This window comes from Streptomyces sp. NPDC050732, assembly GCF_040654255.1.
Classification (GTDB): domain Bacteria; phylum Actinomycetota; class Actinomycetes; order Streptomycetales; family Streptomycetaceae; genus Streptomyces.
In genome coordinates this window covers 1-46,478 of the sequence record NZ_JBFAHP010000053.1, presented here as the reverse complement: position 1 = coordinate 46,478, position 46,478 = coordinate 1, and the positions used below count along the sequence as shown (strand labels likewise).

At 70.2% G+C, this 46,478-nt stretch carries 43 protein-coding genes and 3 pseudogenes; 16 read left to right on the top strand and 30 right to left on the bottom strand.

Annotated features, from left to right (window positions below; translation table 11 throughout):
- Window positions 1–417 precede the first annotated feature (417 nt).
- The 11 genes and pseudogenes from AB0H82_RS34020 to AB0H82_RS33970 form a co-directional block, all read right to left on the bottom strand.
- Window positions 418–762, bottom strand: a pseudogene (locus tag AB0H82_RS34020) (Rv3654c family TadE-like protein); the annotation flags it as partial.
- Window positions 759–1,148, bottom strand: a complete 390-nt coding sequence (locus tag AB0H82_RS34015; RefSeq protein ID WP_362999380.1) for a TadE family type IV pilus minor pilin — start codon at window positions 1,146–1,148, stop codon at window positions 759–761. The pseudogene AB0H82_RS34020 and the gene AB0H82_RS34015, both read right to left, overlap by 4 nt.
- Entirely contained in the window at window positions 1,135–1,353 is a 219-nt protein-coding gene (locus AB0H82_RS34010; protein WP_362999379.1) for a DUF4244 domain-containing protein, read from the bottom strand. The genes AB0H82_RS34015 and AB0H82_RS34010 overlap by 14 nt, the downstream gene beginning before the upstream one ends.
- A 108-nt stretch (window positions 1,354–1,461) precedes the next feature.
- On the bottom strand, window positions 1,462–2,022 hold the full coding sequence (locus tag AB0H82_RS34005; RefSeq protein WP_362999378.1) for a type II secretion system F family protein: 561 nt from the start codon (window positions 2,020–2,022) through the stop codon (window positions 1,462–1,464).
- Between the two features lie 221 nt (window positions 2,023–2,243).
- Window positions 2,244–3,101: a type II secretion system F family protein gene (locus AB0H82_RS34000; RefSeq protein ID WP_362999377.1), complete on the bottom strand. Its 858-nt coding sequence runs from the start codon at window positions 3,099–3,101 to the stop codon at window positions 2,244–2,246.
- A pseudogene (locus tag AB0H82_RS33995) lies at window positions 3,098–3,415 on the bottom strand (ATPase, T2SS/T4P/T4SS family); the annotation flags it as partial. The pseudogene AB0H82_RS33995 and the gene AB0H82_RS34000, both read right to left, overlap by 4 nt.
- 114 nt (window positions 3,416–3,529) lie before the next feature.
- A complete protein-coding gene (locus AB0H82_RS33990; protein ID WP_362999376.1) occupies window positions 3,530–4,600 on the bottom strand; it encodes a TniQ family protein in 1,071 nt (356 codons plus the stop codon).
- Between the two features lie 164 nt (window positions 4,601–4,764).
- The gene (locus AB0H82_RS33985; RefSeq protein ID WP_362999375.1) at window positions 4,765–5,877 is read right to left on the bottom strand and encodes a TniB family NTP-binding protein; all 1,113 of its coding nucleotides are present in this window, start codon (window positions 5,875–5,877) and stop codon (window positions 4,765–4,767) included.
- Between the two features lie 9 nt (window positions 5,878–5,886).
- A complete protein-coding gene (locus tag AB0H82_RS33980; protein ID WP_362999374.1) occupies window positions 5,887–7,980 on the bottom strand; it encodes a Mu transposase C-terminal domain-containing protein in 2,094 nt (697 codons plus the stop codon).
- Complete coding sequence (locus AB0H82_RS33975) at window positions 7,977–8,744, bottom strand: TnsA-like heteromeric transposase endonuclease subunit (protein WP_362999373.1); 768 nt, start codon at window positions 8,742–8,744, stop codon at window positions 7,977–7,979. The genes AB0H82_RS33980 and AB0H82_RS33975 overlap by 4 nt, the downstream gene beginning before the upstream one ends.
- Window positions 8,741–10,462 carry a TniQ family protein gene (locus AB0H82_RS33970; RefSeq protein ID WP_362999383.1) on the bottom strand — a complete coding sequence of 574 codons (1,722 nt, stop codon included), beginning with the start codon at window positions 10,460–10,462 and terminating at the stop codon, window positions 8,741–8,743. The genes AB0H82_RS33975 and AB0H82_RS33970 overlap by 4 nt, the downstream gene beginning before the upstream one ends.
- 156 nt (window positions 10,463–10,618) lie before the next feature.
- On the opposite strand from AB0H82_RS33970, the gene AB0H82_RS33965 reads away from it, so the two are divergent.
- Window positions 10,619–10,861: a helix-turn-helix transcriptional regulator gene (locus AB0H82_RS33965; RefSeq protein ID WP_362999372.1), complete on the top strand. Its 243-nt coding sequence runs from the start codon at window positions 10,619–10,621 to the stop codon at window positions 10,859–10,861.
- Between the two features lie 242 nt (window positions 10,862–11,103).
- Here the strand turns inward: AB0H82_RS33965 and AB0H82_RS33960 are convergent, their stop codons facing one another.
- Window positions 11,104–12,501 carry an FAD-dependent oxidoreductase gene (locus tag AB0H82_RS33960; protein WP_362999371.1) on the bottom strand — a complete coding sequence of 466 codons (1,398 nt, stop codon included), beginning with the start codon at window positions 12,499–12,501 and terminating at the stop codon, window positions 11,104–11,106.
- Window positions 12,502–12,606: 105 nt separating this feature from the next.
- On the opposite strand from AB0H82_RS33960, the gene AB0H82_RS33955 reads away from it, so the two are divergent.
- The 3 genes from AB0H82_RS33955 to AB0H82_RS33945 all read left to right on the top strand — a co-directional run bounded on the left by AB0H82_RS33955 (window position 12,607) and on the right by AB0H82_RS33945 (window position 14,893).
- Window positions 12,607–13,680: an NAD(P)/FAD-dependent oxidoreductase gene (locus tag AB0H82_RS33955; protein ID WP_362999370.1), complete on the top strand. Its 1,074-nt coding sequence runs from the start codon at window positions 12,607–12,609 to the stop codon at window positions 13,678–13,680.
- 90 nt (window positions 13,681–13,770) lie between these two features.
- Window positions 13,771–14,139, top strand: a complete 369-nt coding sequence (locus tag AB0H82_RS33950; RefSeq protein WP_362999369.1) for a metalloregulator ArsR/SmtB family transcription factor — start codon at window positions 13,771–13,773, stop codon at window positions 14,137–14,139.
- Window positions 14,140–14,239: 100 nt separating this feature from the next.
- Window positions 14,240–14,893 carry a hypothetical protein gene (locus AB0H82_RS33945; protein ID WP_362999368.1) on the top strand — a complete coding sequence of 218 codons (654 nt, stop codon included), beginning with the start codon at window positions 14,240–14,242 and terminating at the stop codon, window positions 14,891–14,893.
- A 16-nt stretch (window positions 14,894–14,909) separates the two neighbouring features.
- Here AB0H82_RS33945 and AB0H82_RS33940 read toward each other — a convergent pair whose 3' ends face one another.
- The 4 genes from AB0H82_RS33940 to AB0H82_RS33925 all read right to left on the bottom strand — a co-directional run bounded on the left by AB0H82_RS33940 (window position 14,910) and on the right by AB0H82_RS33925 (window position 18,678).
- Window positions 14,910–16,079 carry a hypothetical protein gene (locus AB0H82_RS33940; RefSeq protein WP_362999367.1) on the bottom strand — a complete coding sequence of 390 codons (1,170 nt, stop codon included), beginning with the start codon at window positions 16,077–16,079 and terminating at the stop codon, window positions 14,910–14,912.
- 120 nt (window positions 16,080–16,199) lie between these two features.
- Window positions 16,200–17,264 carry an ArsO family NAD(P)H-dependent flavin-containing monooxygenase gene (locus AB0H82_RS33935; RefSeq protein ID WP_362999366.1) on the bottom strand — a complete coding sequence of 355 codons (1,065 nt, stop codon included), beginning with the start codon at window positions 17,262–17,264 and terminating at the stop codon, window positions 16,200–16,202.
- Window positions 17,261–18,373, bottom strand: coding sequence for an ACR3 family arsenite efflux transporter (arsB, locus tag AB0H82_RS33930; RefSeq protein WP_362999365.1), 1,113 nt, complete (start codon window positions 18,371–18,373; stop codon window positions 17,261–17,263). Before arsB ends, AB0H82_RS33935 begins: the two co-directional genes overlap by 4 nt.
- Window positions 18,370–18,678, bottom strand: a complete 309-nt coding sequence (locus tag AB0H82_RS33925) for a metalloregulator ArsR/SmtB family transcription factor (RefSeq protein ID WP_362999364.1) — start codon at window positions 18,676–18,678, stop codon at window positions 18,370–18,372. The genes arsB and AB0H82_RS33925 overlap by 4 nt, the downstream gene beginning before the upstream one ends.
- 95 nt (window positions 18,679–18,773) lie before the next feature.
- Between AB0H82_RS33925 and AB0H82_RS33920 the strand changes: the two genes are divergently transcribed.
- Together AB0H82_RS33920 and trxB are read left to right on the top strand one after the other, a co-directional pair.
- Window positions 18,774–19,196, top strand: a complete 423-nt coding sequence (locus tag AB0H82_RS33920) for an arsenate reductase ArsC (RefSeq protein ID WP_362999363.1) — start codon at window positions 18,774–18,776, stop codon at window positions 19,194–19,196.
- Window positions 19,193–20,167 (top strand): thioredoxin-disulfide reductase, encoded by a 975-nt coding sequence (gene trxB / locus AB0H82_RS33915; RefSeq protein WP_362999362.1) that lies wholly within the window; start codon window positions 19,193–19,195, stop codon window positions 20,165–20,167. The genes AB0H82_RS33920 and trxB overlap by 4 nt, the downstream gene beginning before the upstream one ends.
- Before the next feature lie 180 nt (window positions 20,168–20,347).
- On the opposite strand, the gene AB0H82_RS33910 is transcribed toward trxB, so the two are convergent.
- From AB0H82_RS33910 to AB0H82_RS33890, 5 genes are all read right to left on the bottom strand, one after another.
- Window positions 20,348–21,259 (bottom strand): serine/threonine-protein kinase, encoded by a 912-nt coding sequence (locus AB0H82_RS33910; protein ID WP_362999361.1) that lies wholly within the window; start codon window positions 21,257–21,259, stop codon window positions 20,348–20,350.
- 24 nt (window positions 21,260–21,283) lie between these two features.
- Window positions 21,284–22,030: a class I SAM-dependent methyltransferase gene (locus AB0H82_RS33905; protein WP_362999360.1), complete on the bottom strand. Its 747-nt coding sequence runs from the start codon at window positions 22,028–22,030 to the stop codon at window positions 21,284–21,286.
- A 79-nt stretch (window positions 22,031–22,109) separates the two neighbouring features.
- Window positions 22,110–22,535 (bottom strand): hypothetical protein, encoded by a 426-nt coding sequence (locus AB0H82_RS33900; RefSeq protein WP_362999359.1) that lies wholly within the window; start codon window positions 22,533–22,535, stop codon window positions 22,110–22,112.
- A gap of 80 nt (window positions 22,536–22,615) precedes the next feature.
- Window positions 22,616–22,828 (bottom strand): hypothetical protein, encoded by a 213-nt coding sequence (locus AB0H82_RS33895; RefSeq protein WP_362999358.1) that lies wholly within the window; start codon window positions 22,826–22,828, stop codon window positions 22,616–22,618.
- Complete coding sequence (locus AB0H82_RS33890; RefSeq protein WP_362999357.1) at window positions 22,825–23,265, bottom strand: hypothetical protein; 441 nt, start codon at window positions 23,263–23,265, stop codon at window positions 22,825–22,827. The genes AB0H82_RS33895 and AB0H82_RS33890 overlap by 4 nt, the downstream gene beginning before the upstream one ends.
- 463 nt (window positions 23,266–23,728) lie before the next feature.
- On the opposite strand from AB0H82_RS33890, the gene AB0H82_RS33885 reads away from it, so the two are divergent.
- Window positions 23,729–24,790, top strand: coding sequence for a tetratricopeptide repeat protein (locus AB0H82_RS33885; protein WP_362999356.1), 1,062 nt, complete (start codon window positions 23,729–23,731; stop codon window positions 24,788–24,790).
- Between the two features lie 25 nt (window positions 24,791–24,815).
- On the opposite strand, the gene AB0H82_RS33880 is transcribed toward AB0H82_RS33885, so the two are convergent.
- From AB0H82_RS33880 to ssd, 3 genes and pseudogenes are all read right to left on the bottom strand, one after another.
- Complete coding sequence (locus AB0H82_RS33880) at window positions 24,816–25,934, bottom strand: TniQ family protein (protein WP_362999382.1); 1,119 nt, start codon at window positions 25,932–25,934, stop codon at window positions 24,816–24,818.
- A gap of 138 nt (window positions 25,935–26,072) precedes the next feature.
- Window positions 26,073–26,936, bottom strand: a pseudogene (locus tag AB0H82_RS33875) (TadA family conjugal transfer-associated ATPase); the annotation flags it as partial.
- Window positions 26,933–28,054 carry a septum site-determining protein Ssd gene (gene ssd, locus AB0H82_RS33870; RefSeq protein WP_362999355.1) on the bottom strand — a complete coding sequence of 374 codons (1,122 nt, stop codon included), beginning with the start codon at window positions 28,052–28,054 and terminating at the stop codon, window positions 26,933–26,935. The pseudogene AB0H82_RS33875 and the gene ssd, both read right to left, overlap by 4 nt.
- 525 nt (window positions 28,055–28,579) lie before the next feature.
- Here ssd and AB0H82_RS33865 point away from each other — a divergent pair.
- Window positions 28,580–29,404, top strand: a complete 825-nt coding sequence (locus tag AB0H82_RS33865; protein ID WP_362999354.1) for an HAD-IB family hydrolase — start codon at window positions 28,580–28,582, stop codon at window positions 29,402–29,404.
- Between the two features lie 402 nt (window positions 29,405–29,806).
- Here the strand turns inward: AB0H82_RS33865 and AB0H82_RS33860 are convergent, their stop codons facing one another.
- Complete coding sequence (locus tag AB0H82_RS33860; protein ID WP_362999353.1) at window positions 29,807–30,622, bottom strand: oxidoreductase; 816 nt, start codon at window positions 30,620–30,622, stop codon at window positions 29,807–29,809.
- A 101-nt stretch (window positions 30,623–30,723) separates the two neighbouring features.
- On the opposite strand from AB0H82_RS33860, the gene AB0H82_RS33855 reads away from it, so the two are divergent.
- Window positions 30,724–31,704, top strand: a complete 981-nt coding sequence (locus AB0H82_RS33855) for an ATP-binding protein (protein WP_362999352.1) — start codon at window positions 30,724–30,726, stop codon at window positions 31,702–31,704.
- Between the two features lie 15 nt (window positions 31,705–31,719).
- Here the strand turns inward: AB0H82_RS33855 and AB0H82_RS33850 are convergent, their stop codons facing one another.
- A complete protein-coding gene (locus AB0H82_RS33850) occupies window positions 31,720–32,991 on the bottom strand; it encodes a hypothetical protein (protein WP_362999351.1) in 1,272 nt (423 codons plus the stop codon).
- A 297-nt stretch (window positions 32,992–33,288) separates the two neighbouring features.
- Between AB0H82_RS33850 and AB0H82_RS33845 the strand changes: the two genes are divergently transcribed.
- The 6 genes from AB0H82_RS33845 (at window position 33,289) to AB0H82_RS33820 (ending at window position 41,237) form a co-directional block, all read left to right on the top strand.
- A complete protein-coding gene (locus AB0H82_RS33845) occupies window positions 33,289–35,658 on the top strand; it encodes a SulP family inorganic anion transporter (protein WP_362999350.1) in 2,370 nt (789 codons plus the stop codon).
- A gap of 108 nt (window positions 35,659–35,766) precedes the next feature.
- Window positions 35,767–37,740, top strand: a complete 1,974-nt coding sequence (acs, locus tag AB0H82_RS33840) for an acetate--CoA ligase (RefSeq protein ID WP_362999349.1) — start codon at window positions 35,767–35,769, stop codon at window positions 37,738–37,740.
- Between the two features lie 273 nt (window positions 37,741–38,013).
- On the top strand, window positions 38,014–39,420 hold the full coding sequence (gene nhaA, locus AB0H82_RS33835; RefSeq protein ID WP_362999348.1) for a Na+/H+ antiporter NhaA: 1,407 nt from the start codon (window positions 38,014–38,016) through the stop codon (window positions 39,418–39,420).
- Window positions 39,421–39,472: 52 nt separating this feature from the next.
- Entirely contained in the window at window positions 39,473–39,970 is a 498-nt protein-coding gene (locus AB0H82_RS33830; RefSeq protein WP_362999347.1) for a phage holin family protein, read from the top strand.
- The gene (locus tag AB0H82_RS33825) at window positions 39,967–40,908 is read left to right on the top strand and encodes an alpha/beta hydrolase (RefSeq protein WP_362999346.1); all 942 of its coding nucleotides are present in this window, start codon (window positions 39,967–39,969) and stop codon (window positions 40,906–40,908) included. The genes AB0H82_RS33830 and AB0H82_RS33825 overlap by 4 nt, the downstream gene beginning before the upstream one ends.
- A gap of 140 nt (window positions 40,909–41,048) precedes the next feature.
- Window positions 41,049–41,237 (top strand): hypothetical protein, encoded by a 189-nt coding sequence (locus tag AB0H82_RS33820; RefSeq protein ID WP_362999345.1) that lies wholly within the window; start codon window positions 41,049–41,051, stop codon window positions 41,235–41,237.
- A gap of 30 nt (window positions 41,238–41,267) precedes the next feature.
- On the opposite strand, the gene AB0H82_RS33815 is transcribed toward AB0H82_RS33820, so the two are convergent.
- From AB0H82_RS33815 to nth, 3 genes are all read right to left on the bottom strand, one after another.
- Window positions 41,268–42,473 (bottom strand): MarP family serine protease, encoded by a 1,206-nt coding sequence (locus tag AB0H82_RS33815; protein ID WP_362999344.1) that lies wholly within the window; start codon window positions 42,471–42,473, stop codon window positions 41,268–41,270.
- Between the two features lie 49 nt (window positions 42,474–42,522).
- Window positions 42,523–43,206: a CoA pyrophosphatase gene (locus AB0H82_RS33810; protein WP_362999381.1), complete on the bottom strand. Its 684-nt coding sequence runs from the start codon at window positions 43,204–43,206 to the stop codon at window positions 42,523–42,525.
- Window positions 43,207–43,438: 232 nt separating this feature from the next.
- Window positions 43,439–44,308, bottom strand: a complete 870-nt coding sequence (gene nth, locus AB0H82_RS33805; protein WP_362999343.1) for an endonuclease III — start codon at window positions 44,306–44,308, stop codon at window positions 43,439–43,441.
- 358 nt (window positions 44,309–44,666) lie between these two features.
- On the opposite strand from nth, the gene AB0H82_RS33800 reads away from it, so the two are divergent.
- Window positions 44,667–45,341: a Crp/Fnr family transcriptional regulator gene (locus tag AB0H82_RS33800; RefSeq protein WP_016642758.1), complete on the top strand. Its 675-nt coding sequence runs from the start codon at window positions 44,667–44,669 to the stop codon at window positions 45,339–45,341.
- Between the two features lie 115 nt (window positions 45,342–45,456).
- Here the strand turns inward: AB0H82_RS33800 and AB0H82_RS33795 are convergent, their stop codons facing one another.
- Window positions 45,457–46,287 (bottom strand): MBL fold metallo-hydrolase, encoded by an 831-nt coding sequence (locus tag AB0H82_RS33795; RefSeq protein WP_362999342.1) that lies wholly within the window; start codon window positions 46,285–46,287, stop codon window positions 45,457–45,459.
- Window positions 46,288–46,478: the final 191 nt, after the last annotated feature.

The window sequence follows — 46,478 nt, the reverse complement described above, 5'->3', positions numbered from 1 at the left end:
GTATGTGCGTACTCGCTATCCCTGCGCCACGCCTCAAGTCCAAAGGCGCCAGAGTGTGCTCGGTGCTCCGTTCGCACATACCCCCACGTCCCCTCCGGCGCACTCGCGGCTGCCCGGCCGGTGGGGCACGGTGCGCAACCCCGCGGAGTGCATCGGATCGCAGGCGTAGGCCCCGATCGCCCCGCCCTTGCTCCTGCGGAGCGTCGCGGGGCAGAGCCCACCTGCCCGTCCTTACCCCCGCGGGCGGACGGGCCAGACCCCACCTGCCCGCCCTTACCCCCGCTGGACGTCGCGGGGCAAACGGGTGGGTGGGTGGGAAGCATCCGTCGCGGAGCGGCGGGCTCGGCGTTCCTGGCCCGGCGGGGCGGGGCCGGGTGGGTGGAGGGCGTGGAGGTGTGGGGGAGGGAGCGTTGTGGCCGGGCCTGCCCGGGATCTGACCGTGGCGGAGAAGGGGCCGGCCGAAGAGGAAGCCGTGACCTCGGAGGTCTCGCCCCGCAGCACGCACCGCACAACCCGCGCCCCCTGCGCCTCGGCCACCCGGACGGCCCCCGCGCACGCCCCTGCGGAGCCCGCCGCCCACCGTTCCGCCGCGGCGAGCGCCGCCAGGTCCGCCGCGCCGCCCGCCCGGTGCCGGACCGCGACGGCCTGTGCCATGGCGAGCACGGCGCCGCAGATCACGCCGAGGACGGCCATCACGACGACCACCCACACGGTGGCGGTCCCTCGGTCCCGGCCCGCGCCGCGCCACCTTCCGGATTTCATCCGCCCACCCCCACCGTCTCCTCCGCCAACGCCGCCGCCTCCGAGCGCAGACGCAGGCCCAGACCCAGCACCCGTGGGCCCGGCGCGTCCGCCACCACCTCGACCCGCACCAGGTCGCCCTCGCGTCGCACGGACACGCTCGCCCCGCGCGGCGCCGCCTGCCGTGCCGCCGCTGTGACGGCGCCGTCGGGGTCCTGTCGGGCCGCGGCGCGGGCTCCGGCCCGGGCCGCGTCCACACACTGGATCTGTGCGGACGCCGCCAGCAGAGTCCAGATCAGCGCCATGGTGAACAGCACCAGCGTCGGCAGCACCACCGCCGCCTCAGCCGTCACGAATCCCCGGTCCCTGAACCTCCGCCAGGGCTTCCCGGCGTCAGAACGGAACATCGAGCGCCTTCTCCACGACTGCCTGCAGTGCCGCTTTGACCTGCCCGCTCGTCACCACCTTGTAGAGCAGACCGGCGAAGCCCACCGCCGCGATCAGTCCCATCGCGTACTCGGACGTGACCATCCCTGCGTCCCTGCTCAGCCGTCGGCTGCGTCGGCCCCGGCGGCGCGTCGGTGTCCGTCCCTGGATCAGTTGTTCCCGCATTGCCAAGCTCCTTGCGTATCGCGTTGGTTGTTCGGTGCCAGTCGTCAGTTGTTCGGTGCCGGTGGGTCGGCTTCAGGCGTCAGGTGTCGTGCGCCTCACCTCGTGCACTCAGCCCGCGCTCAGCAGCCCCTCCGCCAGTCCGATCACCACCGGCAGTACTCCGATCGCCACAAAGGCCGGCAAGAAGCACAGGCCCACCGGTGCCGTCATCAGGACCGCTGCTCGTCGCGCTCCGGCCGTCGCCGTCCTGGCCCGTTCCGCCCTGATGTCCGTGGCCAGGCGGGCCACCGGGTCCGCTGCCGGTGCTCCGGAGTCGCCCGCCCGCTCCAGGAGTCGGGCCAGTGGCGCGGCGCTGGGTATGGCGGCCAAGTGCCGCCAGGCGTGCGCTGGTTCGCTGCCCAGCCTCACCTCCGCCGCGCCGCGTGCCAGTCGCGCGCCGACCGGGCCCTGCAGGGATTCCCCGACCGCCTGAGCCGCCGATACCGGGCTCGCCCCCGCTGCGACACAGGCCGCCAGGAGGTCGGCCGCCAAGGGGAGTTGTCGTGCTGATTCCGGCGGCGGCGCGAGGGTGCCGTCCAGGGTCTGTGTGGCGGCTCGCTTTCGTTGGCGGTGCCGCCGGACCGCATAGCCGGCGGCTGCTCCGGCCAGCAGGCCCGGCCATCCGCCCACCAAGGCGTAGGCAGCGCTCGCCGTGCCTGCCAGGAGGAGCCACTCGCGGGATCCGGGTGTTCGTGGCGCTCGGCTGGGCGCAGGCCGCTCTTTCTGTATGTTCAAGGCCTTTGCCGCTCTGCGGCGAAGCGTTCTCTCGCGTCGCGCCGCCAGCGCTGTCAGCGCGAGCCAGAGCACGGCCGCGATTTCCCACACGGTCACCCCCAGCCTGTGGAAAACGTTCATCGGTCCTCCGCCCCTCGTACGATGCGCAGCGCCCACCACACCCCGGCGCACTCCAGCACTCCGCCCGCCGCCAGACACGCCAGCCCCGCGCCCGTGTGGAGCAGCACCCGCAGCGGCTCCGCCCCGAGTGCGCTGCCCATCAGCAGGCCCAGCACCGGCAGGCCGGCGAGCATGACGGCTGTCGATCTGGCGCCCGCCAACTGGGCGCGCAGGTCGGAGCGTTGGTCGCGCTCGGCGCGCAGTGCGGCCTCCAGCCGCTCCAGTCCGGCGGCGAGTCCCGCACCGCGGTCCACCGCCACCCGCCAGCACGCCGCGAGCCCCAGCAGGCCGTCGGCGCCCGGCTCTTTCGCAGCCTGTCGCAGGGCCTCCGGCACATCTCCGCCGAACTGCGCCGCCGCAAGCACCGCACTTCGGGCGGCGCCGGATCCCACGCCCGCGTCGGATCCGTCCAGGGCCAGTCGCAGTGACTCCCCCGGCTGCCGTCCGGCCCGCACCTCGCCCGCGATTTCACCGCACAGTGCGATCACCGCTTCGCCCCGGCGCTCCCGCTCCCGGCCCGCGTCCCGGGCGCGCCGCACGCGTGCCGCGACCGGCACCCCTGCCGCGCCCACGACCAGCGGCACCACGGACTCCCCCAGCAGCGAGACCACCGCCCCGGCTGCCAGGCACCACCATTCGTGGCCCACCCGGCCGCGCCCCGCCGCGACGATGCGGTGCCAGGGCCGGGGTCGGGGTGGGTGTGATACCTCGCTCGCGAAGAGGGAGTGTGCGCGTCGGGCTTCGTGGTTCCGGCGGCCGATCAGCCAGGCCGCGCCTCCGGCGCAGAGGGCGGATGCCCACATCGAGGTGTTCATCGGGCTCCGTCCCAAGTTGTGGCCGTGAGCAGGGCGTTCAGTTGCCGCCAGCCCCGCTCGTGGGTGAAGGACGTCTCGCCCCAGCGCAGTGCCGGTACGGTTTCCACCAGGCCGGAGTCCGCTCGCTCCAGCACGTGCACCTCGGCGATCCGGCGGCGGCCGGCCCGGTCCCGTACGAGATGGATCACCACCGACAGCGCGGCCGCCAACTGGCTGTGCAGGGCTGCTCGGTCGAGTCCCGCCGCCGTCCCCAGGGCTTCCAGGCGGGCGGGTACGTCCGACGCGGCGTTGGCGTGGACCGTGCCGCAGCCGCCTGTCGGACGCGAGAAAAGAGTTCAGCCCCCAAGGTTTCTACCTGGGGGCTGAACTCTTTTCTGCGCAGTTGAGATCGTCAATCTGCGCACTGATCAGTTCAGTGCGCAGATCGGCTACAGGCTGTCGCGGATGACTCCCCGGTCCATGAGCATCTCGGACAGCCGTGGAGGCAGTAGCTGTCTCTGGTGCCATGGCAGGTATTCGGGTTCAGACCCCCATGCCCGCCCGTGCTTAACGATCTTGCCGTATGCAAGCTCGACGAACTGTTCCGACGCGGCGTGTCGACTCTCCCCGGTAACGAGACGGAACCCGAGGTGTATGGCACCTGCGACCAGTAACGGGTGAGCGACGTCGTAGTAGGCCGTGGGGCCTTGGCTGAGAGATGGGCTCTGGGATGCGCCCTCCTCATTCGCACTGGCAATGGCAGGGTCCGCGTCGTGGAACATGTCCGGTGAGCGGAACTTGAGGATGAGATCGACGAGCAGGGGGAAGAGGAACAGTCGCAGTGCCGATCTGGCGCCAGGCTGTACGGTCGGGCTGCCCTCGAAGCCGTAGTCGATCGACTTCTGGATGCTGAGCAGTACAGGGTCGGTGACCGGGGTGGACGGGACTTCGGTGAGCGGGTGGCTGCAGCGACTGCTCCGACGCACGGAAATGGAGTCGTGGAAGCGCCGCCCCGGGCAAAAGAGGCGCCTGTCTGCTGGCCCAGCCCTGATCCAGTCCTGGGGCTCGTAGCATGTGGGGCAGACGGCAGACAGAAATACCTCGTGGTCAGTGCAGGCGTACGACCATGCGCTCTTCCAGCGCAGGTACCAGCGGCCGTTGCTCTCTTTGAGGCATAGCGGGCACCAGCGGGAGTGATCGCGCAGGAGGAAACGGTCACGGATGAAACTGAGCGCGCCTGCATGCCACTCGTCTTGCAGATCAGCGAGTGCCGGTAGCGGCTGGTCGGTGTAGCGAGCCAGGCGCATGCCGTTCAGGACCTCTGCGCGGATGCCGGTGGCAGCGTGGATCTGCTGCAGTTCCCGGCCAGTGAGGCCGGCGTCCAGCCGGGCCATTGAAGCGGTCCGCGATTTCCGGAGCCGCCACGCGTCGACCACCAGTTGGTTTGGATAGCAGCGGCTGTCGCGAGCGACGGCGTCCACCCAGCTGGTGAAGGATTCTCCCGGCACCGGGACGGGCACGCGAGGCATCCGTCGGGGCTGGCTGACCGCTGGGGGCCGCGCTGTCTCCGCCGTCGAAGGCACTGCCTGAAGGCGGCGTGCCTCTACGGCGTGCTCGGGAGCAGGCTCACCGCCGTACGGCTGGCGTACCGAACGCTGGTGCACCGGGGACGCGGTGCTCATCGTCAGCTTGCCGCCGGCTTCGTTCGTACCGGTGTCGTCCTACGGCGCTGTCGGACGACGTTCCGGTACGTGGCCTGGGCGTATTCGCTGATCTCGACCCGGTCCATGAGCTTGCGTGTGACCGCTTCTTCTTCGCTCATGACGGCTTCGATCGCGGATTCGCGAAGCAGGTCGGTCAGAGCGCAGATACTGCCGTCGGTCCTGTCGTAGAGGTACTGCGACAGTTTCACCAACTGGCCGGGCTTGTGCCGGTAGAGCACGAGGGTGTCTTCGAGGGCTTTGACGGTCTGTGCCCACTCCAGCTTGTCCTTGTCGGTCGTGCAGCCGAACTTGCGGACCGCGTGGTGTGTGTACCGCCCTGAGGTCTGAGTGGCGCGTGAGGCGGCCTGTCCTTCGAGGAACAGCCCGGACTTCTTGAGGTCGACTCCGGTGTAGACGAAGGTTGCTGCGGTCTTGTTGGCGATGTACTTCAAGTGGTCGTTGACCACCCGTCCTTCCTTCGCCGACAGGTCGAGGAAGTGCACGTCGTCAATGATCACAAGTTCGGTGCCGACGTCCGCCAGGACGGACAGCACATGGTTGGTGATGTCCGTCTGAGTTCCGCGGCCGCGCTGCACCATGCCGAGGTAGTCGGCCAGGAGGACGGACAGGTCCTTGGGAGTGGCTCGGGCCGGGATGCTGAGGTAGACGACCGGGGTGTAGTCGATGAGCATCCCGTTGGCCTCGTAGCCCTCCCGGAACTTCTCCGGGTACTTGCGGCGCAACCGGTTCTCGTGGCGTGCGGCGAAGAGCTTGACCAGGGTGGACTTGCCGACAGTCGGCGGCCCGTCGAAGACAAGGCCCGCTCTGGCTCCGGCAGGCCGCTCGGCATTGGCCTTCATCCTGCGCTTGATGAGGTAGTGCAGGCGCTTGACCTGCTCGGTGTCGATGATCGCGAGTGCGCTGTGGTAGATGTCGCGGTCCTCGTTTAGGTCGTCCCTATCGTCCTGCGACAGCTTCAGATAGACCTGGTACGGCGGCATGGTGGGACGCTCGGGCGGCCGGTTGTCGCGGTAGCGCCGCCACTCTTCCTTGGTGTGGGGTTCGGCCAGGCCGGGGTGTCGGAAGATGCTCATGAGAGGCTCCTAGAGGGCGTCGGGGTCCCAGACCTCTGCGGCCGTGACCTTGCTGAGATCGATCTCGCCCCACTCGCTGGGCGCCTCGTCCTCCTCCGGCGCGTCGGGGACGACGGCCAAGGGCGGGTGGTTGTCCACGGGGGCTTCGCCGCGTTGCATGTCGCGGCTTTGCGCCGTGCCGCGGTGTTCGTCGCGGGTGTGGCGCTTGCGGTCGCTGCGCGTCCATGTCTCGGGAGCGTCTGTGCGGTTCTGCAGGTCGGTGAGGGCTTGGGCCACCGCGTCCTGGTCCTCGGGGGTACGGCCGCGCAGAGTGATGAGCCGTTTGGCTTCCCGCAGGGTGATGTCCGTGAACGGCTGGTGTTCTCCGAGCGCGTGGGTCCAGCGCAGGACGTGCCAGCGGCCATCCGCGGGATCGAGGAAGTAGGCGTGCAGCAGGTTTCGGGGGTCGTAGCGGATGGGCCACAGGCCGTCGGGATACGGCGCCTTGGCCCTGCGGTAGCGGTAGAGGATGTCCGCGTTGTAGGTCAGGTGGTTCAGTTCGACGCCGTAGGGGTGGATGGCGCGCGGGGCGATCGGCAGCAGTTCGAAGTACACGTTGGGTTCGCGGGGGCAGTCGACGTATCCGGCCGAGCCGAGCGCCATGGTGTACGCCTCGTTCGGGGAGACGCGCAGGTCCGGAAACCCGTGCAGGGTGAGCCCGCGGTGATGCTTGCGCTGGTAGACGGCGATGACGTATTCGGCGAAGAACTCGGTCAGCTCATCGATCGTCCAGCGGGCTTGGGCCTCGACGGTGCGGCCGCGGTGGGCGACGTTGAAGCCCTTGTATCCGGCGACGTGTTCGGCGAACTGTTCGCGGATGGTCTTGAAGAGCCGTTCCACGTGCGGCTTGTCGGTGGGCTGGAGCTTGCGGGCGTCCTGGAGGTCGATCTTCCAGCGGGTGCAGGCACGCTGGACGACCTCGGACTTGTAGGGCTTGCCGTGGTCGTACAGCAGCGTCTCGGGGTAGATCACAGGCCGGGCGGCGGCTTCGGCCAGGCGGTCGTCCACGCTCAGCAGACGCTCGTAGGGGACGCGCAGCATGCGGTAGCGCAGGGCGTCGGACCAGTCGGGCCGCATGATCTCCGGCGTCATGACGTCGGCTAGGAGCAGGCCGATGTCGATGGCCTTGGTGCCTTCGGGGGTCAGCCGCCAGGCGAGGATGGAGCGTGTGGCCACATCGAGGGCGACGGTGAGTTCCACGCGGATGGTGGTCGCGGTGCCGGGGTCGTAGGCGAGGACGTCGAGTGGGGTGGTGTCGAGCATGACGACTTCGCCGGGGCGGGTGGCGATCACGTTGCCGAAGGGCCGGTCGGGCTGGTTGGCGGCCGAGGCCCGCTGGTAGGCGGGGGCGGAGGGGCTGATGTCCAGCAGATAGGCGACTGCGCGGCGGAAGGTGTCCCGGCCGGGCAGTGGGACGGTGCCGGGGCCGTGTTCGGTATCCAGGCGGTTTTGGGTGCGGCGGTAGAAGCGGTTGCCGATGGTCGCGGAGCTGTCGGCGCGTTCAGCGGCTGCCTGGTCCCGGATGGCCTGGATCACGCGCGCGTCGAGGTTCTTCAGGGGGTTGCGGATGCGGGCCTTGCGCTTGTCCACCAGTCCCCACAGGCCGTTTTCCGTGCGCCGTTTCCACAGTTTCCACAGCCAGCGTTCCGTCACGCCCAGTTCCTCGGCTTTGGCCTGGATGCGGGCGACTTGGGGCCGGGTGGGGTCGTAGAGCGGGCGGGGTTCATCCGGCCTGGCGCTGAGCGGGTCACCGGAGCGGTACCCCGTCATGGCCTCCAGCAGATGCCCCTCCATCTCCAGGGCGGCCTGCTTTGCAGTGTCGTCCAGGCCCTCCAAGATCCCGGCCGGATCGATGTTGCCGAGGTCGGCATCCCCCGTCGTGTCGGGCGGGGGCTCAGCGGCAGCACGGAAGGTGGCGTCGGCGAGGAGGACGGCGAGCATGATGGTCTGTATCCGTCCGTTCTCCGAGCGCAGCCGTACGGTGGCCCCGTTGAGTCCGGCGACTTGGTGACGTTCTTCCTCGAACTCGATCCAGTCGGTGACGGCGAGGCGGTGGCTGGTCATGCGCTCCTCCGGGCGGGGGCGGCCTGGACGCGGGTGTGATCGCGCAGTGGGCGGGTCTGGTCAAAAGTGAGCTGGTGGTGCCACATCAGGTGGTAGACCACGGCACGTGCCAGTTCGGGGACGGGCTGGAAGCTCACCAATTCACCGATCGGCACGGGGTGTTGGGCGAGTTGCAGCAAGGGGCTGGTCAGGGCCTTCCCGGCTCGCAGGGGGCGGCGGTAGCCGGCGAGCCAGGAGACAGTGGCCCAGCGCAGTGGATCGGGTGTGCCCACCATGTCGTAGTCCCAGCCGAGCTGTTGAGACAGCTCGGCGGTCCGCCGGGCCTGGTGCACGACCTTGGGCTCCCCCATGCGGTTGTCATCCTTCACGTCCAGCAAGAGCGCCGATCCGTCGCGTCGGCGGACGAAGAGGTCGGGGGTGTGCTCCCAGGCTCCCTGGGCGTCTTGGGCCTCGATGGTGAAGGGCTGGGCGCTGAATGCGTGCACCGCGGGGTCGAAGTCGAGCAGCTTCATCCACTTCGATTCGAGGTAGGACTCGTAGCCCACCATGCGGTCGGTGGTGGCCGCCCAGTAGTGGCCGGGGGTGTGCCGCTGTCCCGCGTAGGAGGGGATCTCCCGGGCGGGCTGTGCGTCCTCGAAGGCCACCGAGGCGGCCCGGCTCGCAGGAATGAGGCGTTCGGTGCCGCCGGGGTCGAGGTAGTGGATGTGGGCCCGGTGGGATGCCATGCGGATGGGGCGCAGGGTGCGGGGCCGGGGCGGGGTCATGTGGTTCCTTTCCGAGTCAGGCGGGCCCTTCCCCAGATGGTGAGGGCGTCGGCGGCGGGGGCGGGCAGGCGGGTGTGAAAGCGCCGCCAGCCCTCGCGTATCGACTCGGTGGTTGCGCGGTTCTCCCAGCCCAGGACGTAGGCGGGTGCTTCGCGGACGTCGCCGTTGGTGAAGTGCTGCCACACCCATGCGGCGGCGTGCCGCTGGCTCTGCCAGGTCACGTCGCGGCCCAGCGGGTGGAAGACCGGGGCCAGGTCGCGGTGGGGGATCTCGCGCAGGTCACAAAGTGCGGCCCGGCGGGCTGCGTAGTTGGTCAGGCCCCGCTCCTGCATGCGTTCAGCCGCTGTGCGGGCCGCTGTCCAGAAGGCGTCGGGGTCGGTGATCCGCTGGACGAGGGTGTCGGCGGCGCGGGCGGCTTTGCGTTCGTCCATGCCGAGCACGGTGGCGGCCTCGGTCCAACTGGCTGCCCCGGCCAGGCGGGCGAGCGCGAGTGCGGTCAGGCGGCGCCCCGAGGCTTCGGCAGTGCCGGGCAGATGGGCGGTCATCAGCGACTGGTAGTCATCCCGATCGGCCAGGTGCGGGATGTGCCGGGGTTCGAGGGCCAATGGCTCCGTGGCGGTCAGGGCTCCGGCGACGCGGGAGGGCCGCCGGCCGACGGCGGCCGCCATGCGATCGAGGACGGCAGGGCAGGGCATGTGCCGCAGTGGGTCAGTTCCCCCCAGGGCCCGCCGCAGCGCGGTCAGGCGCTGTGCCCACGGAGCGAGCTGGCGGGCACCGGATTCCACATGGGGGGCCTCCAGCACCGGGGAGGCGAGTGCGAGCGCGGCCAGTGCCTGGGCGGCAGTTGCGGGCATTGCCCCCAGCTGGCTGCCACCGCCTCCGCGCGGCCTGCTCGCACGCCGCTGCTGGTCCTGGCCGAATGCTTCGGCCACGAAGCCGGGTAGGTGCGCGAAGTCGTCCGCATCGGCGGCGAGCCGGGCCAGGGCGGTGAGATAGCGCAGGGCGGCGAACCAGTCGGCGCCGCGAACGGCTTCGCCCACCAGAGAGGCCGGCGAGCCTTCAGCGATGGCGAGTGCGCGTCGTTGAAGGGCTACCAGGGCCTCGGGGACGGCGGTGGTGGGAATGGCGGCCAGTGGCTGGCGGCACAGGCCGGCACGGCCTTTGGGGCCGTGCGGGGGCCGGTTGGCACACTCGCCCGGCTCGGGCAGCGGCGGGCGGGTCAGCAACCCGCGAGGAAGACGCTCGCTTCCGCGTAGCAGCCGTACTCCGCACGCCGGGCACACGTCGATGAGCAGGCACCGGTGAACTGGGCATACCGCGGCGATGCCGAGGCGCCACCACAGCGGCCACACCGGGCTTTCCGCCAGACAGGACGGGCAGGCCCGGCTCCAGGTCAGCAGCATCCATTCGTGGGCCACGGCCCGCAGGGACGCCTCCTGGGCCAGGTCGAGGCCGGCCAGGTCCAATGCGGTCCGGTCGTACCGGGCGAGTTGCATCTGGTGCAGTTCACGGGCCGTCAGCCCGGTCGCCTCCCGCAGGCCGCCGACGCTGACAGGGGTGAGCGCGATGCCAAAGAACTTCGGACGCGTGGTGGATGTCCCCTTTCGGCACTCCAGCCCCAGGGCATGAGCAGCCTGCCCCGGAGGGATGCCCAGCTTGGTCGCCACACGGTCCACCCAGGACGCAAATGCCTCACCGGAAACCGGCTTGGGGACCACCGGCAGGCGGCGGACACGGGGGACGGCGGTGGGACGCGAGAGGAACGGCCGGGAGGCAGGCAGCTCTGCTCGACCGTGCACTCCTGCTGCCACTTCACCCTCCCCCGCCTGTATGAAATATCATACAGCGATAGAGGGAGAGCTAAGTTCGTGACCATGGAGAACCCGAAGGGCACCGCATCGAGCCCGGCCAGCCGCGCGGTCTTCGGGCGGCGGCTGCGGGAGCTGCGGGAGCGTGCCGGGCTGACCCAGACCGCCACGGCCGCCCAGGCCGGGCTGAACCGGTCCTTCTATGCGGGGGTGGAGGCCGGGCGGACCAGCATTGCCGTGGACCGGCTGCCGGGCCTGGCCCGGACCCTGGGCGTCGAGGTCTCCCAACTGTTCAACGACGACGAGTGACATCCGCGTGACGGCTCAGCTGGTGTGCCGCACGTGCCCAGGCAGTGCGTGCAGCCCGTCAAGAGGGCCGGGATAGCAGGAGGGCCCGTTCGTCGTGGCCGGTAGCACGTAGCGGGCGAAGAAGTCGTCGCAAGACGCCGCCTCTGGTGATCCGCGAGACGCAGAGGGCCGACAGTGCGGCGCGGGGCCGCGACCGGTCCCCTGTTCCGGTCGCGGCCCCGCGTGTGGAGGTATGAGGTCGGTTACGAGCCGCAGCAGCCGCCCGCCGAAGCCTCGTCGGCCGCCGCCCCGGCCACGGCAGGGGCGGCAAGCGGGAGGAGCTGCGGTGCGGGCGCGCAGCAGCCGCCGTCGGACTGGTCGGTGGCTGGGGTGTCGAAGAGTCCGGCGCCGCCGCACACCCCGGTCTCGGGCAGGGTGAGTTCGACGCGGTCGGCGGATTCGAGGTCGCCGGCCAGGGCGGCGGTGACGGAGCGGACCTGCTCGTAGCCGGTCATCGCGAGGAAGGTCGGGGCGCGGCCGTAGGACTTCATCCCGACCAGGTAGACGCCCTGTTCTGGGTGGGCGAGTTCGCGGTGGCCGTGGGGGTAGACGGTGCCGCAGGAGTGCTGGTTGGGGTCGATCAGCGGGGCCAGTTCGACGGGCGCCTGGAGGCGCTCGTCGAGGCCCAGGCGGAGTTCATCGAGGAAGGTGAGGTCGGGGCGGAAGCCGGTGAGGACGATGACCTCGTCGACTGCGTCGAGTCGGCGGCCGTCCTCGCCGACAAGGATCAGGCGGCCGTCATCCGCCCGCTCGATCACCTCGGTGCGGAAGCCTGTGACCGCGTCCGCGTGGCCGTCGTCGACGGCGGCCTTCGCCGCCAGGCCCAGCGCTCCGCGGGCGGGGAGCTGGTCGGCCTCGCCGCCGCCAAAGGTGGAGCCGGAGATACCTCGGCGCAGGACCCACACCCCCTTCGTGCCCGCGCCGTCGTCGGCCTTGGCGAGGTCGGCGAGGTAGGCGAGGGCGGTGAAGGCGGAGGCGCCAGAGCCGATGACGGCGGTGCGCTTGCCCGCATACCGGGCGCGGACTGCCGGGTCCTTGAGGTCGGGGACGCGGTAGGTGATCCGGTCGCTCGCCGCCTTCTCGCCGAGAGCGGGCAGGCCGCTGCCACCGGCCGGGCTGGGGGTGGTCCAGGTGCCAGAGGCGTCGATGACCGCGCGGGCGAAGACGCGCTCCTCGCGGCCGTCGGTGGTGGTGACGTGCACGACGAAGGGCTGGGTTTCGCGGTCGGCGTCGACGACGCGGTCGCGGCCGGTGCGGGAGACGCCGGTGACAGTGGCGCCGAACCGGACGTGCTCGCCCAGGACGTCGGCGAGCGGCTGCAGGTACTGCTCGGCCCACTCACCGCCGGACGGGTACGTCGCCGGGTCAGGCTTGGTCCAGCCGGTGGGGGCAAGGAGCTTCTCGGCGGCCGGGTCGGTGACCTCGCCCCAGGTGGAGAACAGCCGCACGTGCGCCCACTCGCGCACCGCGGCGCCCGCGGACGCTCCGGCCTCCAGGACCAACGGCTGAAGGCCGCGTTCGGCGAGGTGGGCGGCGGCGGCCAGGCCCGTCGGGCCGGCCCCGACGATCACGACAGGCAGCTCGGTGATGGGCGCGTTCACGGCGACTCCTCTGTTTCGACGTCCGTCGATGGCTTGCGCCGCCAGGATGCCACCTGCTTCGATAGGCGTCAACATAGACATTCGTCGAATCGAGGGGTCTGGTTCATGGAGTACGTCGATGTCGCGGTTATCGGGGGCGGGCAGTCCGGGCTGGCCGCCGCCCACGTCCTGCGTGAGCGGGGGCTGGTGCCGGTGGTGCTGGAGGCGTCCGGGCGGGCGACCGGGTCGTGGCCTGGCTACTACGACAGCCTCACGCTGTTCTCGCCCGCGGGGTTCAGCGCCCTGCCGGGGCTGGAGTTCGGCGGGGACGGGGACCGCTATCCGCACCGTGATGAGGTCGTGGACTACCTCACCCGCTACGCGGACCGGCTGGATGCGGAGATCCGTACCCACGCCCGCGTCGAGAGCGTGGAGAGTGATGGCTCCGGCTTCATCCTGCACACCGCCGACGGTCGCCGTCTGGGTGCGGCCGGGATCGTGGCCGCGAGCGGCGCCTTCGGCAACCCGCTGCGGCCCGACCTTCCGGGTCAGCAGGGCTTCGCCGGCGAGGTGCTGCATGTCGCCGATTACCGCAGCCCCGAGCGGTATGCGGGCAAGCGGGTCGTGGTGGTGGGCGGCGGCAACTCCGCCGTCCAGGTCGGCTACGAACTGGCCAAGGTGGCCGCGGTGACCCTGGCCACCCGCGCCCCGGTCTCCTTCCTGCCGCAGATCCGCGACGGCAAGGATCTGACCCACTGGCTGACGGCCACCGGCTTCGACCACCTGCCGCCGCACTGGCTGATCCACTACGTCGGCGGCACCCTCGTGCTCGACACCGGGGAGTACCGGGACGCCTTGGAGTCGGGGAGGCTTCAGCGGCGTCCCATGTTCACCGCCCTGGACGGCGATGAGGCCATATGGGCGGACGGGAGCCGGGAGAAGGCCGACGTCGTACTGCTCGCCACCGGATACCGGCCCCACCTCGACTACCTGGCCAAGCTCGGCGCACTCGATGACCAGGGGGTGCCACTGCACGCGGGGGGCATCTCCGTCACCCGTCCCGGGCTGGTCTACCTCGGCCTGGAGTTCCAGCGGTCCTTCGCCTCCAACACCCTGCGCGGCGTCGGCCGGGACGCCGAGTACGTGATCGAGCCGCTGGCCGCACACGTCCGCAAGGCCCCGGCCGCAGCAGGCCTGTAACGGCCGAGGAGTGACCGGCGAGGGGGCGGCCCGCAATTTCGAGCGGCGCCGCCCCTCGCCCACTGATTCGACATGTGTCAACATAGATGCATGTCGAATACGAAGGTGCTGCCGCTGCTGGAGCCGGAGACCGCGGCGCCGTGCTGCCCGCCGCTGACCGAGCGGCCGTTCACCGCCGAGGAGGCGGAACGGACCGCGAAGATGTTCAAGGCGCTCGGCGACCCGGTCCGGTTGCGGCTGTTCTCCGCCGTGGCCTCGCACGAGGGCGGCGAGGCGTGCGTCTGCGACATCTCCGACGTCGGCGTCTCCCAGCCCACCGTCTCCCACCACCTGAAGAAGCTCAAGGAAGCCGGGCTCCTCACCTCCGAGCGGCGCGGCACCTGGGTCTACTACCGCGTCGAGCCGTCCGTGCTCGCCGCCATGGGCCAACTGCTGGTAGGCGCCTCGGCTGCGGCATAACCACACCCGGACTCCCGTCGGCGACGCCCAGGGACGCTGTGACGGCGGGCAGTTGCCAAAAGCGGTAGTAGACGAGGCGGGCGGTTGCCATCCTGGCGGGATGGAGGACGCAGAGGACCAGTTGAGTCTGCCCCGGCCCCGGTGGGCGAATGCCGAGACCGCTGTCTGGGGCGGTGCCAGTGAGGACGATCTCGCCCTTGCGGGCGGCTATCTGCGAGTGGCCGAGACCTCCGCCCGCCACTGGATCGAGCAGGGCCCGGACGACCTGCTGCCGCTGCCGATCCTCTACAACTACCGGCACAGCATCGAGCTGTCGCTGAAGTGGCTGATCCGCAAAGCTGCCCAATGTGCGCTGCGCGCGGACTACACGGGAGAAGAGGATCTCAGCCCCGGCCAGTTGGACAAGCGGCTGCGCACGCACAACATCAGGAAACTGGCGGACTGCCTCAACCGGTACCTGGCCCTGCTGGACCTTCCCGAGGTGGAACAGCACATCGATCCGGAGTCCTGGAGCCAGCTGAACTGGTTGGACAGCGAAGATGCGACAGGGGAGACCTACCGGTACGCCGTAGTCGGCCACGGCCCCGGCCGGACTCCCGCCCGGCCCGTGCAGCAGAACGTCAACTTCTACGAGCAGGTGAACGAGCTGCACAAGCTCGCGCACCTGCTGTGGGGCGGCTACTCGGCTCATCTCGGTGAGTACGAGAACTGGCAGATCGAGTACCTGGAGGCCATGGACACGGCCGGCTACTGAAGCGGTGCGGCCCTCGCTACGGGGTCGGCTTCTTGTGACGGGTGAGGAGCTCGGCGAAGAAGTCGGAGACGAGCTGCGGGCTGTCGGGCCGGGTGAGCTCCCAGCCGCCGAAGCGGTAGATCTCATAGCCCGCCAGCCGCAGGCGGCGGTCCTCGGCGACCATCTCCGAGTACAGCCGGGGCGAGGCCGTGTAGGTGGTGCGGCCGTCCGGTCCGGTGGGGTTCTTGGTGCCGTAATGGTGGACGCCGTCGACCTCGATCACGATGCGGGAGCGGTCGGGGGCCAGCAGCAGGAAGTCCATGCGCTCGCGGTGCAGGGCCCCGCTGTGTCCGCCGCTCTTGCGGGTGTAGGGGTCGTAGTGCAGGTAGACCTGCGGGATGAGGGCGGGCAGGTCGAACCCGTCCGGTTCGGCGTAGCGGGCGCAGTACGTGCGCAGGACCGTCTGCTCCGGCAGGGAATCCAGGGAGCGGTACAGCCGCCGGTACAGGGCATCGGCGGCCTCCGGCTCCTCGGCGGCCGGCATGTGGTGCGTCTGCCACCAGGTGACCATCTGCCGCCAGGTCAGGCCCTGTAACGGCAGCGGCTCCTTGTACACGAGGCAGTTCTCGGCGTTCCGGACGATCTCCACCTCGTTGCTCACCGCGTCCCGCAGCACGATCTGCGGCTTCGGGCCGACGGCCGCGAAGATGAGGTTCTTGAAGGTGCCACGGGGGCCGTTCTTGAACCGCTGCTCGTACTCGGCCTCCTGTTGGTCCTCCAGGGCCTGCCGGGTCGGCCCGAGCAGCTCTTCGATGCACTCGCGGCGTGCCTGCCAGCCGCCGCCCCCGGACATGTCGTTCTTGCGCCAGTAGTCGTAGAAGCCGCTGTGATGGCGAAACGGCAGCTGAGGCGGCTTAAGGCCCAACCGTTCGAGGACCGCCCGGTGCGCTTTGACGGCAAGGACGACTTCCTCGTCGTTCATGCGTTCGTCGTGGCGTGTGCCTCGGGCGACGAAGTCCTCGTGCAGCAGCCGGGTCAGTGCTACGGCTACGTCCAGGTCCGGGTGGGCGGGCAGGGGCCCGAACCGCAGGGACTCCAGCAGCTCGACATCCAGCTCCCACAGCTGGCACACCCATTCACCCGGCCTGTGGTCGGGCCAGTCCGGGTGCTCATCGGGCCTGCCGCGGAAGAAGTCATCTGTCTGCATGCTCGCGCATCCCCCTGCCCCACAGCGCTGTCGGAAGGAATTGTCGCTGGTGACCCTGACAAGGGGAACTGCACGCAACCGATGAACCGGGCGGTGGCAGCGAGGTGGCCGCTCCGGCGCCTACGTGAGCAGGCCGGTGACTTCGCGAACGGCGTCGCGGGCGGTGCGGCCGACGCCGATGAGGGTGGCCGAGGCCGGGCCGGTCCAGTCGCCGTAGCCGAGCAGGTGCAGCTGCGGCTCGCCGAGGACACGGGTGCCGTCGGTGGGGATGCGGCCGCGCGGCCCGCGCAGATCCAGCGGAGCGAGGTGGGACAGGGCCGGGCGGAAGCCGGTGCACCAGATGACCGCGTCCGCGCCGACCGCGCTGCCGTCGGCCCACCGGACGCCGTCGGCGGCGAGCCGGGCAAACATCGGCCTCGCGGCCAGGAGTCCGGCGTCACGAGCGGCGCGGACGGGCGGTACGGCCACGATGTCGCCGAGCGAACCCACGCCGCCGGTGTCGGTATGGCCGGCGTCGAGGGCGCGGCGGCGGGCGGTGGCGACATCGAACAGGGCGCGGCCGTCGATGTCGTCGGGCAGGAAGCGAGGCGGGCGCTGGGTCACCCACGTCACCTCGATGCGGCCATCCAGAGCGAGGTCGGCGGCGATCTGTGCCCCGGAATTGCCGCCGCCGACGACAATGACGCGCTGTCCGGCGAAGTCGGTCGGCCAGCGGTAGTTCACGGTGTGCAGCTGCCGCCCGGTGAACTCTTCGCGGCCGGGGACGGCGGGGAGGAAGGGCCGCGACCAGGTCCCGGTGGCACTGATGACCGCGCGGGCGCGCCAGGTGCCGGAATCCGTCTCGATCAGCAGCCGGCCTGCGTCGCGGCGTACGGCGTCGACCCGGGTGCCGCGCTGGACGGGCAGGCCGTAGCGCTTTTCGTAGTCGGTGAGGTAGTTCACCACGTGCACGGCATCCGGGTACGTCTCGCCCGCCTGGGCGGGCATGAGGCGGCCGGGCAGTGAGGAGTGCTCCGCTGGGGAGAACAGGTGCAGCGAGTCCCACATGTGCTGCCAGGAGCCGCCCGGCGCCGCCTCGGCGTCCAGGACGGTGAAGTCCAGACCGCCCTGGCGGCGCAGGTGGTAGCCGGCGGCGAGCCCCGCTTGGCCGCCGCCGACCACCACCACATCCGTCTGCTGTGTCACGGGGACGTCGTCACCGCGTCGGCGGCGAACTTCCTTCGCCAGGCGAGCGCGACGTAGACGAGACCGATCAGTACGGGAACTTCGATGAGCGGGCCGACGACGCCCGAGAGGGCCTGGCCGGAGGTGACGCCGAAGGTGGCGATGGCGACCGCGATGGCGAGTTCGAAGTTGTTGCCCGCAGCCGTGAACGCCAGGGTCGTGGTGCGGTCGTAGGCCAGGCCCAGACCCTTGCCGAGGAGGAAGGTGCCGAAGAACATGATCGCGAAGTAGACCAGCAGCGGCAGCGCGATCCGGGCGACGTCCAGCGGCTGCGAGGTGATGGTCTTTCCCTGGAGGGCGAAGAGGATGACGATCGTGAACAGCAGCCCGTAGAGGGCCCACGGGCCGATCTTCGGAAGGAAGCGCTGCTCGTAGCCTTCGCGGCCCATCTTCTTCTCCCCGACGCGGCGGGTGAGGAAGCCGGCCAGCAGCGGGACGCCCAGGAAGATGACCACGTTCAGGGCGATCTCCCACATGGAGATGTCCAAGTGCTCGCCGTCGCCCAGGCCCAGCCAGCCGGGGAGCAGGTCGAGGTAGAACCAGCCCAGCAGGCCGAACGCGATGACCTGGAACACGGAGTTGAGGGCCACCAGCACGGCCGCGGCTTCGCGGTCGCCGCAGGCGAGGTCGTTCCAGATGATCACCATGGCGATGCAGCGGGCGAGGCCGACGATGATCAGGCCGGTGCGGTACTCGGGCAGGTCCGGCAGGAAGATCCACGCCAGGGCGAACATGACCGCGGGTCCGAGGATCCAGTTGATGACCAGGGAGGAGATCATCAGCTTGCGGTCGCCGGTGACGGCGTCCAGCTTGTCGTAGCGGACCTTCGCCAGGACCGGATACATCATGATCAGCAGGCCGAGCGCGATCGGCAGGGAGATCCCGCCGATCTCCACCTTCGCCAGCGCGTCATTCAATCCCGGGATCGCGCGCCCCAGGCCCAGGCCGACAGCCATGGCGATGAGGATCCACACGGCGAGGTAGCGGTCGAGGGTGGAGAGCTTCTTGACGATCGAGTCGTCCCCACCGCCGGCCGGAGCGGGGGCGGAGGTGGGCTCGGTGGAGGTCACGGGCAGGCCCTCTTGTTTTCGGCGGCGGTACGGGCGGAGTTGGCCAGGTCGGCGAACTGCTCGGAGAGGCCGGTCAGGACCTCGGGCTTGAGCTTGTAGTAGGTGAAGCGGCCGCAGGGCTCGGTCTCCACGATCCCGGCCTCGCGCAGCACCTTCAGGTGGTTGGACAGGTTGGTCTGCTTGGCTCCGGTCTCCTCGACCAGGTGGGTCGTGCAGAGCGTCTCGCGCGCCAGCAGGGTCACGATCTGGAGGCGGAGCGGATCGCCCAGCACCCGGATCACGTCAGGATCGACTGAAGTCAGCATGCACTGATACTCTCACATCATCGCCCGCTGATACCAGCGGGGGCTGAAGTCATTGGCGGCTGGGTTCCGCCATGCGACGAGAGAGAACGATCACTATGGCCGACAAGCCGTCCGTCCTGTTCGTCTGCGTCCACAACGCCGGCCGCTCCCAGATGGCCGCAGCGTGGCTGACCCACCTGGCCGGTGACCGCGTCGAGGTCCGCTCCGCCGGCTCCGCCCCCGGCGACCAGGTCAACCCGGCCGCCGTCGAAGCCATGGCCGAGGTCGGCATCGATATCTCCCAGGAGACACCGAAGATCCTCACCGTCGACGCGGTGAAGGAGTCGGATGTCTGCATCACCATGGGCTGCGGCGACACCTGCCCGGTCTTCCCCGGCAAGCGCTACCTGGACTGGCAGCTGGAGGACCCGGCCGGTCAGGGCGTGGCGGCCGTGCGCCCGATCCGCGACGAGATCAAGACCCTCGTCGAGGGCCTGATCGCCGAGATCGCCCCGGCAAAGCCGGGGGCGACGGCGTGAGCGGGATACGCGAGGTCGTCATCATCGGCTCGGGCCCCGCCGGCTACACCGCCGCTCTCTACACCGCCCGCGCCCAGCTCAGACCCTTGCTGTTCGGCAGCTCCATCTTCGTCGGCGGGTCACTGACCACCACGACGGAGGTCGAGAACTTCCCCGGCTTCCCCGAAGGGGTCGACGGCCCGGCCTTGATGGAGAACATGCGGGCCCAGGCCGAGAAGTTCGGCGCCGAGATGGTTGACGACGACGTCGTCGAAGTGGACCTGACCGGCGACATCAAGCTCCTCACCGACTCCGCGGGCACCGTCCACCGGGCGAAGACGGTGATCATCGCGACCGGCTCCGGCTACCGCAAGCTCGGTCTGCCCAACGAAGACGAGCTGTCCGGCCGCGGCGTCTCGTGGTGTGCGACCTGCGACGGGTTCTTCTTCCGTAACCGCGACATCGTCGTGGTCGGCGGCGGCGACACCGCCATGGAGGAAGCCACCTTCCTCACCCGCTTCGCCGAGTCGGTCACCGTCGTCCACCGCCGCTCCACCCTGCGTGCCTCGAAGGTCATGCAGGACCGGGCCTTCGCCAACGACAAGATCTCCTTTGTCTTCGACAGCGAGATCGCCGAGATCAAGGAGACGAACGGCATGCTCGGCGGTGTCGTTCTGCGCGACGTCCTCACCGGCGCCACCCGCGACCTGGACGTGACAGGGCTGTTCATCGCGATCGGCCACGATCCGCGGACCGAGCTGTTCACCAGCCAGCTCGACCTGGACGCCGAGGGCTACATCACCGTCGCCGCCCCGACGACTCGCACCAGCCTGCCCGGCGTCTTCGCCGCTGGCGACGTCGTCGACCACACCTACCGCCAGGCCATCACCGCCGCAGGCACTGGAGCAGCGGCCGCCCTGGACGCCGAGCGCTATCTCGCTTCCGGCCACACGGCGCAGACCGAGCCGGAGACCGCCGCGATCCCTGCTTGATCCGTGCAACGACGCGTGGCCTTTTCCCAGGGGATCCTCATGGACAGGACGGTGAGGGTGCCACCGCCCTGGGGGCCCGCCGAAGGGTCCGGTGACCTGCGATGGCTGCATGAAGTCACGCGCTGATCCTTCTCAGCGTCCCAGCCTCGAACTGGGCCGAACCGGGGGCAGCGGTGTAGGTCACCCATCCGCTGAGGTCAGGGCCTCGAAGGCGTGCTGGAGAACACGGGCGGAGGGACGGCGGCCGGGACCGGTCTGGAGGCCCGAGGTGAGGATGTCCTCGAACGCGGCGAACGGCCAGGGACGCGTGTGCGCCCACGGCTTGACCTGGCCCAGGGCGAGTTCCTTGCGCAGTTTGGGGGTGGACTGTGTGGTGTCGCGGGTGCTGATCGGGTAGGTGCCGGTCCAGCAGGCGTAGATCACCGCGCACAGGGACCACACCTCGGAAGCTGTGGTGAGGGGCAGGTCGTCGGCCGGTGTGGTGGTGAGGCGGGCATGGGCGAGCTCGGGGGACATGAACCAGTCGTAGGCGCCCCGGTAGACGACGGGCCCGGTGCCGGGCTGGCGGTCGGGGGCGTGGGCCATGGCGAAGTCCAGCAGTGTGGCGCCGTGGTCGTTGAGGATGAAGTGGACCTCTTGGAGGTCGCCGTGGCGCCAGCCGCCCGCGTGGAGGTCGGCGACGGCCTTGCACATGGCGGCCGCGTATGAGGCGGCCTGGGCGGCATCGGGGGCCTGGCGGAGCTTGGCGAAGGCCGTTTCGGCGTCGTCGCCGCCTACCCACTTCAGTGCCAGCCAGGAGCCCTTGCCGTCGTCGAGGGTGCCGTGGGCCTCGTAGAGGCCGGTCAGGGTGCCGTCGGCGGCCAGGGCGAGCAGAATCTCGGCCTCGACTAGGGCGAGCCGCTCGGAGTCCACATGCCCTTGCGGGTCCGTGCAGGGGACGGTGATCTTCAATGCGTACGGGCCGCGTACGGTCTCCACCCGCCACAGGCAGGTGCCGCGCCGCTCGGCGACGAGGACGGGGCCGGGCTTGGCCGCCTCCCCCCACACGGAAGCGATCAGACGGTGTGCGGTGGTGTAAGAGGAGGCAGTCACTCAAGATCCCGTTCGGCTGGTGCGTCAGCGGTCGTCCGAAGGGTCGAGAGTGTAGAGCGTCAGGTGCCGGGTCGAGTCACCTTTGAAGGGGCCGCCCTGCCAGTCGCCGTACTGGGCCTGGCGGCGCATCCCGGCGAGCCGGGCCATCAGGTCCAGCTCGGACGGCCACGCATAGCGGATGACCAGGGGGAGCATCGTCACCCCTTGAGGGGTGGTGAGGACCTCCTGGGAGCGCACGGTCTGGGTCACCGGGTCGTGCTGCATCGCCGACCACCGCACGTGCTCGTCGCCGACCTCGCGCACGCTCGTGCCCTGCACCTGGCCCGACTGCCAGTCCGAGACACGCGCCTCGACGGCGAACACCCCGCCGGGTGCCAGATGGCGGGCGGCGGCCTCGAAGCACGCCACCTGGTCCTCCTGGCTGGTGAGGGTGAACAGGGTCGAGGCCACCACGAAGATCAGCGCGAAGCGCTGGTCCAGGTCGATCCGTGTCATGTCGCCGACCAGGGCACGGGCCGGGAGAGCGCCCGTTTTGGCGTTGAACGCCTCCACCATCTTCGGAGAGGCGTCCAGGCCCGTGACGTCGGTGCTGAGCCGGGCCAGCTCGATGGCCACCAGGCCGGTGCCGCACCCCAGTTCAAGAGCAGGGCCGGGTGGGGCCAGCTGCCGCAGGCGGCTGGCGTCGTGCTGCGGGTTACGGCCGGTGGACAACGCGTCATAGTGCGGGGCCCACTGATCCCACCGCTTGGCTTGCCGGTCGATCTCTTCCACGCTCAGCCTCCATCGCATGGTGCGGTCGGACACAAGGGGCAGGGCCCGGCGGTGCCGGGCCCTGCCTTCGGGCTTGCGGTCAGGCGGCGAGTTCCACCGGCCGCCAGTGCGTCACGTCCACGGCGGCCGGGTCGATGCCCAGGGCCTTGAACATGTGCTGGTGCATGTCGTTGCCGAACGCCTGTGACTTCGCCGTGAAGAACGCCTCGTCGTACCAGGCGACGCCGAACAGGACACGGCCCTGCTGCGGCTGGTGCGGGTCGATCTCGACGTAGGTGCTCTGCCAGTCGTAGAACTTCTCCGACTCGGGGCGGGCCTTGAGCTGCTCGTCCGAGGAGCGCAGAGCGGCGATGGCACGGGTGACGCTGTCCATGTCCGGGCAGGCCAGCGCGCACTGGGAGAGGGCAATGGGCGTCTTGGCACCCCGGCGGCCGGGGTCGTCGTCCTCGCCGGTCAGGACGCGGAAGCGGGTGAGCTGTCCGCCGGAATGGAGGAGGAGATCCATGATCATTCACCTTCCTGTTGGGTTGTGCGGTGCGACATCCCCGCCGGCCTGCGTCGTGGAGCACCGGCCGCGGAGGTGGCTCAGGGGGCCGACGGCCGCGCCATGGCGTCGGCGTCCGGCTCGGAGAGGGCGGGCACAGGGGCCTGGCCGTTGAGCTCGGTCTCGGCAGCCGCACCGAGCAGGACCACGCCCGCGACCGTGCAGGCCACCCCGATAACGCCCATGAACGCGGCGACCAGGTCCCGGTCGCGTCCCGGCTGCGGGCGGGCACGGTGGTGACCCTGGCCGCTCACTTCTGGCCCCAGCGCTGGTCACAGTCGCCGAGCATGCGGCCGCTTTGGGCGTACAGGCGTTCCATGTCGGCCGGGGTGAGGATCAGAGCGGCCTCAGTTTGGGTGCCGTCCTCGAAGTGGATAAGAATCCGCAGGGACCCCTGGCCCGCCCGCACGTCGTAGACGGCGTCCAGGTGTTCCATGAGGGTGGCGCAGGTCGCCTTGGCCGGCACGGGGGCGAGCGCGCTCCCGTCGGCGGGGACAGCCCATTCCTCGCCGCCGGCCGGTGCACGAAGCTGGTAGTCGGTGCGGCCCCCGCCGGGCAGGGCCACCACGACGCCGATGCGGCCGCCCTCGCGGCGGTCAGCGGCTAGCTCGCCGGTGCGGGGATGAAACGGCGCCGCCGTACCCAACCCGGGTCCCTGGGTAGGCAGATGGGGTGTTGGCCTTGCGGTCATGGTCGTCTCCGTTAGTGGCGGTAACAACGGATCACCCCCAACCTGGCCTGGGAGGCCGGAGTTTGGCCGGGGTGATGTTCAGTCAACGACCGGCCAGAGACCCTGGGGAGGTGGCAGGGTGTAACCCCGCGTAGTCCCGCGTAACCCCAGATGGAAGGGGCACCGGAGAGTGGAACGCGTCCAGCCCATCGCCGAACTGATCCGACAGGCATGCGGCAAACGCGGCTGGGGCCCGGCGAAACTGGCCCGTGAGCTGGGCATCGCCGAAGGGCGGGGCCCGACGGGGATGAGCCGCCAGTACGCCCGGAAACTGATGATCGGGGAGCGTAACCCCGACTACTGGCTGCCGTACTTGATCCAGGTCTTAGATCTTGATGTCACCCCGTCCCGGCAGATGACCATGCCGGGTCCGGCGCACGCAGATACCGTGGCAGATGTCCTGGCCCTTGGGAGGAGTGACGCAGTGGACCGACGGAGCTTTTTGACCGCATCCGGCGGTGCCACCCTCTCCCTCCTCGGCGTCCCCGACGCCGAGGCGATCACCCGCCGCGTCCAGAGCGCCCCCGCAGGTGCGGTCCGGGTCGGGCAGGGAGAAGTCTCCGCAATCTTGACCATGGTCAAGACGCTCGGCGACTCCGCCGCCGAGTACGGCGGCAGCCACGTCCGGCGCCTGGCCGAGGCCTACCTCACCGACAACGCCGGCCCCTGGCTCAACGGCCGCTACACCCTCTCCACCGGCCGCGACCTGTGGGCCGCCACCTCCCAGCTCGCCCACCTCATCGGCTGGATGTACCAGGACGAGGGCGACAAGGAACAAGGCCAGGACAACGGCGACGACCCCCAGGCCCTGGCCAAGCACTACTACGCCTATGCCTACCGGCTGGCTGCCGAAGCTGATGAGCCCGAGCTCGCCGCGACCGCTCTGCGGGGCATGACGGTCCAGTCCATTGGCCTGGGCCCTCGCCACCGCGCCGAGGCGTTCGCACTGGCGGAGAAATGCGTCGAGCATTCCAAGGGCCTGGCCGACTCGCGCGCGGTCGCCTACTACGAGTCGACCTTCGCCGAGGCCGCCGCCCTGGACGGCAACCACCGCCTGGCCACCCAGGCCCTGGCCGCTTCCCAGTCCGCTATCGAGCGCACGGCCACCGAACCGCCAGGCCAATCGTGGGCATCGCACTTCACCATCGGCCGGTGGGCCCACGCCTCGGGGATGATCCTGGCCAAGATGGGCGACCTCACCGGCGCCCGTGAACAACTCCACCAGTCCCTGGAAGTACACGGCTTGGACCGCCGCCGTAGCCGTGCGAGCGTGCTCGGAAACCTCGGCGAGATCCACCTCCAACAAGGCGACCTCGACGGCGCACTGAGCGTGTGGTCCGAATTCCTCGACTGTGCCGAGGGAGTTAAGTCCGTCCGCGTCCGCGACGCTGCCACCGACATGCGCGTCCGCCTGACCCGCTACCGAAGTGTGTCTGGAGTGGGCGCACTCGACCGCCGGGCCGCCGCCCTCCTGGCTAGTCAGTAGCCACTGCGGGTGCCACTTCCCTTGCTCAGCAAGGCGTTTGTCCTGGTGCTCTTTGGTCCACACCCGTAGACGCTTTTCTCCCTTCGCCTGTCGAAGTAGGCGCGCACACCGCACTCACAATCCGGGACAGGCGTGCCGTCGTGTTCTGCGGCGGGCGCTTGATCCACGATTGATGCAGCAGCCGAACTGGCCGTATGAGCGGGCGGGACGCGAAATCCGCCAGCTCCAAAGCAGCACTCCATGGGTCCTTGCTGAACACGACCTGCGCGGCGACCCGTAGACATGCCGTGCGAACAAACATCTCCGGGGCGTCGCGGTCCTTCCTTGGCATCAGCCTGCCCGAAGCAGCCGAGTACCTGCGTGAGAACGCCGCGAAGCGCTCCAGCACCACGAGGTCGGCCCCGCTCAAGTGATCCGGAGTCGCCAGGAATAGCGCCAAGTCAGCCATGGCCGCTAGGTCGGACAGGTCAGCACGTGTTGTATCGGGGCACGGCTCCAGATCGGCCAGGTATCCGTCGAGCCGTTCTTGCAGGTTGGTGAGCAATGGATCTCGCAGGAGTGGCGCCGCCATGTCGCGATACGGGACCGCGCACGGCCGTACCTCTCTTCGGACCGGGTCTCGCACGCTGCCGCGGCAGGCGCCGTTAGCAAGGTCAATCTCTCCTGCACGAACGGTCCTACGGCAGACAGGGCAGCCAGGCAGCAGGTAGCACTGGTGTCTCAGACATGCGAAGACCCACGGAGTGGACCACGCCAGAGGCCACCGGCCGCCTCGCTCGTCTAGGCACTGCGGGCAAAAGCGGAGTTCTCCGGGATCGATCCAACTTGATTTGACCGTCCGGTAGTTGTCCGCTCCCGCAGCGGTTCGCACCTTCTCCGGAAGAGCGCTGCCAGCGAAGCGCGTCCACGTCATCCGTCGCACCGCCGCAGGCATAAGCCCGGTAGCGGCCCTGATCCTACGAACGTCATCGTCGCCCATGCCGAAGACGACGGATTGCGCGCTGGACGCCGAGACTCTCACACCATTGTCGTGTGAGCGCGTGGCGCCACAGGCTTGGGCCGCGATGGTGCGATTGACGCCGTACACCGTGGACAAGTGGTCCAACCAGCTCAGCAGGGATTCGTCCGGCAACGGAACTGGCACTACAGGGAGGCGCCGGGGCAGACCGATAGAGGCGGAGACGGTCACCCGCGTAACCTATGACACTGAACAGTTCACTGCGCCACTGAACTACTCACTGAACTATTCCGTGCGCCACTGAACTCTTCGGTGCCGTTCAACACCGCCCTCGTGTCCCGTGTTCAGCGCGGCCAGCAGGTGCACCACCTCCGGGCCCCGCACCTCGCCGACGACCAGCCGGTCCGGTCGCATGCGCAGCGCCTGTCGCACCAGGTCGTCGAGGCCGACGAGGCCCGCTCCTTCCTGGTTCGCCGGCCTGGACTCCAGGCGGACCACGTGCGGGTGCTCGGGCTTCAACTCGGCGGAGTCCTCCGCGAGCACGATCCGCTCCTTGGCGCCCACCAGGCCGAGCAGCGCGCTGAGCAGGGTCGTCTTGCCGCTGCCGGTGCCTCCGCTGATGAGGAAGGACAGCCGGGCGTCGAGCAGGGCCCGCAGGATCCGGTCGCCGCCGGGCGGGACCGTGCCGGCGGCGACCAGTTCCGTGAGGGTGAAGGCCTTGGGGCGCACGACGCGCAGGGAGAGGCAGGTCGAGCCGACGGCGACCGGTGGCAGCACCGCGTGCAGCCGGGTGCCGTCCGGGAGGCGTGCGTCGACCCAGGGCCGCGCGTCGTCGAGGCGTCGCCCCGCCACGGCCGCGAGGCGCTGGGCGAGCCGCCGCACCGCGGCCGCGTCCCGGAAGGTGACGCCCGTGAGCTCCAGGCCGCCGCCCCGGTCCACCCAGACCCGGTCGGGCGCGGAGACCAGCACATCGGTCACCGAGGCGTCCGCGAGCAGCGGTTCCAGCGGGCCGGCCCCGACCAGCTCCGACCGCAGCTGTTCCGCGGCGCCGAGGATTTCCGTGTCACCGAGGACCCGGCCCTGGGCCCGCAGCGCTTCGGCGACCCGGGCCGGAGTCGGCTCCGTGCCGCTCTCGGCGAGCCACTGCCGCACCCCGTCCAGCATCCGGGCTCCGACCACGGCGCTCATACGCCCCCTCCCGCGGCGTCGACCGGCAGCCGGTCCCAGAAGGCGGTGCAGAACCGCGCCAGCGGCCCGCGCGCGGCTCCCCCGGGCGGCGCCCCCGCGGCCAGCGACGCCGCGAGCCCGGCCTCCCAGGGCACTTCCCCGGCCAGTGGCAGCCCGAGCAGCCGCGCGACCTCCTCGGAGTCGAGCCCACCGGCCCCTCCGAGGCCCGCGCCCCGCGCGACCACCACGCGCAGATCCCGCAGCACCGCTCCCGCGGTCGACGCCACCCGGCGCGCCCCCGCCACCGCGCGCAGTTCCGGCGGCACCACCAGGAGCCCGAGATCCACCTGCGCCAGCGCCTCCGCGGCCGCCTCGTCGACCCTGCGGGGCAGATCAAGGACCACCGTGCCGCCGCGCCTGCGGGAGGCCGCGACGACCGCTCGCACGGCCTCCGGAGCGACCGTGACCGCCTCCCCCCGGTCCCAGCTCAGGACCCGCAGCGCGTGCAGCTCCGGAAGCGACTCCTCCAGCGCGCCGCCGCCGACCCTGCCCCGCGAGGCGGCGAAGGCCGGCCACCGGAGTCCTTCGGCGCTCTCACCGCCGAGGAGGACGTCGAGTCCGCCGCCCAGCGGGTCCGCGTCGACGAGCATCGTGCGCCGCCCGGCACGCGCCGCCGTGACCGCGAGGGCGCAGGCCAGGGTGGACGCCCCGGCGCCACCGCGGCCGCCCATGACCCCGACGGTGAGCGCGGACCGTCCCACGCCCTCGGCCACATCGGCGATGCGGTCCACGAGCCACTGCTCGCCGCCGGGCAGGAGCAGCACCTGGTCGGCGCCGATCTCCACCGCCCGCCGCCAGACGTCCGGGTCGTCCTGATCCCGTCCGACCAGCAGTACGCCCCGCCGTCGCACGGCTCCCCGCACCCGGTCCACGGCGTCGTCCCCGACCAGGATGAGCGGAGCCGCGTCCCAGCCCTCCCCGCATCCGGGTCCGCCGTGATGCACCTCGGGCACCGCTCCCGCCGCGGCGCACAGCCGCAGCAGGTCGTCCAGCAGCTCCACGTCCTCCGTGACGATCAGCGGTCCGCCCTGCCGTCCGTCGGCCGGCGCGGATCCGTCCCGCGCCCTGAGTCCACCCACGATCCCCATCCCCCTTCGCCGCAAGCCTGTGAATGCAGCGCCCCGCGATCACGAAGAACCGGGCAGGCAATCCGGCCGGAACTTCGCGAGCGGGACGAGCGGAATCAGCGTGCGGCCCGGCGGGAAATGGTGTGGATCTTGCTCAATAACTGTGGACAAGGCGATGGCTGTGAATATCCCGGTCACCCATACCAGTGACATCACGCGGGCTTGGCAGGCCTTCCGCAGAGCATCGTCACGACTACCCTCAGTGACGGATCTTGGGCGCCACGAGAGACGGTCGAGGCGGCGAAGAGAGCGGCTCAAGGGCCGAAAGAGGATCAACGGAGGGTTCAAAAACCCATCCGGACATGCGACGACCCCCGCCGGGGGGGAGAGCGGGGGTCGTCCCCACGGTCCGACTCGGGGGGGGAGGAGCCAGACCGGGTTAGCACGGTCGCGAACGATCCGTGACTTCCATGGTGTACCCGAGAGCCTTCTCAGGCAAACCCACGCGCCTCAGCTTACGCCGAATGGTGGGCGCCTATGCTCGGCCTCGTGGAAAACCACTCCTTGCCTCGCACCGCCGCGTTCTTTGACCTGGACAAGACGGTCATTGCGAAGTCGAGCACGCTCACGTTCAGCAAGTCCTTCTACCAAGGCGGCCTGATCAACCGCAGAGCGGTGCTGCGCACCGCGTACGCGCAGTTCGTCTTCCTGGCCGGCGGCGCCGACCACGACCAGATGGAGCGGATGCGCGAATACCTGTCCGCACTGTGCCGCGGCTGGAACGTACAACAGGTCAAGGAGATCGTCGCCGAGACCCTGCACGACCTGATCGACCCGATCATCTACGACGAGGCCGCGTCCCTTATCGAGGAGCACCACGCCGCGGGCCGCGACGTGGTCATCGTCTCCACGTCGGGCGCGGAGGTCGTCGAGCCGATCGGCGAGCTCCTTGGCGCGGACCGGGTGGTGGCGACCCGCATGGTGGTCGGGGACGACGGCTGCTTCACGGGTGAGGTGGAGTACTACGCGTACGGCCCCACCAAGGCCGAGGCGATCAAGGAGCTCGCACGGACGGAGGGGTACGACCTCGACCGCTGCTACGCCTACAGCGACTCGGCGACCGACCTGCCGATGCTGCGGGCCGTCGGGCATCCCTTCGCGGTCAATCCGGACCGCGCGCTGCGCCGCGAGGCCCTCACGCGCGCGTGGCCGATCCTCGACTTCCACCGGCCGGTCCGCCTGAAGCAGCGCCTGCCCGCGCCGCCGCGCCCCGCCCTCGTCGCGGCGGCCGCGGTCGGTGCCGCGGCGGCCACGGCGGGTCTCGTCTGGTTCGCCAGCCGGCGCCGCCCGGCCGTGAGCTGAACGCCGGGCAGCGCGAGCCGTAGACGCCGTTCAAACAGGAGCGAATCAGGCCGGACGCATATGCCTGATTCGCTCCTGTTTGAACCTAAAAGTAAAGAAGTGTGGCCCCCACTTCCGCTTACCCCAGGACAGGAGTACAAAGGAGTCAACGGCCCGCGAGACCAAGGACATCCGAGAGGATCACCTTTGAACGCAGCAAAGGCCCCACGGACCGAAGCATGAACATCGAGCACCCACGCGACGTCGACCCGTCGATTACGGGCCAGCCGCACCAGGTGACGGGCAATGTTCCCGACCTGATGGGCAACACTTCGAGGACGCTTGGTAACCCGGTGGACATGCCAGCGGCGGTACGGATTCCGTACCGCCGCAACCCTGTTCGGGCCCTTGCGTCGAGCGCTCTTAAGCCGCGCCGCGCTGCAGCGCCTCGCACACGGCCGCCGATTCCCTGACGCCGAGTTCGACCGCCTTGCCGCAGTGGGCGATCCAGGCCGCCATGCCTTCCGGCGTGCCGGACGCGTAGCCGTCGAGGGCCGCCACATAGGCAGCCCTGCCCAGTTCCGCGCACCCCGCCTCCGCCGGGCAGATCGACTTCGGGTCGAGGCCGCTGCCGACCAGGACGATGCGTTCGGCGGCGCGCGCCACCAGGCCGTTGTGCGAGCCGAAGGGGCGCAGGCTGAGGAGTTCGCCGTGGACCACGGCAGCCGTCACGAGGGCCGGCGCCGCACTGCCCGCGATGATGAGCCGGGAAAGGCCTTCGAGGCGGCCCGCCACCTCGTCCGCGTCCGGCAGGGGCAGCTCGACCAGCGGTTCGTCGACGGGCTCGCCCGCCAGCCTCGGCCGGCCCGCGCCCTCGGTGGAGTCCGCGGCGGCGACCAGGTGCAGGCGCGCCAGGACCCGCAGCGGCGACTGCCGCCAGATGGACAGGAGTTGACCGGACTCGGCGGTCAGCCGCAGGGCCGCGCCCACCGTCCGCGCCTCCTCGTCGCCGCTGAAGTCGGTGCGCCGCCGCACCTCCTCAAGCGCCCACTCGGCGCCGGAGAGCGCGGCGGAGCCGCGGGCGCCGCGCAGTGCCGCCTCGGAGGTGATCTCGTTGCTGCGGCGCCGCATGATCCGGTGCCCGTAGACCCGGTCCACGGCCTTGCGCACGGAGTCCACGGAGTCGGCCACGCCGGGCAGTGCGCCCAGGGCCGCAATCGGATCGGCTGTCGTACTCATGAGTACGACCCTACGTACTTCCGGGCCCCGCTCCACGAAGGAGTGGTCTTCTTCACGCGGATCGAGCACTCGCAGTACGCGACGCGCTACGCTTCGTGGTTATGAAAATCGCTTTCGTAGGGAAGGGCGGCAGCGGCAAGACCACGCTGTCCTCGCTCTTCATCCGCCACCTCGCCAGTACCGGCGCGCCCGTCATCGCGGTGGACGCCGACATCAACCAGCACCTGGGGCCCGCACTGGGTCTCGACGAGGCGGTGGCCGCAGAGCTGCCCGCCCTGGGCGCGCGTCTGCCGCTGATCAAGGACTATCTGCGGGGCTCCAACCCGCGGATCGCCTCGGCGGACACCATGATCAAGACGACGCCTCCCGGTGAGGGTTCCCGGCTCCTCCGGGTGCGCGAGGACAACCCCGTCTACGACGCGTGCGCGCGGCCCGTGGAACTGGACGACGCCACCGTGCGTTTGATGGTCACCGGGCCGTTCACCGAAGCCGACCTCGGTGTCGCCTGCTACCACTCCAAGACGGGAGCGGTGGAGCTCTGCCTGAACCACCTGGTGGACGGCCGCGACGAGTACGCGGTCGTGGACATGACCGCGGGCTCGGACTCCTTCGCCTCCGGCATGTTCACGCGCTTCGACATGACGTTCCTGGTGGCGGAGCCGACGAGGAAGGGAGTCTCCGTCTATCGCCAGTACAAGGAGTACGCGCGGGACTTCGGCGTCAGCCTCGCCGTCGTCGGCAACAAGGTGCAGGGCCAGGACGACGTCGACTTCCTGCGCGAGCAGGTCGGTGACGACCTCCTGGTGACCGTCGGGCACTCGGACTGGGTGCGCGCCATGGAGAAGGGCCACCCGCCGCGCTTCGAGCTCCTGGAGGAGGACAACCGCCGTTCCCTGCAGGCGCTCCAGGACGCCGTCGACGCCTCGTACGACCGGCGCGACTGGGAGCGGTACACCAGCCAGATGGTCCACTTCCACCTGAAGAACGCGCAGAGCTGGGGCAATGAGCGCACGGGGGCCGACCTGGCTGCCCAGGTCGACCCCGACTTCGTGCTGCGTGAGCGCATGACCGCCACGGCCTGACCGGGCCGGCGGGGGTTACCGCTTGATCGCCGGAGCGCCCGGGACCCCCTTCGGGGCCGGCGCGGGCTGGGCGGAGAGGAACGCCGCCCAGCCTTCCTTCGGCTCCTTGCCGACCCGCAGCCCGGTCAGCTTCTTCAGCGTCTTCGGGTCCTGCGCGTCGAGCCAGTCCGCGAGCTGGCGGAAGGAGACACAGCGCACGTCGCGCTTGGTGCAGACCGCCTCGATGGTCTCCTCGATGGCGCGCATGTACGTGCCGCCGTTCCACGACTCGAAGTGGTTGCCGATGATCAGGGGCGCGCGGTTGCCGCGGTAGGCGCGGTCGAAGCCCTGGAGCAGGCCGTCACGCATCTGGTCGCCCCAGTACTCGTGCTTGTCCGGGTCGCCCTGTGAGGTCGAACCGGACTGGTTCACCATGAAGTTGTAGTCCATGGTCAGCGTCTCGAACTTGCGGCCGGGGACCGGGACGAGCTGCATCGACAGGTCCCACAGCCCCTCCTTCTTCTTGGGCCAGACCTGGTCGTTCACGCCGCTCGTGTCGTAGCGGAAGCCCAGCTCCCCGGCGGCCCGCATGAAGTTCTTGCGGCCTTCGAGGCAGGGGGTGCGGGCGCCGATCAGCTCCTTGTCGTAGTCGAAGGGCAGGGGCTGCGCCTTCTTCATGCCCGTGTTGGTCTTCCAGGCCTTCACGAAGGACTTGGCCTGCCTGATCTCGCTCTTCCAGTCCTCGACGGACCACTCGCCCACCCCGCGGCCGTTGCCGCAGAAGTGGCCGTTGAAGTGCGTGCCGATCTCGTTGCCCTCCAGCCAGGCGCCGCGGAGCTGCTCCACGGTGTCCTTGATCCCGCCGCGGTCATTGAAGCCGATGTCCGAGCTGCCGGCCGTGTGCTGCGGCGGTCTGTAGAGCCTGCGCTTCTCCTCGGGGAGCATGTACACGCCGCTGAGGAAGTAGGTCATCGTCGCGTTGTTCCGCTTGGCCACCTTGCGGAAGTGGGAGAACAGCTTCTGGCTGTCCTCGCCCGCCCCGTCCCAGGAGAAGACCACGAACTGCGGTGGCTTCCGGCCCGGCTTGAGGCGGGCGGGTCTCGGCAGGTTCGGCTGTTTTCCGGTGAAGGCGGTGGAGCCGTCGCCGATCAGGCGGACGGCACTCTTGGGCGCCGGGGCGCCGGCCGCCTTCTTGGCGCCGTGAGCGCCCTCCTTGGAGCCGGTGCTTCCGTCGGCACAGCCGGCCAGTGCGGCTCCACACGCCACCAGGGCGGTGAGGCTCGCGGTGATCCTCCGGGTGGCGGCCATGTTCCGCCCACCTACTTTCCGTGCAAGTCGGGACATATCACACCGAAGTTCGCACGGAGTCCGATAAGCGATGTTACGACAAGCCGATTACATTTTTTATTCACTCATCAGGGTGACTGATTGCCCCATTTGCCCCGAAAGTCCGCCCAGATCCTTTACTCTGGATTACGGTTCGTTTACTGAGAGTTGAGAAATCCCGCCGCTGTCACGCCGTGACCCACGGCCGCGATCTGACCTCCGGAGACCTCCGGAGGACCCCTTGTCCGCGACCGCGCTGCCCCGGAGGAGACGGGAAACATGTCTGCCTGCGTCCCCACTCGCACCACCGACTCGGCTCACACGCCGCGCGACCACGAGCCCCACGCCCCGCCGCCCGGCAAGAGATTCCGCATCGCGGGGGCCGACCTCTCCGCGTCGGTCGCCGTCTTCCTGATCGCCCTGCCGCTCTCCCTCGGCATCGCCCTCGCCACCGGCGCACCGCTCCAGGCGGGCCTGGTCGCCGCCGCCGTCGGCGGCATCCTCGTGGGAGCGCTCGGCGGATCACCGCTCCAGGTCAGCGGCCCCGCCGCCGGGCTCACCGTCGTCACCGCCGACCTCATCCACCAGTACGGCTGGCGGACCACCTGCGCCATCACCGTCCTCGCCGGGCTCTCCCAACTCGGCCTCGGCTGCCTGCGCGTGGCCCGCACGGCCCTCGCCGTCAGCCCCGCCGTCGTCCACGGCATGCTGGCCGGCATCGGCGTCACCATCGCCGTCGCCCAGCTGCACATCGTGCTCGGCGGCACCCCGCAGAGCGTCGTCCTCGACAACCTCCGGGCGCTGCCCGCCCAGCTCGCCGACCTGCATCCGGCCGCCCTGACGATCAGCGTCCTGACGCTGGCGATCCTGCTGCTCTGGCCACGGATCCCCGGGCGGGCGGGGCGCATGGCCCGCGTCCTGCCCGCGGCCCTCGTCGCCGTCGCCGCCGCGACCGCCGTCTCCTCGCTCGCCCGGCTCCACGTCGACAAGGTGGATCTGCCGTCCTGGCGCAGTCACGCGCTCGTCGGGCTGCCGGAAGGGCCCGCGCTGGGGCTGGTCGCCGCCGTGCTCACCATCACGCTGGTGTGCAGCGTGCAGTCACTGCTCGGCGCCGTCGCCGTCGACAAGGTCGTCGCGAGCCGGTCCGAGGTGCACCCGGGCGTGCGCCGCTCCGACCTCGACCGCGAACTGCTCGGCCAGGGCTCGGCGAACATCGTGTCAGGAGCGCTCGGCGGGCTCCCCGTCGCCGGAGTCGCGGTGCGCAGCATGGCCAATGTGCGCGCGGGCGCCGTCAGCAGGAACTCCACGATGCTGCACGGCGTTTGGGTAGTGGTGGCCTCGCTTCTCCTGGTTCCCGTCCTGGAGCTGATCCCCCTCGCCGCCCTCGCCGCCCTCGTCATGGCCGTTGGCATCCAGATGGTCAGCCTGAACCACATCCGGACCATCACCCGGCACCGCGAAATCGTCGTCTACGCCGTCACCACTCTCGGTGTGGTCTTCCTCGGCGTCCTCGAAGGCGTGGCACTGGGCGTCGCCGTCGCCGTCGCCGTCTCGCTGCACCGGCTCGCCCGCACCCGGATCACCCACTGCGAGGACGACGCGGGCGTCCACCGTCTGCGGGTGCGCGGGCAGTTGACGTTCCTCGCGGTGCCGCGGCTCAGCAAGGCGCTGCACCTCGTCCCGCAGGGGACGGACGTCATCGTGGAGCTGGACGGCTCCTTCATGGACCACGCGGCGTACGAATCGCTGCAGTGCTGGCAGGACTCGCACACCGCGCACGGCGGCAGCGTCGAGATCACCGGCCGCTCCGGGACCCGTATCGCCGAGCCCGCCAGCTCCTCCCACTCCTGCTGCAGGCCCTGGGCACCGTGGCGCAACCACCACTGCGACCGGCCGCAGGAGGAGCAGCGGGACGGGCGGGCGGTGCGGCGGCCCAGCGGGCACCAACTGGCCAGCGGCATCAGCGCGTTCCAGCGGAACACGGCGCCTCATGTGCGCGGCGAGCTCGCCAGGCTAGCGCGCGAGGGGCAGCAGCCCGCACAGCTCTTCCTGACCTGCGCGGACTCCCGGGTCGTCACCTCGATGATCACGTCGAGCGGCCCCGGCGACCTCTTCGTCGTCCGCAATGTGGGCAATCTGGTGCCGCTGCCGGGCGCCGAGAGCGGGGACGACTCGGTGGGCGCCGCCATCGAGTACGCGGTCGATGTGCTCCAGGTGCGCTCCATCACCGTGTGCGGGCACTCCGGGTGCGGCGCCATGCAGGCACTGCTCAGCGCCCCGCCCGGTGGCGCCCAGACACCGCTCAAGCGGTGGCTGCGGCACGGACTGCCGAGCGTGGAGCGGATGGGCGCGCAGGACAGGGCGTGGGCGCGCCTGGCCGGCAGAGCGCCCGCCGACGCGGTGGAGCAGCTCTGTCTCACCAATGTGGTGCAGCAGCTTGAGCACTTGAAGGCGCATGAGTCGGTGGCGCGCCGACTTGCCGAAGGTGATCTTGAGCTGCACGGTATGTACTTCCACGTCGGTGAGGCGCAGGCCTATCTGCTGACGGAGGGCACCGGCCTTGAGCCGCTCCCCGACGAGGTCTTCGACCAGGTGCTCGCGACGGAAGAGGGCGAGGTGGAACCGACCCCTTCGGGGAAATCCAGGTAAAGGTCTAAACCAATTTCCGGCAGGCCCTTGTCACCACGGGTTGCGTCTGATGAGCTGTGGCTTCGGACACAACGGTCGCCCCCGGCAAAGCAGCGCAAGGGAGATGTCGTGAGCAACGAAAGCCTGGCCAACCTCTTGAAGGAGGAGCGTCGCTTCGCACCGCCGACGGAGCTGGCAGCCGCCGCGAACGTCACGGCGGAGGCGTACGAGCAGGCCAAGGCTGACCGGCTCGGCTTCTGGGCCGAGCAGGCCCGCCGGCTGGCCTGGGCCACGGAGCCGACCGAGACGCTCGACTGGTCGAACCCCCCGTTCGCCAAGTGGTTCGCCGACGGGCAGCTCAACGTCGCGTACAACTGCGTGGACCGCCACGTCGAGGCGGGCAACGGCGACCGTGTCGCGATCCACTTCGAGGGTGAGCCCGGCGACAGCCGGGCCATCACCTACGCCGAGCTCAAGGACGAGGTCAGCCGCGCGGCCAACGCCCTGACCGAGCTGGGCGTCCACAAGGGCGACCGCGTCGCCGTCTATCTGCCGATGATCCCCGAGGCGGTCATCGCGATGCTGGCCTGCGCCCGCATCGGCGCCGCCCACTCGGTGGTCTTCGGCGGCTTCTCCTCGGACGCGATCGCCAAGCGCATCGAGGACGCCGACGCGAAGGTCGTCATCACCGCCGACGGCGGGTATCGCCGAGGCAAGCCCTCCGCGCTCAAGCCCGCCGTGGACGAGGCCGTCAGCCGTGTCGACGGCGTGCGCCACGTCCTCGTGGTGCGCCGCACCGGCCAGTCCCTCGAAGAGGCGGGGAGCACCTGGACCGAGGGCCGCGACGTGTGGTGGCACGAGATCACGGAGCGGCAGTCCACCGAGCACACCCCCGAGGCCTTCGACGCGGAGCACCCGCTCTTCATCCTCTACACCTCGGGCACCACCGGGAAGCCGAAGGGCATCCTGCACACCTCCGGCGGCTATCTCACCCAGGCGGCCTACACCCACCACGCCGTCTTCGACCTCAAGCCGGAGACCGACGTCTACTGGTGCACGGCCGACATCGGCTGGGTCACCGGCCACTCGTACATCACGTACGGCCCGTTGGCGAACGGCGCGACGCAGGTGATGTACGAGGGCACCCCCGACACCCCGCACCAGGGCCGCTTCTGGGAGATCGTCCAGAAGTACAAGGTCACCATCCTGTACACGGCGCCCACGGCGATCCGCACGTTCATGAAGTGGGGCGACGACATCCCCGCGAAGTTCGACCTCAGCAGCCTGCGGGTGCTCGGGTCGGTCGGCGAGCCGATCAACCCCGAGGCGTGGATGTGGTATCGGAAGAACATCGGCGCCGACAAGTGCCCCATCGTGGACACCTGGTGGCAGACCGAGACCGGCGCGATGATGATCTCGCCGCTGCCGGGCGTGACCGAGACCAAGCCGGGCAGCGCCCAGCGCGCCCTGCCGGGCATCTCCGCCACGGTTGTCGACGACGAGGCGAACGAGGTGCCGGACGGCGGCGGCGGCTATCTCGTCCTGACCGAGCCGTGGCCGTCGATGCTGCGCACCATCTGGGGCGACGACCAGCGGTTCATCGACACGTACTGGTCGCGTTTCGAGGGCAGGTACTTCGCCGGTGACGGTGCCAAGAAGGACGACGACGGCGACATCTGGCTGCTCGGCCGGGTGGACGACGTGATGCTCGTCTCCGGGCACAACATCTCCACCACCGAGGTCGAGTCGGCGCTCGTCTCGCACCCGGCGGTCGCCGAGGCGGCGGTCGTGGGCGCGGCGGACGAGACGACGGGCCAGGCCATCGTGGCGTTCGTGATCCTGCGGGGCACGGCGAGCGCCGAGGACGAGGGGCTCGTGGCGGACCTGCGCAACCACGTGGGCGCCACGCTCGGCCCGATCGCCAAGCCGAAGCGGGTCCTCCCGGTGGCCGAGCTGCCGAAGACCCGGTCCGGCAAGATCATGCGGCGGCTGCTGCGGGACGTCGCGGAGAACCGCGAGCTGGGTGACGTCACGACGCTCACCGACTCGTCCGTGATGGACCTCATCCAGACGAAGCTGCCGAGCGCGTCGAGCGAGGACTGAGCGCCGAAAGCGACTGGTTCGCGTACGCGCAGAGGGTCGTCTTCACTTACGCCCAAAGGGCCGTCCGGCAGCGTGCCGGGCGGCCCTTTTGTGCTTAAGGTGAAGATCGCCGGATGCGTCCGGGCGTACGTTAGGTAAGCTAAGGATCGCGTCAACATCGCGACAAGATGCGAACCGAGCATCGCGAGAAGGCGCGACGAGAAGAACTAGGTGCGCCGGGAAGTCTGGTCGGCATGTGCTCTGCCCTGCCCGCCCGACCGGAGGTCGACTCTCGTGACCGCGCCCATACGCAGCACCGACAGCCAGCGCAAGGTTCTCGGACGTCTCTCGCTCCCCGAGCGGAACTTCGTCGCGAACGCCCTGCGCGCCGAGACCGTCGGCGGCGTACTGCTGCTCGTCGCGGCCGTCGCCGCCCTGATCTGGGCCAACACGGCCGGCGGCTCCTACGACTCGGTACGCGGCTTCCACCTCGGCCCCGCCTCGCTCGGGCTCGACCTCTCCCTCCAGCACTGGGCGGCCGACGGCCTGCTCGCCGTCTTCTTCTTCGTCGCCGGCATCGAACTCAAGCGCGAGCTGGTCGCGGGCGATCTGCGCGACCCCAGGGCGGCTGCGCTGCCCGTCGTCGCGGCGCTCTGCGGCATGGCCGTGCCCGCCCTCGTCTACGTCCTGACCAACACGGTCGGCGGCGGCTCCCTGGACGGCTGGGCCGTCCCGACGGCGACCGACATCGCCTTCGCGCTCGCGGTCCTCGCGGTCATCGGCACCTCACTGCCGTCCGCGCTGCGCGCCTTCCTGCTCACCCTCGCCGTCGTCGACGACCTCTTCGCAATCCTGATCATCGCGGTCTTCTTCACCAGCGACCTGAACTTCGCGGCGCTCGGCGGCGCCGTCCTCGGCCTCGCCGTCTTCTGGCTGCTGCTCAGGAAGCGGGTGCGCGGCTGGTACATCTACGTTCCGCTGGCGCTCGCCATCTGGGGCCTGATGTACAACAGCGGCGTCCACGCCACCATCGCGGGCGTCGCCATGGGCCTGATGCTGCGCTGCCACAAGGAGGACGAGAGCGAGGAGCACTCCCCCGGCGAGCACATCGAACATCTCGTACGTCCCCTCTCCGCGGGTCTGGCCGTGCCGCTGTTCGCCCTGTTCAGCGCCGGGGTGGTCGTCTCGGGCGGCGCGCTCGGCGACGTGTTCACCAAGCCGGAGACGCTCGGCGTCGTCCTCGGCCTGGTCATCGGCAAGGCGGTCGGCATCTTCGGCGGCACGTGGCTCGCGGCGCGCTTCACCAAGGCCGAGCTGAACGACGACCTGGCCTGGCCCGACGTCTTCGCGGTCGCCTCGCTGGCCGGCATCGGCTTCACCGTCTCGCTGCTGATCGGCGAACTCGCCTTCACCGCGGACCCGCTGCTCACCGACGAGATCAAGGCGGCCGTCCTGAGCGGCTCCCTCATCGCGGCCGTGCTCTCCGGGATCCTCCTGAAGGTACGGAACGCCAAGTACCGCAAGCTGTGGGAGGACGAGGAGCGCGACGAGGACCTCAGCGGCGTGCCCGACATCTACGAGATGGACGATCCGGAGTACCACCGCAGGATGGCCGCCATCTACGAGAAGAAGGCGGCGGAGCACCGAAGGCTTGCCGAAGTCTCGGGTGGGGAACGCGAGGATGGCAACGGTCCGGCATGATCTGAGCAGACATATCTCAGAAGAGATCAGAAGAGAAAAAGGGGAGAACGCGATGAGCTCACCCGACGGTCCTGTCGGCGCCGAGCGCAGCCTCGGCCAGCTGGTCGCCACGGCGACCGGTGAGATGTCCGCGCTGGTGCACGACGAGATCGCACTGGCCAAGGCCCAGCTGCGTCAGGACGTGAAGCGCGGTGCGATCGGCGGCGGCGCGTTCGCCGCGGCCGGCACGGTCCTCATCTTCTCGCTGCCGATGCTGAGCTTCGCGCTCGCGTACGGCATCCGTACCTGGAGCGGCTGGAACCTCGCCGTCTGCTTCCTGCTGTCCTTCGCCGCCAATGTGCTGGTGGCCGGGGTGCTCGCGCTGATCGGTGTCGTCTTCGCGAAGAAGGCCAAGAAGGGCAAGGGCCCCCAGAAGGTCGCCGCCTCGGCCAAAGAGACGGCTGCCGTACTGGGGAACGTCAAGCCGCACCCCCGTGCGGTGAGCCCTGCGGGTGCTGTCGAGGTCCGAGTCGGTGAGACGGGGGCCACTGTGGCACGCTCGTCCTCATGACGGACCCCGCCACTCCATCGGCCCAATCTCCTGCCTCGGTCGTACGCGTCGAAGGGCCCTGGACCCACCGGGACGTGGCCGCCAACGGCGCGCGCTTCCACATCGCCGAGCTGGGCGACGGGCCGCTGGTCCTTCTGCTGCACGGCTTCCCGCAGTTCTGGTGGACGTGGCGGCACCAGATGGTGGCGCTCGCCGACGCGGGCTTCCGGGCCGTCGCGATGGACCTGCGGGGGGTGGGCGGCAGCGACCGCACGCCCCGCGGCTACGACCCGGCGAACCTCGCGCTCGACATCACCGGCGTCGTGCGCTCCCTCGGCGAGCCGGACGCGGCGCTCGTCGGGCACGACCTGGGCGGATATCTGGCGTGGACGGCGGCCGTGATGCGGCCCAAGCTGGTGCGCCGCCTCGCCGTCTCCTCGATGCCGCATCCGCGGCGCTGGCGTTCGGCGATGCTGTCGGACCGCAAGCAGACCGCTGCCGCCTCGTACGTGTGGGGTTTCCAGCGGCCATGGGTGCCGGAGCGTCAGCTGGTCGCCGACGACGGGGCCCTGGTGGGCCGTCTGGTGCGGGACTGGTCGGGGCCGCGGCTGCCGGACGACGAGGCGGTCCAGATGTACCGGCGCGCCGTGTGCATCCCCTCGACGGCGCACTGTTCGATCGAGCCGTACCGCTGGATGGTGCGGTCGATGGCACGGCCGGACGGCATCCAGTTCAACCGGCGCATGAAGCGTCCGGTGCGGGTGCCGACACTGCATCTGCACGGCTCGCTGGACCCCGTGATGCGGACGAGGAGCGCGGCGGGCTCCGGCGAATACGTCGAAGCGCCGTACCGCTGGCGACTGTTCGACGGCCTCGGACACTTCCCGCACGAGGAGGACCCGGTGGCGTTCTCCACGGAGTTGGTGAACTGGCTGAAGGACCCCGAGCCCGATCGGTGAGGGCTCCGGGGGCGGCCGTTGAAACGGCGAGGGTGTTCTCGGCGAACGCTTGTCCTACGAACGCCAATTGCCCGGCGCATAGGCCAATTGGGGCCCCTGCGCGCGGTTACCGACCTTGGGGCGCGGGCACACGTCGGGGTATGGGCTGGACGCACGACTACAGTGACGTAGCACGCAATCGCCGCTCGGCCGCAGTGCTGAACAACCACGAGAGGGGCGGGTCGCAGGATCCGGGCCGGCACGGCCCCCCTCAAGCGATGGGCATCCCCCGCATTCTCCGCCGGAGGGCCCGCTGGGTCTCCGCGCGGCTTCGGCACACGCGCGACTGACCCCGTTCTCCGGGCCCTCCCACCGCCGCCCTAGAGGGCGCAGCCCTGGCTGTCGACCTCCTGGTTGGCGGTGCGGCCACGCTCGATGTCCTCGCGCACCTCGTCCGTCGTCAGTACGTACCCGGTGTCGGGGTCGTCGAGGGACTTCGCGAAGACCACGCCGTAGACCTTGCCGTCGGGCGTGAGCAGCGGGCCGCCGGAGTTGCCCTGACGGACCGTCGCGTACAGCGAGTACACATCACGGCGCACGGTGCCGCGGTGGTAGATGTCCGGGCCCTTGGCCTGGATGCGGCCGCGCACGCGCGCGGGGCGGACGTCGTACGGCCCGTCCTCGGGGAAGCCCGCGACGATCGCGCCGGCGCCGCTGGGCGCGTCCTTCGACGTGAAGCGCAGCGGCGGCGCCTTCAGCGTGGGCACGTCCAGTACGGCGATGTCCCGCTCCCAGTCGTAGAGGACGACCTTCGCGTCGTACACCTGGTTCTGATCGCCTATCTGGACCGTCGGCTCGTCCACGCCGCCGACCACGTGCGCGTTGGTCATCACGCGGCGGTCGGCGAAGACGAAACCGGTGCCTTCCAGGACCTTGCCGCAGCTGCGGGCCTCGCCGCGGACCTTCACGATGGAGCGCTTGGCCTCCGTGGCGACCTTGCTCCTGGCGAGCTTGGGGTCGGGCGGCCGGACGTCCTTGATGGGCTCGTTCGAGAACGGGCTGAAGACCTGCGGGAAGCCGTTCTGCGCGAGGACGGAGGAGAAGTCGTTGAACCATGTGTCGGCCTGGCCGGGCAGCGCGCGGGAGACCCCGAGGAGGACCTTGGAGCTGCGCACCTCCTTGCCGAGCGTCGGCAGCGTCGTGCCCGCGAGGGCGGAGCCGATCAGCCAGGCGACGAGGAGCATCGCCACGACGTTCACCAGGGCGCCGCCCGTCGCGTCCAGGGCGCGGGCGGGCTGCCAAGTGATGTACCGGCGCAGCTTGTTGCCGAGGTGGGTGGTGAAGGCCTGGCCGATCGAGGCACAGACGATCACGATGACGACGGCCACCACCGCCGCCGTCGTACTCACCGTGGCCGCGTCGTCGTCCTTGACCGCGTCCCAGATGACCGGCAGCAGATAGACGGCGACGAGGCCGCCGCCCAGGAACCCGATCACCGAGAGGATGCCGACCACGAAGCCCTGGCGGTACCCCACGACCGCGAACCACACGGCGGCGAGCAGCAGCAGGACGTCCAGCACGTTCACCGATTCAATCCTCGCCTCGCATCGCGGTCGCCCATTCCACGCAACCTTGTCATGCGTGCCAGTCGAGCGGGACCCGCCTGCCGCGGTCCCAGGGGCGCTCCCAGCCCGCGAAGTGCAGGATTCTATCGATCACCCCTGCGGTGAAACCCCAGACCAGAGCCGACTCGACGAGGAACGCCGGGCCGTCGTGGCCGCGGGGGTGAACCGCCGTCGCCCGGTTCGCAGGGTCCGTGAGATCGGACACGGGGACCGTGAAGACCCGCGCCGTCTCGTTCGGATCGACGACGCCCACCGGCGTCGGCGTGCGCCACCAGCCGAGCACGGGCGTCACGACGAAGTCGCTCACCGGGATGAAGAGGCGGGGCAGCACGGCGAAGAGCTGGACGCCCCGGGGGGCGAGTCCCGTCTCCTCCTCGGCCTCGCGCAGGGCGGCGCGCAGCGGTCCCTCACCCTGCGGGTCGCCGTCCACGGGGTCGAGGGCGCCGCCGGGGAAGGAGGGCTGGCCCGCGTGCGAACGGAGGGATCCGGCGCGCTCCATCAGGAGCAGCTCGGGGCCCTTCTCGCCCTCTCCGAAGAGGACGAGTACGGCGGACTGGCGTCCGGCGCCGCTTTCCGGGGGCAGGAAGCGGCTCAGCTGGAGCGGCTCGACGGTCCGCGCGGCGTGCACGACCGGGTCCAGCCATGCGGGCAGGCCTGCGGTGCTGAGCAGGGGGCTGCCGTCGCTCGTACTCATACTCGTGCCCGTATGGGTGTTGCTCGGGTGGCTGTTGCTCGGGTGGCTGTTGCCCGGGTCGGTCGTGTTGCTGGTCGTGCTGTCCGTCGTGTCGCTCGCGTGCGTCATCGGCACCCCCGTCCGTCTCTGGACAACGCTCTTGGCCCTGTGGTTCGTTCCGCCCCGCACCGGTTCTGCCGGTGCTGCGGACTTCTGTCGGTGCTGCGGGCGCCGCTGTGCTGTCAGTGGCGCCTCACCCCGCGGCGAGCGGCGGTGCCGGCTTGCCCGGGTAGTCCGGCGGCGGCTTGAGGCGCTGGCCCGGGAAGCCGCCCATCTCGTACTTCAGGAGCTTCTTCGCCTTCTCCGGGTCCGTCTCACCCTCCCCGTACGACGGGCAGAGCGGGGCGATCGGGCAGGCGCCGCAGGCGGGCTTGCGGGAGTGGCAGATGCGGCGGCCGTGGAAGATCACCCGGTGCGAGAGCATCGTCCACTCGCTCTTCGGGAAGAGCGCGGCTACGGCCGCCTCGACCTTCTCCGGGTCGGTCTCCTCGGTCCACTTCCAGCGGCGGACCAGCCGTCCGAAGTGGGTGTCCACGGTGATGCCCGGGACACCGAACGCGTTGCCGAGGACGACGAACGCGGTCTTGCGGCCCACTCCGGGCAGCTTGACGAGGTCCTCCACGCGGCCGGGGACCTCACCGCCGAAGTCGTCCCGCAGGGCCTTCGCCAGGCCCATGATCGACTTGGTCTTGGCCCGGAAGAAGCCGGTGGGCCTGATCAGCTCCTCGACCTCCTCGGGAACGGCCGCGGCCAGGTCCTCCGGAGTCGGGTACTTGGCGAAGAGGCGCGGGGTCGTCTGATTCACCCGCAGGTCGGTCGTCTGGGCGGAGAGGACCGTGGCGACCAGGAGTTCGAAGGGGTTCTCGAAGTCCAGCTCCGGGTGGGCGTACGGATACACGTCCGCCAGCTCGCGGTTGATCCGCCGGGCGCGGCGGACGAGGGCGGTCGACGGCTTCTCGGGCGTGGCCTTCTTCGCGGTCTTTTCGGGCGTCGTCTTCTTCGCAGTCTTTTCGGGCGTCGTCTTCTTCGCAGTCTTTTCGGGCGTCGTCTTCTTCGCGGTCACAGGGCCGACCTCTTCGCCGGGGACATCAGGGAAGGTGTCCGTTTTGTCGCTTTATTGGAAGCATTGGACGCGTGTTCGCCCACAGCGGAATCCCGGAGGGCGGCCACCGGCCCAGCCCCCTCGGCCTGTGCTCTCACCGGCTTTTTGGACACCCGGCCAGCCTAGAGCCCGACACCGACATCCGTCCCTGACCCCATGGATCGGCCCCCAATTGGCCCCCTCCCGCACAGCTCGCGGCGCCGGTGCGGCAGACTTGTGACTGATCACACTGTTTGGACCGTCCGGCAAAATGGGGAACACGGACCCCTGATATGCGGGGACCCAAGATCCCCTGAGCAGGTCGACAAGGAGAGAACTCGTGGACGACGTTCTGCGGCGCGCCCCGCTCTTCGCGGCGCTCGATGACGAGCAGGCCGCGGAGCTCCGCGCCTCCATGAGTGAGGTGACGCTCGCGCGCGGGGATGCTCTCTTCCATGAGGGCGACCCCGGAGACCGGCTGTACGTGGTCACCGAGGGCAAGGTGAAGCTCCACCGCACCTCGCCCGACGGCCGCGAGAACATGCTCGCGGTGCTCGGCCCCGGCGAGCTGATCGGTGAGCTGTCGCTCTTCGACCCCGGACCGCGGACCGCCACGGCCTCCGCCCTCACCGAGGTGAAGCTGCTCGGCCTGGGCCACGGCGACCTCCAGCCGTGGCTGAACGCCAGGCCCGAGGTGGCCGCCGCGCTGCTGCGCGCCGTCGCCCGGCGCCTGCGCAAGACCAACGACCAGATGTCCGACCTCGTCTTCTCCGACGTGCCGGGGCGGGTGGCCCGCGCGCTCCTCGACCTGTCGCGCCGCTTCGGCGTGCAGTCCGAGGAGGGCATCCACGTCGTGCACGACCTCACGCAGGAGGAGCTCGCCCAGCTGGTCGGCGCCTCCCGCGAGACGGTCAACAAGGCGCTCGCCGACTTCGCCGGCCGCGGCTGGCTGCGGCTTGAGGCCCGCGCCGTGATCCTGCTGGACGTGGAGCGGCTGGCCAAGCGGTCGCGCTGACGCTTTTTCTGTACGCGTTGCCTTCTGTACGCGTTGCCTTCTGTACGCGGCACGTTTTGTGTACGTGGACGGGTCCCGCCTCTTTGGAGGCGGGACCCGTCGCGTTTTCCGGCCGTCAGATCAGGCCGTGTTCCCGCAAGTAGTCCAGCTGCGCCCGGACCGACAGCTCCGCGGCCGGCCACAGGGAGCGGTCCACGTCGGCGTACACGTGTGCGACGACGTCCGCGGCCTCCGTGTGGCCGTTCTCGACAGCCGTCTCGACCTGCGCCAGCCGGTGGGCGCGGTGCGCCAGGTAGAACTCGACGGCCCCCTGGGCGTCCTCCAGGACCGGCCCGTGGCCCGGCAGGACCGTGTGGACGCCGTCGTCGACCGTCAGGGAGCGCAGTCGGCGCAGGGAGTCCAGATAGTCGCCGAGGCGGCCGTCGGGGTGCGCCACGACCGTGGTGCCGCGTCCGAGGATCGTGTCGCCCGTCAGGACCGCGCGGTCGGCGGGGAGGTGGAAGCAGAGCGAGTCCGCCGTGTGACCGGGGGTGGCGACGACGCGCAGCTCCAGGCCTCCCGTGGTGATGACGTCGCCGGCCGCCAGGCCCTCGTCGCCGAGACGCAGGGCGGGGTCCAGGGCGCGTACGTGGGTGCGCGTCAGCTCCGCGAAGCGGGAGGCGCCCTCCGCGTGGTCGGGGTGGCCGTGGGTGAGCAGGGTCAGTGCGACGCGCTTGCCCATCTTCTCGGCCGTCTCGATGACGCGGCTCAGGTGGGCGTCGTCCAACGGGCCCGGGTCTATGACCACCGCCAGCGGGGAGTCCGGCTCGGAGACGATCCAGGTGTTCGTACCGTCCAGGGTCATCGCGGAGGCGTTCGGCGCGAGGACGTTGACCGCGCGGGTGGTGGCGGGGCCGGTGAGGACTCCGCCGCGGGGCTGGCCGGGGAGGGCGGCGGCATCGGTCATGCGGGGGTGACTCCTGTCTGGGGGCGGGCGGGCGGGTCCGGTGCGGTGGTTTGTGGTCCCCTGCGGGTTGTTGCTCGGGGCGCCTGGCTCGTCTGGGGGGCGGGGCCGCGGGGGTATGTGCGTACTCGCTATCCCTGCGCCGCGGCACACGGACAAAGACGCCGATGTGTGCTCGGTGCTCCGTTCGCACA

Coding starts and splice junctions, on each gene's coding strand:
- AB0H82_RS34015 (WP_362999380.1), bottom strand. CDS start 1,148: ATGTTCCGTTCTGACGCCGGGAAGCCCTGGCGGAGGTTCAGGGACCGG.
- AB0H82_RS34010 (WP_362999379.1), bottom strand. CDS start 1,353: ATGCGGGAACAACTGATCCAGGGACGGACACCGACGCGCCGCCGGGGC.
- AB0H82_RS34000 (WP_362999377.1), bottom strand. CDS start 3,101: ATGAACACCTCGATGTGGGCATCCGCCCTCTGCGCCGGAGGCGCGGCC.
- AB0H82_RS33985 (WP_362999375.1), bottom strand. CDS start 5,877: ATGAGCATCTTCCGACACCCCGGCCTGGCCGAACCCCACACCAAGGAA.
- AB0H82_RS33980 (WP_362999374.1), bottom strand. CDS start 7,980: ATGACCAGCCACCGCCTCGCCGTCACCGACTGGATCGAGTTCGAGGAA.
- AB0H82_RS33975 (WP_362999373.1), bottom strand. CDS start 8,744: ATGACCCCGCCCCGGCCCCGCACCCTGCGCCCCATCCGCATGGCATCC.
- AB0H82_RS33965 (WP_362999372.1), top strand. CDS start 10,619: ATGGAGAACCCGAAGGGCACCGCATCGAGCCCGGCCAGCCGCGCGGTC.
- AB0H82_RS33955 (WP_362999370.1), top strand. CDS start 12,607: ATGGAGTACGTCGATGTCGCGGTTATCGGGGGCGGGCAGTCCGGGCTG.
- AB0H82_RS33950 (WP_362999369.1), top strand. CDS start 13,771: ATGTCGAATACGAAGGTGCTGCCGCTGCTGGAGCCGGAGACCGCGGCG.
- AB0H82_RS33945 (WP_362999368.1), top strand. CDS start 14,240: ATGGAGGACGCAGAGGACCAGTTGAGTCTGCCCCGGCCCCGGTGGGCG.
- AB0H82_RS33940 (WP_362999367.1), bottom strand. CDS start 16,079: ATGCAGACAGATGACTTCTTCCGCGGCAGGCCCGATGAGCACCCGGAC.
- AB0H82_RS33925 (WP_362999364.1), bottom strand. CDS start 18,678: ATGCTGACTTCAGTCGATCCTGACGTGATCCGGGTGCTGGGCGATCCG.
- AB0H82_RS33920 (WP_362999363.1), top strand. CDS start 18,774: ATGGCCGACAAGCCGTCCGTCCTGTTCGTCTGCGTCCACAACGCCGGC.
- AB0H82_RS33900 (WP_362999359.1), bottom strand. CDS start 22,535: ATGGATCTCCTCCTCCATTCCGGCGGACAGCTCACCCGCTTCCGCGTC.
- AB0H82_RS33890 (WP_362999357.1), bottom strand. CDS start 23,265: ATGACCGCAAGGCCAACACCCCATCTGCCTACCCAGGGACCCGGGTTG.
- AB0H82_RS33865 (WP_362999354.1), top strand. CDS start 28,580: ATGCTCGGCCTCGTGGAAAACCACTCCTTGCCTCGCACCGCCGCGTTC.
- AB0H82_RS33860 (WP_362999353.1), bottom strand. CDS start 30,622: ATGAGTACGACAGCCGATCCGATTGCGGCCCTGGGCGCACTGCCCGGC.
- AB0H82_RS33855 (WP_362999352.1), top strand. CDS start 30,724: ATGAAAATCGCTTTCGTAGGGAAGGGCGGCAGCGGCAAGACCACGCTG.
- AB0H82_RS33850 (WP_362999351.1), bottom strand. CDS start 32,991: ATGGCCGCCACCCGGAGGATCACCGCGAGCCTCACCGCCCTGGTGGCG.
- AB0H82_RS33845 (WP_362999350.1), top strand. CDS start 33,289: ATGTCTGCCTGCGTCCCCACTCGCACCACCGACTCGGCTCACACGCCG.
- AB0H82_RS33830 (WP_362999347.1), top strand. CDS start 39,473: ATGAGCTCACCCGACGGTCCTGTCGGCGCCGAGCGCAGCCTCGGCCAG.
- AB0H82_RS33825 (WP_362999346.1), top strand. CDS start 39,967: ATGACGGACCCCGCCACTCCATCGGCCCAATCTCCTGCCTCGGTCGTA.
- AB0H82_RS33820 (WP_362999345.1), top strand. CDS start 41,049: ATGGGCTGGACGCACGACTACAGTGACGTAGCACGCAATCGCCGCTCG.
- AB0H82_RS33810 (WP_362999381.1), bottom strand. CDS start 43,206: ATGAGTACGAGCGACGGCAGCCCCCTGCTCAGCACCGCAGGCCTGCCC.
- AB0H82_RS33795 (WP_362999342.1), bottom strand. CDS start 46,287: ATGACCGATGCCGCCGCCCTCCCCGGCCAGCCCCGCGGCGGAGTCCTC.